Raw genomic sequence first — 55052 nt, forward strand, 5'->3', positions numbered from 1 at the left:
CGAGGCCGGGCCGTCTCGCGCCGGCGCTTGGGCCGGCGCGAGACGAGGGCGGCAGGACGGCATGGATCGAGGCCAGGCGAGGCGGCGGGAGGATCCGCCCCGCTCCGGCCCTCAGGCGATCTGGCCGATGCGCTCCGCCCAGGCCTTGCCAGCGGGGAATTCGCTGACGAGGGTCTTCACCGTCGCCGTGAAGGCCGCCTTGTCGACCTCGGTGATCACGATCTTCTTCGCCTTGATCAGCTCGAGGATGCGGGCGTCGTCGGCGATCACCTTGGGCCGCATCTCGGCTTCCATGTCGCGCGCCGCCTCGTCGAGGGCCTTGCGCAGCTCGGGCGTGAGCTTGCCATAGGCCTGGTCGCCCATGAGGATGCAGTTGTCCTGCATCATGTGCTCGGTCAGCGCGAGATGGGTGTTGGCGTCGAAGATGCCGGAATTGAAGGTCAGGCCCATCGGGTTCTCCTGGCCGTCGATGACGCCCGATTTCAGCGCCTGGAACACCTCCGGGAAGGGCAGGGGTGTCGGCGAGGCGCCGAACATCTCGAAGGTGCGCCGCCACAGGGCCGTTTCCGGCACACGGATCTTCAGCCCCTTCATGTCGGCCGGCACCTTCACCGGCCGGTTGCAGGAGAGCATCCGCGGCATCCGCGGGATCGCGCCGAGCGGCCGCAGCTTGGCGGCCTTGGCGATGTCGTCCTGGTATTCCTGGCGCATCGTGTCCCAGACGCGGTCCTTATGGGCGACGTCCTTGAACAGATAGGGGTGGGTCCAGACCTCGGCGGGCCGGTACCAGCCGGCGACGACGCCCTGGCCGGGCGTGGCGATCTGCACCGCGCCCTGCAGCACGGCCTCGACATGCTCGCGCTCGCCGCCGAGCGCGCCGCCATGGTGGTTGACGATCTCGATCTGGCCCTTGGTCAGCTCGCCGACGCGCTTGGCGAAGAAGTCGAGGCTGATGCCGATGAAATCCTGCTGGGCGGCGGCGTTGGCGCCGATCCAGCTCACCTTCTGCGCCCTCGGCACGCCGGGCATCGCCACCATCGCGGCGCCGGCGACGAGGCCGCCGAGCGCTGCGCGGCGGGAGAGGGACGATTCTGCTGTCCTGGCCATGAGATTTCCTCCTCCGTTATGGTTCGGCCCGTTTTCGGGCTCGGGATACGAAACGGGCGCGGGCCTCACGGTCCGCGCCCCGCTCTCGTCTTGTCAGGCGGCTCCGGCATTCGGCCGGGCGAAGGCCGCCTCCATCTCGCGCCGCACCTTCACGGCGAGGTTGTGCGGGTCGTAGTCGACATCGCTCCATTTCAGGCGCTGGCCCTCGGCGATATCGCTCTTGAGCTTGACGTTATGGGCGAGGCCAAGCGGCAGGTAGCCCTGCGCGAGCGAGGCGTCGGCCGGCGTCTGCTTGCCCCAGACGCAGAAGCCGCCTTCGCCGTCGAGCATCTCGCCGGCCTTGAGCGCCCGCTTGGCGGTGGCGACCACGTCGGAGTTGAAGGTGATCGGCGCCCCGGTCGGCTCGTTGCGCAGCGCCGCGGAGGCGACGGAGATGCCGAGCTCGAGGCCGATCATGTGGATCGGCCGGTAGAGGCAGGCATATTTGCCGCTCTTGTCCGGGAGCATGCTGTATTCCCGGAAGCACTCCTCGCTATAGGCGCTGTCGCTCTCGAACACGACATAGGTGCCCATGATCAGCGAATGCGGCACGTCGCTGCCGTCGCGATAGACCGAGGAGGTCACCTCGGTGACGCCGGCCTTCTCGAGCACGCCGCCGGCGGCCTTCGGCTTGCAGATCTCGGCATGCTCGAAGCGGGTGGCCGGAGGAAAGGAGAGGCCTTCGCTCTGGGCGTGAAGGCCGGTGGCGTTGCAGACCGCCGTCATCTCGATGCCCGACTTGGTTCCGTCGACGAAGGAGTTGAACATCTTGGGATTGATCGAGTTGCGGTCCCGGATCTTCATGTACTTGTCCAGGATGTCCCAGACCGTGTCGGGCGTGGACTGGTGATAGGTCGGGTGATAGCGCGTGCCCTTGCCGGCCGCGACGACCTTGAACCCCGCCGCGCGCGCCCAGTCGACATGGTCGGCGATCAGCGCCGGCTGGTCGCCCCAGGCCAGCGAATAGATCACGCCGGCCGCCCTGGCCTTGCGGGCGAGCAAGGGCCCCGCCACCGCATCGGCCTCGACATTGACCATGACGATATGCTTGCCGTGCTCGATCGCCTTGAGCGCGAAGCGGATGCCGGCGCCGGGATCGCCGGTCGCTTCGATGATCACCTCGATGCCGGGATGGGTGACGAGCGCATCGGCATCGTCGGTGACCACTGTGCCGCCGCTCTTCAGCGCGTCGTCGATCGAGGTCGCCGCATATTGCTCCTGCGGCCAGCAGGCATTGGCGAGCTGCGAGCGGGCGCGGGCGGTGTTGAGGTCGGCGACGCCGACCATCTGCATCCCGTCCGTGCTGCGGACCTGCGACAGGAACATGGTCCCGAATTTCCCGGCCCCGATCAGACCGATCGTGACCGGCCGCCCGGCCGCCTTCCGTTCGAGAAGCATGCGATGCAGGTTCATCTCTCGTCGCCTTCCGCCTTGGGCCGGTGACCGGCCGTCCTCACGATCCCGAGGAAACAGAAGCAGGATGAACCGGGCCGGCCTGCGCCGCCCAAACCTCATCAATCGGACAGGAAGCGTCGATCGCCCCTTGCCCGACAGGCGTGGCCCGCGCTTGGACCAGGCCTCCTCCCTGTCGTCAGCAGCTTCATTCGGTGAGCTGCATTCCTCATTTACCAGTGCTAACATGAGGAGTTGAGCAGCGAAAAACGAATAAGGATGGTCCTACCGGTGAGCTTGATTCATCGATGATCGGCGGATTGCCGCCTCTGCAATGGCTTCACACCTTCCGGGCCGTGATGGAGGCCGGCAGTTTCGCCGGGGCGGCCAAGCTCCTGCACCTGACCCCGTCCGCGATCAGCCATCAGATGCGCGCGCTCGAAGGAATGCTCGGGCGCCGGCTCTTCCTGCGGGTCAAGCGCACGGTGATCCCGACCGAGGAGGCGCTGACCTACAGCGTCTCGATCGGCGAGAGCTTCGCCAGGCTGGTGACGGCGACGAGCCGCGTCGCCTCGGGAGCAGGCGTGCGCCGCCTGCCGATCCATGCCTCGCCGAGCCTCGCGACGCTCTGGCTCGTCCCGCGCCTGGGACGGTTCCTGCGCGAGAACCCCGCGATCGACATCGCGCTCTTCGCCAGCCACGAGCCGGCGCGCCTCGGCCAGGACGGCATCCTGATCGACATTCAGTATGCCCGCCCGGTGCCGGAGGATTGCGAGGCGCTCGCTCTCGACGAGGAACTGATCGTGCCGCTGGCCAGCGCCGCCTTCGTGGCGGAGAAAGGGCTCGCGACCCCGGCCGACATCACCCGCGTGCCGCTGATCCATTCGCTGCGCTGCGTCGTGCCCTGGGACCAATGGTCGGCCCGGCACGCGCCGCTGGTGCCGCTCAACCCGCGCGGGCTGCAGTTCGACCGCGCCCATCTTGCGCTCGCTGCCGCCATGGACGGGCTCGGCCTCGCGCTCGAATCGACGCTTCAGGCCCGCGACCTGCTGCGGAGCGGTGATCTGATCATGCCCTTCGGGCCGCTCGGCATCCCGGCCGTCGCGCACCGCCTGCTCTATCGCCGGGAGGACCGCGACAGCCCGGAGATCATGGCCTTCGTCGGCTGGATCACCCGGACGCTCGAGGAGGAGAGGGCGGCGGCGCGCGCCCTGACGCAGCCCGGCGCGGCTCGGTAGCCAGGCTCGAGGAGATTGGCGCGGCCTTCACTGCCGCGACCTCTCTCACCCCCCGAACCCACGCTTGTGATTCACCTGACGTCGCGCCACGCCCGATCGCTATATTCCGATGAATATAGAAACGGGCGGTAAAGCGCGCGATGCCGCCTTGAAGGCTCTCGCCCGCGATCAGTCGATGGCGATCATGACATCCGACGCCTTGACCACGGCATAGGCCTGCTGGCCGACAGTCAGCTTCAGATCGTCGACGGCGGCATTGGTGATGGCGGAGGTCACGATCGTGCCGCCGACGTCGAGGCGCACATGCGCGGTCGTCGCGCCCTTGGTGATCTCGACGATGGTGCCTTTGAGTTGATTGCGGGCGCTGATCTTCACGGGGGACGTCTCCGGTTCATGGGCGGGATAGGGTGGAGCGGGTATCGGAAGCCCGCTCCCATTGTCCAATTGCGCTAAGGTAACTCTCGACCTGTCGGGCAGTTGGCTATATCCAGTCGAAATGAACGTAACGCAAGCCAACGAGGACGGGAACCATGTTGATCCGCCGCAATGTGATGGGGCTGGCCGCCGCATTCCTCCTCGGACTCGCACCCGCCATCGGGGCGGCTCAGGCGCAGACGAAGGAGCTCGTGATCTTCGCGGCCGCCAGCCTGAAGAACGCGCTCGACGAGACCGCTGCGGCCTGGGTCAAGGAGACCGGCAAGCCGGCGCCGAAGATTTCCTATGCGGCCAGCAACGCGCTCGCCAGGCAGCTCGAGCAGGGCGCCCCGGCGGACCTCTTCCTCTCCGCCGATCTCGACTGGATGGACTATGCGGCCGGCAAGAACCTGATCAAGCCGGAGACCCGCGTGACGCTGCTGGCGAACCGCATCGCCCTGATCGCGTCGTCCGACTCGACCGCGAACGTCGCGCTCGCACCCGGCGTCGATCTTTCCGCCGCGCTCGGCCAGGGCCGCCTCGCCATGGGCAATGTCGATTCCGTGCCGGCCGGGAAATACGGCAAGGCGGCGCTGGAGAAGCTCGGCGGCTGGGACAAGGTCAAGGACAAGGTGGCGCAGGCGGACAATGTCCGCGCCGCCCTGCTCCTGGTCTCGCGCGGCGAAGCTCCGCTCGGCATCGTCTACACGACGGACGCCGCCGCCGATCCCAAGGTCAAGGTCGTCGCGACCTTCCCGGAGGACTCGCATCCGCCGATCCTCTATCCCGTCGCCGTCACGAAGGACTCGGCCAACCCCGACGCGGTCGCCTTCCTGACCTATCTGCGCGGCGCCGGTGCCAGGGGCGCCTTCGAGAAGCAGGGCTTCACGGTGCTGAACAAGCCCGCGAATGCATCCTGATCACCCGTGAGCGACTGGCTTTCGCCGGAGGAGTGGACGGCGGTCAGGCTCAGCCTGATCGTCGCGACGACGGCCATGATCGCGAGCCTGCCCTTCGGGCTTGCCGTCGCGTGGCTGCTGGCGCGCGGGCGCTTCTGGGGGAAGTCGCTGCTCGACGCCGCCGTGCACCTGCCGCTGATCATGCCGCCCGTCGTCACCGGCTATCTCCTGCTGATCTGGTTCGGCCGGCGCGGGCCGATCGGGCAGTTCCTCGATGACTGGTTCGGCATCGTGCTCTCCTTCCGCTGGACCGGCGCGGTGCTCGCCTGCGCCGTGATGGGCTTCCCCCTGATGGTGCGGGCGATCCGGCTCTCGATCGAGGCGGTCGACCGCAAGCTCGAGGATGCCGCCGGCACGCTCGGGGCGAGCCCGCTCTGGGTCTTCCTGACGGTGACGCTGCCGCTCTGCCTGCCCGGTATCCTCGTCGGCATGATCCTGTGCTTCGCCAAGGCGATGGGCGAGTTCGGCGCGACCATCACCTTCGTCTCGAACATTCCTGGCGAGACGCAGACCCTGCCTTCGGCGATCTACACCTTCACCCAGGTGCCCAACGGCGATGCCGGCGCGATGCGGCTGACGCTGATCTCGATCGTGATTTCGGTCGCGGCGCTGTTCGTCTCCGAGTGGCTGGCGCGGCTGGTCGGGCGACGGATCGCCGTCGAATGAGCCCGGTCATCGAGATCGCCGTCCAGCATCGGCTCGGTCAGTTCCAGCTCGATGCAGCCTTTGCGTCGGATGGCAGGCTGACCGTGCTGTTCGGGCGCTCGGGCTCCGGCAAGACCTCGCTGGTCAACATCATCGGCGGGCTGATCGCGCCGGCGCAGGGGCGTGTCGTCGTGGACGGGCAGGTGCTCGTCGATACGCAGGCCGGGATCTTCGTGCCGAAGCACAGGCGCCGCATCGGCTACGTCTTCCAGGAGGCGCGGCTCTTCCCGCATCTGAACGTGCGCCAAAACCTGCTCTTCGGGCGCTGGTTCTCGCCGCGCGACGCAAAGGCCAGCAGCCACCTTGCCGGCGTTCTCGAGCTGCTGGGGATCGGTCATTTGCTGCAGCGCCGGCCCGGCGCGCTGTCGGGCGGCGAGAGGCAGCGCGTCGCGATCGGGCGCGCATTGCTGTCGCAGCCGCGTCTGCTGCTGATGGACGAGCCGCTGGCCTCGCTCGACGAGGCCCGCAAGGCCGAGATCCTGCCCTATATCGAGCGCCTGCGCGACGAGATCGGCGTCCCCATCGTCTATGTCTCGCATTCGGTGGCGGAGGTGGTTCGGCTGGCGACCACGCTGGTCACCGTCGACCACGGCCGGGTCACGGCCTGCGGCCCGACCGCCCAGGTGATGTCGCGGCTCGGTGTCGCCGGTCTCTCGGGCGCGCCCGAGGCCGGGTCGGTCCTCGAGGCCGAAGTGGTCGGGCACGATCCCGACTACGGCTTGACCACGTTGGCGACCGGCGCCGGAACGCTCCAGGTCGCGCGCAGTGCCTTGCCGACCGGCGAGAAGGTCCGGGTCCGCATCCTGGCGAGCGACGTGCTGATCAGCCTGAGCCCGCCCGTCGGCGTCAGTGCTCTGAACATCCTTCCGGGGACCATCGCGGAGATCGGCGAACGGCGTCCCGGCGGCGCCGTCGAACTGCTGATCGACTGCGGCGGGGACAAGCTGCTTGCCCGCCTGACCGCCAAATCCGTCGATGCGCTGAAGCTCTTGCCCGGCAGCGCCGTCTATGCCGTGATCAAGAGCGTCTCGATCGATGCGCCATGACGACGGCGGGCTCGAAGGGCGCTCCAGGCCCCCACGCTGATCGCGAAACAGGCCATTTCCGCTATAGTCTCGTTGTTATAGCGAGCCGACATGCCGCGGCGGCCGAGCGTTGCCGGCCCGCGACCCCGCGGGTTCTTCGGGGACGGTGCCATCAGGCAAAAACTGTTTAGAATGCGAAGACGTGCAGAGGATGCCGCCATGCCTGAACCCGTCCGGCAAAGACCGGCTGTCGTGATCAGCGTCCGGGTCGACCTGGCGCCGACAAGCCGGCTGGGGCCGGGCAAGATCGACCTGCTGGAGGCGATCGGGGAGACCGGCTCGATCTCCGGGGCCGGCCGTCTCATGAAGATGTCCTATCGCCGCGCCTGGTTGCTGGTGGACGACCTGAACCGGATGTTTCGGCGACCCCTGGTCGAGGCGTCGACGGGCGGCGCCAATGGCGGCGGCGCTCACCTGACGCCGCTGGGGCGCGAGGTCGTGGCTCATTACCGCGCCATCGAGAGCAAGGCCCTCAAGGCGGCCTCCCTTCACATCGACGCCTTGCAGGACGCTGCCGCGGAGCCGGTCCCCGCGTCGTGATGTGCTGAACGCCTCGCCGACGATCTTCGACAAGGCGCTCGCGGCAGGAAGCGGGCTCTTGGTCTCAGCGCTTTGTGCGTCGCCAGATATAGCGCGTCAGACCCACCGACTTGCCGTGGCCGGACATGGGAGCATCACGGCTCGGCGATGAACAGCCTCAGGGACCCATCGAAGACCGCCTGTCGGCGGAACTCTCCATGGCGGGCGTCCCATGTGCCGTCGTCGAGCTCGCGGCGGAGATGGTCGACATAGCGTGCTCCGGTCGCCTCGCTGACGAAGCTCCAGGCCGAATTGGCAGTGCGGGCTCCGGCATCGAGCAGCCGTTCCGGCCGCCCGTAATAGGCCTCGTTGAAGCCGTCCTTGCAGGCGAAGGGAATGGCAACCGGCTCGGCGCGCGTGCGGCCTCCAAGGATGTGCAGGATGCGGCTCGGGGCCGGATAGCGGCGCGCCTCGGCGACAAGGACCTCCGGCGCGTAGTCGTTCAGCCAGAAGCGTTGCACCAGATCGGGGTCGCAGCTGAGGATGACGACCGGTCCGCGCGTCACGCGCCGCATCTCGACAAGTCCAGCCTCCAGGTTCTTCCATTGATGGACGGAGAAGGTCGTCATGCTGGCGTCGAAACTGCCATCCGCGAAGGGCAGCTCTTCCGCGACCGCATCGATGGCCAGGGCGAGATGAGCCGGACGCTGCGCGCGCATCGACGCCGAGGGCTCGACGGCCGTGACATCGCGATCGACAGGCTCGTAAGAGCCTGCGCCCGCTCCGACATTCAGGATGGTCCGCGCCGCGCCGAGGACCCGCTCGATCTGGGCGGCGATCGCCGGCTCAGGCTGCCGGTAAGAGGTGTAACCGGGGGCGATGACGGCGTAATTCGCATCCCCGGCGCTGCCATCCGCTTGGCGTGAATTCGTCGAACCCGCCGTCATCGACATCTCCTTGGTCCGTGAAAAGGCCAGTGACGCGTCTGGGTACGCGCCGAGCACAGGCCGCCTTCCGTTAGTTCGATGCACGGCTTGCCGCCGCCTTCAGAAGGCGGCGTCAGTCGCAGGCTTGCCCGCGATGCGAGGCTTTTAGAGACTCGCCGCGCCCTATGCCATCGAGTTAAAAGCCACTATTGGTGAGCTAAACTCACGGACTGGGCAGTCATGACTCGCAGGCTTCCGCCGCTCTCGGCCCTCAGATCCTTCGAGGCGACGGCCCGCCTCGGCTCGGTCACGCGCGCGGCCGAGGAACTCGGCCGTACCCATGGCGCCGTCAGCCGCCAGCTTCGGAGCCTTCAGGAGCATGCGGGCGTGGAGTTCTTCGAAAAGGCCGGAACCGGCCTGCGGCTGAACGCGCGCGGAGAAGCCTTGCGCCAGGTGGTCGCCGGATCGCTGGACACGTTGGAGCAGGGGTGGCTGCGGGTGCTGGAGGAGGCGCGCGGCCCGAGCGTGCATGTGGCCTGCAGCGCCACCTTCGCCATGCGCTGGCTGGTTCCGCATCTGCAGGGTTTCTACCGACGCCATCCGGACATTCGGGTGCGCCTCTCGATGACATCGGCGCAGGAGATCAGGCACCAGGGCGCCGATCTGGTGCTGGTCTGGGATCGCCTGTCCTATCCGGAGCGCGATCGGGAGCGCGCCATCCGCCTGACCGATATCGCCTTCGGGCCGATCTGCGCGCCTGGCTATGCCGTCACTCTCGATGGCGATCGCCTGGCCTGCTCCACCAGGATCGCGCATGAGCACATCTCGAGGGCGTGGGAGACCTGGCAGGCGAATTCAGGCCTCACGGCAACATCCGAAGCGGAGATAAGATTTCCGCACACCCATCTTTGCATCGAAGCCGCGCTGTCAGGCTTGGGACTGGCTCTCGTCGAGCGGCGCATGGTCAGCGAAGACCTCGCGGCGGGCCGGCTCGTTGCGCCATGCGGCTTCGTGCCGTTCGCCGACGGCCTCGCCGCCATCCCCGCCAGGGACCATGGCCCGTCAGCCGCCACGCGCGCATTCCTGGCCTGGATCGTCGACGAGTTCGCCGTCGAAGCAGCCGGTCAGCGATAGCTCGATGACGGTCCCTTCCAGACCGGCTTTGGCCAATAGCTCGGGCGGCTGGGATATACGCCTCACGGAAAGGCATACCGTCTGTCCGCGGCCAAGGTCCTAATGGGCCACATTATGTAATGTAATGCCGAAGAGCAAATGGATGGCGCTATTGTGATCCCACCGGCGCAGTTGGGCCTCGACGCCCAATCGCACGCAAACACAAACAAGTCGATGGGAGGCTTTGGTGATGGGAAACAGCCGCCGGCGTTTCGCCGTTTTCGCTCTCATGGGATCGATCGCATGTGCGACTTCCGCCCTGGAGACAGCATCCGCCCAGGCAGCGAAGGAACCGCCCGGGCCGGTCGAAATCACCTCCGGCACCAGCGCCGGCGGCACGCCCGACCTGCTAATGCGGCGGGCCGCGAAGGTCCTCGCTGAACAGGGCATCGTCAGGCAGCCGATCGTGGTGCAGAACCGCACCGGCGCATCCTGGATGAACGCCGCCAACTTCGTGCTCGGCAAGGCCGGCGACCCGCAGGTCATATTGACGATCGCGCAGCCGATCCTGACGACGCCGATCACGACCGGCCAGCCGACGGTCTACGACAAGCTCACCCCGATCGCGATGTTCGTGCAGGGCGACCTCGTGGTCGCTGTCCAGCCCAGCTCTCCCGTTTCCGATCTCGCCGGGCTCGTCGAACTCGCCAAGAAGCGCGAGCGTTCGGTCAAGGTCGCCGGCGCTCAGGCCGGCTCGACCGACCACATGGTCGTGGGGCTGATCGAGAAGGCCGGCGGCGTGAAGCTCAACTACATTCCCTTCGACGGCGGTGGCACGGCGACGGCGGCCTTCCTCGGCGGCAATGTCGATGTCATCACGCTGACGCCGAGCGAATTGCTGCCGCTGATGAAGAGCGGCAAGGCCAAGCCGGTCGCCATCCTCTCGGACAGCCGTCGTCCCGAGGCGGACTTCAAGGACGTCAAGACCGCCAGGGAACAGGGCCTCGATGTGCTCTGGGGCCAGTCCTGGGGGTTGGCGGGACCGCCTAACATGGACCCGGCCTTGGTGAAGTTCTGGCAGGACGCGATCGCCAAGCTGGTGCAGAGCCCGGCTTGGCAGGCGTCCCTCACGGAGAACTATCAGCGCAGCGCCTTCGACCCGACCTCCGACCAGAAGGCTGAACTCAAGCGGCTGCACGACGAACACCTCGCACTCCTGCGCGAGCTCGGACAGGCGAAGATGTAGCAGGGTCGGCGGAAGAGGGGCGCTCGACATGCGGCGGATCGAACTCGCGACGGCCCTGGTCATGCTCGTCATCTCGGGCATGGTCCTGGTCGAGAGCCGGCAACTGGCCTTCTGGAGCGATTTCGCGCCGGGCTCGGGCTTCATGCCGGTACTGGTGGCGGCGGCGGGCATCGCGCTTGCGGTCCTTCTCGGCCTTCAGGCGTGGCGTGGACCCGATCGCGCCGCCGATCTGCCGACCGCCGCAGCATTCGGCCGCGTGCTGCTGACCATGGCGGCGCTGTGGGCGATCGTCGCCCTGACACCGTCGCTGGGTCTGATGACGCCGATCGCGCTCTTCGTCGCCTTCATGCTGCTGGCCGTCGCACGCCGGCCGCTCGGCCCCAGCCTGATCACGACCGCACTGACCGTGGGGCTGATCTGGGGCGTGTTCGTCGGCTGGCTCGCCATCGCCGTGCCGCGCGGACCTTTTGGGATTTAAGCCATGGACGCGCTGCTCGCCGGCTTCGAGATCGCCTGCACGCCGCAGAACCTGCTTTTCGTCACCATCGGCGTGGTGCTGGGCCAGCTCATCGGAGCGCTTCCCGGCATCGGCCCGTCCGCGGGCATGGCGCTGCTGCTGCCGGTCACCTTCGGCCTGCCGCCGGTAACGGCGATCGTGATGCTCGCCGGTATCATGTATGGCGGCATGTATGGCGGCACCTTGACCTCGGTGCTCATCAACGTGCCGGGCGAGGCGGCCAGCGTGATGACCGCCGTCGACGGTCACAAGATGGCCAAGCAGGGCCGGGCAGGGGCGGCGCTGAGCATTGCCGCGATCGGCTCCTTCATCGCCGGCTTCGGTGCCGTGGCGGTGCTTGCCGTGGTCACGCCGCTGCTGGCGAGCCTTGCCTTGAGCTTCTCGTCGCCGGAATATTTCCTGCTCGCGCTGCTGGGGCTCACGGCCACGGCAGGGTTGGGAGCGGGTAACGCGATCAAGGCGCTGCTGGTCGCCTGCTTCGGGCTGATGCTCGCGCTGGTCGGCAGCGATCCGATCGATGGCGCGCAGCGGTTGACCTATGGCGTTCCGCAGCTGCTGGAGGGCATCGACTTCCTGCCGATCGCGATCGGCGTATTCGGCATCGCGGAGGTGCTGGCCTCGCTGGAGAACCGATACGATGCCAAGCCGCTGCCGATGCGGCTGCGCGACATGTGGCTGACATCGCAGGAATGGGCAGAATCGCGGATGGCGATCCTGCGCGGCAGCATCCTCGGCTTCGTTATCGGCGTGCTGCCGGGTGCCGGGCCGACCATCGCGGCGCTGCTCGCCTATGTGGCGGAACGGCGCTTCAGCAAGCACCCCGAACGCTTCGGCAACGGCGCGATCGACGGCGTCGCGGCCTCGGAATCGGCGAACAACTCCGCCGTTCACGGCGCGCTCGTGCCGATGCTCTCGCTGGGCATTCCGGGGTCCGCGTCGACGGCCGTTCTGCTCGCTGCGCTGGTGCTGCAGGGAATCCGGCCGGGGCCGATGCTGATGACCGAGCAGTCGAGCCTGGTCTGGGGCCTGATCGCCTCGATGTTCATCGGCAACATCATCCTTCTGATCATCAACCTGCCGCTGGCGCCGCTCTTCGCCTCGGTGCTGCGCATCCCTTACGACTATCTCGCGCCCGGCATCCTCGTGCTTTCGCTGGTCGGCGCCTATGCCACGACGCTGAGCCTGTTCACCGTTGGCCTGACGCTGAGCTTCGGCGTCATCGGCTGGCTGATGATGAAGGCCGATCTGCCCCGCGCGCCGCTCGTGCTCGCGGTGGTGCTGGCGCCGCTGATGGAATCCTCGCTGCGCCAGTCGCTGATGCTGTCCGAGGGCAGCCCGCTCATCTTCCTGGAGCGGCCGATCTCGGCGGTGCTGCTGCTGATCATCCTGCTTCCCTTCCTGCTGCCCCTGCTTGGCTATCTGCTGCGGCTGCGCCGTCCCGCCGTTGCCGTGACCACGCCCGACCCACGAGAGGTGACATGACCCGGATCATCGACTGCCACGCCCATATCCTGACCGAGCCGATGATGGCCGCCATGCGCAAGGAAGCGCCCGCCATCGGCCCGACATTGTCCGACATCGACGCGCATGGCGCCACGCTGCGCGTCGGCGAGGTGGTGCAGAAACCGTTCCCGCGCGGCGGCTGGGACCTGGAGAAGCGTTTCGCCGATCTCGATGCCGCCGGCGTCGACGCGCAGGTGGTGTCCGCCTGCCCGCAGACGCTGCTCTACGACATCGAGCCGTCGCTCGCGCTGGCGCTGGCGCAGGTCCAGAACGAGGCGATCGCGGCGCTGGTTCGCCAGTATCCGGACCGGCTGATGGGGCTCGCCCATGTGCCGCTGCAGGCGCCGGAGCAGGCGGCCGCCGAACTCCGGCGCGCGATGCGCGATCTCGGCCTGCTCGGCATGCAGATCGGCTCGCATTGCGAGGGAGTGAACCTCGACGATCCCGCCTTCGAGCTGCTCTGGGCCGAGGCTGAGGCGCTCAGTGCCTTCATCATGATCCATCCGCAGAAGCCCGCGGGCGGCAAGCGTACCGAGGCGAACTACTTCAAGAACCTGATAGGCAATCCGCTGGAGACGACGCTGGCGGGTGGGTCTCTGGTGTTCGGCGGCGTGATGGAGCGCTATCCCAAGCTGCGCATCATGCTCGTCCATGGCGGCGGCTACATTCCCTACCAGTTCGGGCGCTTCAACCATGGCTGGGAGGTCCGCCCGGAGCCGAAGAAGCGGCTGCCGGTGTCGCCCGAGGCCTCCGTCCGGCGCTTCTATTTCGACACGCTGACGCATTCGGTGCCGGCCTTGCGCTATCTGGTCGGCGAATTCGGCGTCGACCATGTCCTGTTCGGCACCGACTACCCCTTCGACATGGGGCGCTTCGATGGCTGGAAACAGGTCCGCGAACTCGGCCTGTCGGAGACCGACACCGCGCTCATCAATGGCGACGGCTTCGCTGGGCTGACAGGGCTCGGCGCGCGCCGCGCCGCGGCGGAGTGAGCGCTCCATGAGCGACATACCCCCGCGCGATCCGCGCGACCCGGCCATCCTGCGCATCGCCGATATCCCGGTCACTGAGCGTGGCGGCGGGGCGCGCACCATCCCGCTCGTCACCAAGGCGCTGGGCACGACGCAGATGCTGAACGGCATCACCATGTTCGGGCCCGGAGCCGAGATTCCGCTTCACTGCCACAATTGCGAGGAGAGCGTCTGCGTCATCGAGGGCGAGGCCGTCTTCGAGATCGACGGCGTCGAGACGGCGATGACGCAATATGACACGACCTGGATCCCGCCCGGCGTTCCGCATCGCTTCCGCAACCCGTCGACCGCGCAGGGTCTGAAGATCTTCTGGACCTATGCGTCGCCCGACGCGACCCGCACCTTAATGGCGACCGGCGAGACGCGCGCCGTCTCGTCCGAGCATGCCGGAGCCGGGCATGGCAAAACCTGAGAAGCGGCGCGTCGCGGCGCAGGACCTGCACCGCTTCGCCGCCGCAGCCTTCGGCGCGGTCGGCCTTCCCAGCGAGGATGCGGCGCGCGTCGCGGAGCTGATGGTCGAGGCTGACCTGATTGGCGCGGACGCCCACGGCATCTTCCGCCTGCCGCAATACATCCGCCGCATCCGTGGCGGAGCGGTGAATGTTCGGCCGACGATCACGGTCGATCGCAGCGCGGCCGCGACCGCGATCGTCGACGGCGACAACGGCATGGGCCATCTCGTCATGGCGAAGGCCGCCGAGACCGCCGTCGCGCTCGCAAGCGAAAGCGGCGTCGGCTGGGTCGGCGTCCGGCGCTCGAACCATGCCGGGCCGGCGGCGCTCTATGCCGCGATGCCGGTCGAGCACGGCATGGTCGGGCTCTATTCGGCCGTCGCCAGCGCCAACCACATGGCGCCCTGGGGCGGCGGCGAGAGCCTGCTCGGCACCAATCCGCTGGCGATCGGCATTCCCGTCGGCGACGGGCCGCCGCTCCTGCTCGACATCGCGACCACGGTCGTTTCCTATGGAACGGTCAAGAACGCCGTGCTGCAGGGGCAGGCATTGCCGCAGGGCTGGATGGTCTCCAGGCAGGATGGAAGGCCGCTCACCGACCCAGCGAAGGTGAAGGAGGGCATCCTGCTTCCGATCGGCGGCCACAAGGGCAGCGGGCTCGCCATCGCGCTCGGGCTGCTCGCGGGGACCCTGAACGGAGCGGTCTTCGGCCGCGACGTCATCGACTTCAATGCCGACGACACGAGCGAGACCAATACCGGCCATTTCATCGTCGCGCTCGACATCGCCCGTTTCATCGATCCCGCGCTCTTTGCCCGCGAAGCCAGCCGGCATCTCGACGATCTCCGCGCCTCGTCACCGCTGCCCAATGCCGGCCCGGTGCGACTGCCGGGCGACATGCGCGTCGTCCGCCATGCCGAGCGCGAGCGCGACGGCGTGCCGCTGCCTGTCCCGCTGATCACCCAGTTCGCGGCGCTCGCCGCCGAACTCGGCATCGTCCCGCTCACTTGATCCCATAGAACCCGCTACCTGGAGGCCCGCCATGACCGCCCACGACACCGATCTCTCGAAGATGCTGCTCTGGAACTTCAACCTGATCGGGCACCATGAGCTGAACGGCTTCGGCGGCATGGGCGAGGGGCTGTCGATCCAGCTCGCCAAGGACGGGCGCCGCATCCTCTGGACGGCCCATGAGAGCGCCCCGAAGAATTTCACCGGCATCGACGTGACCGATCCCAGGAACCCGAAGGTCGTCTGCCAGACGGAGCTGCCGCACCAGCGCATGCGCTCGAACTCGCTGGAGCTGTCCGGCGACATCATGGCGGTGGCCTATCAGGTCAAGGAGCCGGGCCTGAAGCCCGCCGGTTTTGAGCTGTTCGACGTCTCGACGCCCGAAAATCCGCGCTCGATCGGTTTCTTCGATGCGTCGGGTCCCTATTCGCGCGGCGTCCACCAGCTCTGGTTCTGCGACGGCGAATATGTCCACATGGCCGCCGGCGCCGGCGACTTCCAGCCGCGAAACCAGCTCGACGACCAGTTCTATCGCATCGTCGATGTCCGCAATCCGGGCAAGCCCGTCGAGGTCGGACGCTGGTGGCTGCCGGGCACGCGCGAGGGCGACGCAGAGCCGCCGCCGGTGCGCCACAAGGGCAAGGCCGATATGGGTTTTCGCGCCCACAACACGAACGTCTATCCGCAGCGGCCGGACCGCTGCTATCTCGGCTATATCGATGCCGGGATGATCATTCTCGACATCGCCGACAAGGCGAAGCCGAAGGTCGTCTCGCGCTGGGACAACTCGCCGCCCTATTACGGCTTCACCCACACCATCCTGCCGCTGTTCGATCGCGGGCTCTACGTCGTCACCGACGAATCCACCGTCGATTCCGCCGCCGACTGGCCGAAGCTGATCTGGCTCGTCGATGCGCGGGAGGAGACCAATCCGGTCCCGATCGCGACCTGCCCGCCGCCCTCCTACGACCTCTTCGCCAAGCGCGGCGGGCGCTTCGGCGCGCACAACATCCACGAGAACGTGCCGGTGCCGACCTCATGGCAGTCGGACCAGGTGGTGATCGGCACCTTCTTCAACGCGGGCTTGCGCGCCTTCGACATCTCGAATCCCTATGCGCCGGCCGAGATCGCCCATTTCGTCCCGCCCGCGCCGAAGGGTGCGCCGACGGGGGCGATCCAGCTCAACGACGTCTTCGTCGACGAGCGCGGCATCGTCTACACGGTCGATCGCCATATCGGCGGGCTCTACATCCTGGAGATGGAGTTTTGACGTCGGCTGCGCCTCCTCGCGATGATGGTGGCGGAGTGAAATCATGCGCTGGCTGAGCGATCCTCCCGACCCTTTCCTCGGCGCAGCCGAGCAGCTGCCCTATGGCCGGCGCCTGCGCGAGGCGCGCGGCCATAGGGTGCCGGTCATCGTCGTCACGGGTTTCCTCGGCGCCGGCAAATCCACGCTCGTCAGCCGCCTGGTCGAGACGCCGGAAGGCGAGGGCACTGCCATCGTCGTCAACGAGATCGGCGAGATCGGGGTCGATGACGCCCTGCTCGCGACCTCCGGCGAGACGATCAGGCTGATGGCAGGCGGCTGCCTGTGCTGCACGGTTCGCAGCGATCTCGAGATGACGCTGCGCGGATTGCACCGCGATCGCAGCGAGGGGCGTGTGCCGCCCTTCCGCAGGATCGTGATCGAGACCAGCGGCGCGGCCGATCCCGCCGCCATCCTGCAGACGCTGATCGGCAACCGGGCGCTGGCCGACACTTTTCATCTCCAGGCGGTCGTCACCGTCGTCGATGCCATCAACGGCGAACATACGCTCGACGAGCGGCCCGAGGCGCGCATGCAGGTGGCGCTGGCGGACCGCATCGTGCTGACCAAGGGCGACCTCGCGGATGCCGCCGCAAAGACGATCACGCTGGCGCGGCTGCGCGAGCTCAACCCGCAGGCGCCGGTCGTGGAGGCGCTGGGTGGCATGGTCGACCCTGGCTTCCTGCTCGCGGAGGCGCCGCTGCGCTCGTCCTTCGCCGCGGCGGATCTGCCCGTCGCCGGCCGGCACGGCCAGCCGATCGAGACCTTCACGCTGACGCTGGAGCGGCCGTTCACCTCGGCGAGCCTGACCGAGGCGCTGACGACGCTGTCGCGCCTATGCGGCAGCCACCTGCTGCGCGCCAAGGGTCTGGTCGCTGTCGCCGGGTGCCATGGCCCCATCGTGGTGCAGGGCGTGCGCCATCAGTGGCATCCGCCGGTCGAGCTCGCCTCCTGGCCGGACGGCGACCGGCGCTCGCGCATCGTCTTCATCGGCGCGCACCTTCGGCGCGACGCCATCGCCCGCCTTTTCCAGGCGATCATCGATCTCAGCGAGAGTGAGCCCAGCCCATGAGCAGCGACAAGAAACCCGTCAACCAGGGCGCGACCCGGGCCGGAGACGGCGCCGCCGGCTTCATCTTCGCGCTCGCGAATCTCGATTCCATGGAGACCGGACCGGGCTATTCCAGCGCGCTGGGGCCGGTCGTCGAAGGCGAACGCACGCAATGCGGGCTGATGCTGAAGAGGGCCGGCACCGGCGCGCGCCCGCATTCCCATCCCAACGAGCAATGGAACTACGTGCTGAAGGGCCGGCTCAAGGTCGAGATCGAGGGAGAGGAGCCGGTCGTCGCCGGGCCGGGAACGCTGATCTACTTCCCGCCGCACAAGATCCACGCCACCGTCGCCCTGCCGGAGGAGGACGTGTACTTCTTCGTGGTGAAGGACCTGACGCATGGCATCATCGGCATGGCAGCCGACGGCACCATGAAGGGCGCCCATTACGAGCCGGGCTTCGGACCCGGCTGAGGGACAGGGTCGGTGAAGGCCTGGTTCAGCCGGGCGGCTTCCTGCGTCAGCACCCCGAGGAACGCATCGGCTGCGGGCGAGAGCGCCTTTCGCGCCGGCTCGATCACGGCGAGGTCGAGCGAAAGCGGCGGATCGACGAGCGGGTTGATCGCAAAGCGGTCGCGCACGGCGTCGTTCGCCATCATGATGCCCGGCAGCACCGCGACCCAATCGCCGTTCGCCACGAAGTCGAGTGTGCCCATCATGGCGTCGAGTTCGAGCAGCCTTTCGACGGTGACGCCGTTGGAGGCGAAATAGGTCTCGAGGCTGCGCCGCCTGATATTGGCGGGGCCGGGCACCACGACCTTCAGCGGGCCGAGGTCGCGCAGCCGCAACGGCGCGAGATGCGGCAGGCCGCGCCTGGCCCCGGAGACGAGAACCTCCCGCGTGGTCAGCAGATAGCGCGAGGAGAGTCCGACCGGCCCGGCCGAGGCTGGAACCACCGCGAAATCGAGCATGCCGGCCTGCGTCTTCTGGGTCAGGACGGCGCTATAGGCTTCGTCGACACGCACGACGACGTTGGGATGGGCGTCGACGAAGCGCTCCAGCGCCGGCGCGAGCACGCAGCGCGTCACGGTCGGCATCAGTCCGATATTGATCTCGCCGTCGAGGCCCGGCGCCAGAGCCCTGATCGCCAGCGTCGCGGCGGCATTGCGGCGCAGCAGGTCGATGCAGTGGCGATAATAGACGTCGCCGGCCGGCGTCGGCGAGACCTGCGTCGCGCCGCGCTCGAACAGTCTTACGCCCAGGCTTTCCTCCAGCTTCTTCATATGCTGCGAGACGCCCGACTGGGTCGCATGCTCGCGCTGGGCCGCTGCCGTGAAGGAGCGTTCCTCATAGGCCGCGATGAACAAGGCCATGTCGCGCAGGCTCTGGAGCATCGCCATCGGCAATCAACTTTCATAATGAAGGCGAGCAGATCATATCATTTCTGATGCTGGCGGCGAAACCCTATCCTTCCCCTGTCATCCACCGCAGGGGAAGGAACGATGGAGGAAGCCGCATTCGACTGCAGGCAGGCACCTGTCGACAAGACGCTGCTGCGCCGCGCGCTCGGGCGCTTCGCCACCGGCGTGATGGTCGTCACCACCTGCACGCCCGAAGGCCGCTGCGAGGGGCTGACGGCGAATTCCTTCACCTCGGTCTCGCTCGATCCGCCGCTGGTGCTGTGGAGCCTGCGCCGCGATGCACCCTCGCTCGACAGTTTCATCAGTGCAGGGCGCTTCGCGCTGTCGATCCTCGGTGACGGGCAGAGCCATCTCTCGCGCCATTTCGCGACGCCGGCCCCCGACAAATTCGCCGGCATCGCCACGCGTCCGGGCCTCGGCGGCTGTCCCGTCCTGGCGGGCTGCATCGCCGTCTTCGAATGCACCACCGAGATCGTCCATGAGGGCGGCGACCACATGATCTTCATCGGCCGTGTCGAGCAGGCCGAATTCCGCAGCGGCCGGCCGCTGGTCTTCGCCGGCGGCGCCTATGGCGTTCATGAGCCGCTGCCGGAACCGCCGCCGCTCGCTCGGACGAGCGATAGCCGCATCTCGCATTGCCAGGGGGCCAATTCATGAAGCTCGGCTTCTTCACCATGCCGATCCACCCGTTGCATCGGCCGCTGGCCGAGACGCTGAAGGAGGACCGAGAACTCGCCGTCATCGCCGAGCGCAACGGCTTCGTCGAAGGCTTCTATGGCGAGCACATCACCGATTCCGCCGAGACGATCACCTCCTCGCTGATCTTCATCGCCTGGGCACTCTCCGTCACGAGCACGATCAAGCTCGGTTCCGGCACGGTGAACCTGCCCAACCACCACCCCGCCATGGTGGCCGCCGAGGTGGCGATGCTGGACCACATGTCGGAGGGCCGCTTCCTGTTCGGCATCAGCCCGGGCGGCCTGCTTTCGGACGCGGAGGTGTTCGGCAATCTCGAGCGCGACCGCACAGAGATGTTCGTCGAGGCGATCAACCAGATCCTGGCGATCTGGGAGGGCGAGCCGCCCTACGACCTCGCCGGGAAGTACTGGACCGTCTCGACCGCGAAGACGCTGGTCAGGGAGATCGGCCAGGGCTTCATCCAAAAACCGTTCCAGAGGCCCCATCCGCCGATCGTGGTCACCGCCGTCGCGCCGTTCTCGAAGGGCGTCACGGAGGCGGCGGCACGGGGCTGGGATCCGATCTCGGCCAATTTCCTGCTGCCGCAATGGGTCAAGACCCATTGGCCGAAATATGTCGAGGGCTGCGAGGCCGGCAAGCGCGAGGCCGATCCGGCGAACTGGCGCGTCGCCAAGAGCGTCTTCGTCGCCGAGGATATGGCCACAGCGCGCCGCTACGCCACCGAGCCCGGCTCGCCCTATTACAGCTACTACAACTCGCTTGCGACCAAGCTGGTGAAGAACGGCCGCGCCAACCTGTTCAAGCGCGACCAGAAGGAGCCGGATTCGGCGGTGACCGTCGAGCGGGTCGTCGAGGACCTCGTGATCTGGGGCACGCCCGAAAAGGTCATCGACGATCTCGCCGCCTTCCGTGAGCAGACCGGCGATTTCGGGACGCTGCTCTATGCCGGCCACGACTGGGCCGACAAGGCGCTCGCCATCCGCTCCATGGAGCTGATGGCGGAGAAGGTCGCTCCGGCGCTGGCGAGCGCCAATGCCAAGAGCGTCGCGGCATGAGCAGGACCATGACGCAGGCGCTGGTGCAGGTCGGCTTCGGCCGGCTGCATGTCGAAATCGACGGGCCGCAGGATGCGCCGGCCGTCACCCTGCTGCACTCTTTGGCGACCAGCGGCGCGCTCTGGACATCAGAGGCCGCTGCCCTGTCACGCCGCTATCGCGTGCTGCGCATCGATGCGCGCGGCCATGGCGGTTCGGATGTTCCCGCCGAGCTCTATGTCTTCGACGATCTCGCCGACGACATTGTCGCGGTCTGGGATGCACTCGCCATCCGCCGTTCGGCCGTGATCGGGCTTTCGATGGGCGGCATGACCGCCTTCGGCCTAGCGCTCCGGCATCCGGGACGCGTCACGCGCATCCTCGCCGCCGATTGCCGCGCCGACGCCCCGGAGTTCTTCCAGGCGATGTGGGACGGTCGTCGCAAGCTGCTGGCCGAACAGGGGATGGAGGCGGTCGCCGAAGCGACGCTGCCGACCTGGCTGACCGATGCGACGCGGACGAGCCACCCCGATCTGGTCGGGAGGGTGAAGGCGATGATCCTCGCCACCGATCCCGATGGCTATCGCCACGCGACAACCGCGCTGCAGCGGCTCGACTACAAGCGCAGCCTTGCCGAAATCCGTGTCCCGACGACGCTCGTCGTGGGCGCGCAGGACGGACCTCATCCCGCCGAGATGCGTGCGATGGCGGACTTGATCCCGAGTGCTCGCTTCGTCGAGATTGCCGGGGCGGCGCATCTCGCCAATCTGGAGCGGCCGGAAGCCTTCATGAGCGCGATCACGACCTTCCTTGCGCAAACGCCCGAGTTGGAGACGCTGTCATGATCCGGGTCGCGGTCGTCGGTCTGGGCTGGTGGGGCCGGCATATCGTGCGGCGGATGGCCGGGACGGACAGGCTCGCCATCACCGTGGCGGTCGAGACGAACCTGGAGCCGCATCGCGAGTTCGCGGCCGAATATGGACTGAAACTGGTGGGCAGCCTCGACGGGGCGCTGGCCGATCCCGCGATCGATGCGGTCATCCTGTGCACGCCTCATTCGATGCACACCGCGCAGGTGCTGGCGGTCGCTGCCGCCGGCAAGCACTGTTTCTGCGAGAAGCCACTGGCCCTGACGCGCGCCGATGCCGAACGCTCGGTGGCTGCGGCGAAGGCCGCCAACGTCGTGCTCGGGCTCGGCCACGAGCGGCGCTTCGAGCCGGCGATGCGGCGGCTGCGCGAGCTGGTGGGCTCCGGCGCGCTCGGCCGCTTCGTCCATGTCGAGGCGAATTTCAGCCATGACAAGCTCGCCAAGGTCGCGGCGGGCGACTGGCGCGCTTCGCCGGTGGATGCGCCCGCTGCCGGCATGACGGCGATGGGCATCCATCTCTCCGACGCTTTCCTCGATCTGTTCGGCCCGATCACCGAGGTCTATGCCCGGGTGGCGCGCCCCGTCTCGGAGCGCGCCAACGGCGATGTCGTCTCGGTCGTCGCCAGCTTCGCCGATGGCGGGACCGGCTATCTCAACGCCATCCTGGTGACGCCGCTCTTCATCGGCATGCGCGTGTTCTGCTCTGACGCCTGGGTCGAGATCCGCAACCACACCCATCCCGATACGCCCGGGCCGACCACCCTGATCGTGCAGCACAGGGACGGTCGGCGCGAGACCGAGGAGTTCGATTGGGAGGACGCGGTCCGGCACAATCTCGAAGCCTTCGTCGAGACGATCGAGGCCGGGGCAGCCTATCCCTTTACCGACGCACACAAGATCGGCAACATCGCCGTGCTCGAGGCCATCGGCCGTTCGGTTGCCGAGAACCGGCCGGTCAAGGTGGACCCGGTCGCCTAGGCGCCCGCGCGAGAGGAAAGAGGCCAGCACGATGGATCTGCGCAGCATCGAGGCCTTCATCCGCGTTGCCGACCTCGGCAGCATCACGGCCGCCTCGCGCGATCTCAACATCGTCCAGCCGGCGCTCTCCCGCCATATCCAGAGAATCGAGAGCGAGCTCGGCGTGCCCCTTCTGGTGCGCCTCCCGCGCGGCGTGCAGCTCACCATCGCCGGGCGCCGCTTCCTCGAACATGCAAGGCGCATCCTGCAGGAGGTGGCGCGCGCCACGGACGACGTCGCCGCCGGCTCCGATGCCTGCTCCGGCGAGGTCTCGGTCGGCCTGTCGCCGACGCTCAGCACGCTGCTGGTGCCGGGCCTCGCCGAGAGCACCAGCGCTGCTCATCCGCGGGTGAAGCTGCGCATCGCGGAGGCCTTCTCGCGCCATCTCCAATCCGATGTCGCCGACGGGCGGCTCGACGTGGCCTTGCTGACCAATCCGCCGCAGGCGCGGGGCCTGCGCCTGACGCCGGTCTTCACCGAGCCGGTCGTGGTCGTGATGCCGATGCAGTCGCGCGGCGCGGTGCCGGTGATCACGGCGGACGAGATCGCCCGGCTGCCGGTGATCCTGACGCGCGGCATCCGCACCTTCGTCGAGGAGCAGCTCGCCTCCCATGGCGTCAGCCTCTCGGTCGAGATGGAGGTGGATTCGGTCGAGGCGATCCGGAAGCTCCTGCTGGAGCGTTTCGCGGCGGCCTCGCTGATGCCGATCTCGGCGTTTCGCGAGGACATCGACGCCGGCCGGCTGCTCGCGGTGCCCGTCGGCGGCATCAATCTGAGCCGCACCATCGTCATGGCCCATCTCGTTGGCGAGATGACGCCTGCCGTTGCGGCGGTCTCGGGCCTGCTGCGCGCCGAGATCGAGCGCCTCGCCGAGCGAGGCGTCTTCAGCGTCGGCGGCGAACAGCCCTTCTCTGTCAGACCGTTTCGCTTCCACGCCTGAGTCCGCGCTCCGTCGAAGCGCGCGGCGCCCGCTCGTTTTTCACGCAGCCTCGTCGAAGGCACGCTCGCGGGCCGAACGGAAGGCCGGGGCGACCAGCACGACGATCAGCGCAAGCGCCAGCAGCAGGAAGGTCAGGCTGATCGGGCGCTGCACGAAGACCGCCGGATCGCCCTTCGAGATCAGCAGCGCGCGGCGCAGGTTCTCCTCGATCATGGGTCCCAGGATGAAGCCCAGCAGGAGCGGGGCCGGCTCGCAGCGCATCTTGAGGAAGATGTAGCCGAGGACGCCGAAGCCGCCGGCCAGCACCACGTCGAGCCAGCTCGAATTGAGGCTGTAGACGCCGATGCAGCAGAACATCAGGATCGCGGGATAGAGGATGCGATAGGGCGCCGAGAGCAGCTTCACCCAGATGCCGACCAGCGGCAGGTTCAGTACGATCAGCATCAGGTTGCCGATCCACATCGAGGCGACCAGGCCCCAGAACAGCTCGGGCTTCTCGGTCATCAGCTGCGGTCCGGGCGAAAGCCCCTGCATCATCAGCGCGCCGATCATCAGCGCCATCACGGCATTGGAGGGCAGGCCGAGCGTCAGCATCGGGATGAAGGAGGTTTGCGCGGCCGCGTTGTTGGCCGCCTCCGGCCCGGCGACACCGGGCAGCGCACCGTGGCCGAACTCCTTCGGCGTCTTCGAGAGCTTCTTTTCCAGCGAATAGGTCGAGAAGGCGGCGAGCACCGGTCCGCCACCCGGCAACAGGCCAAGGCAGGACCCGAGGGCCGTGCCGCGCAGCGCCGGCGGGAGCATCGCCTTGATGTCCGCCCATCTCGGCATCAACCCGCGGATCTCCGCGAGATAGCCCTTGGTCTCGGCGCGACGCTCGAGATTGGCGATCGTCTCGCCGATCCCGAAGATGCCCATCGCCACGACGGCGAAGTCGATGCCGTCGCCGAATTCCGGAATGCCGAAGGTGAAGCGCTCGAAGCCCGTGTTGACGTCGGTGCCGATCGAGCCGAGCAGGAAACCGAAGGCGAGCATGGCGAGCGCCTTGATGACCGAGCCATGCGCCAGGATGACGGCGGCGACCAGGCCGAACACCATCAACGAGAAATAGTCGGCCGGCCCGAAGCTCAACGCGACCTCCGCCAGCGCCGGCGCCAGTATCGCGATCACCAGCGTCGCGATCGAGCCCGCGATGAAGGAGGCGAGGGCGGCGGTGGCGAGCGCGAGCCCGGCCTTGCCCTTCCTTGCCATCTGGTAGCCGTCGATGGCGGTGACGACAGCCGAGGATTCGCCCGGCAGGTTGACGAGGATCGCAGTGGTCGAACCGCCATACTGCGCCCCGTAATAGATCCCGGCGAGCATGATGATCGCTGTCTGCGGCGGCAGCGAGAAGGTGATCGGCAGCAGGATCGAGATGGTCGCCACCGGCCCGAGCCCGGGCAGGACGCCGATGATGGTCCCAAGCACCGTGCCGGCGAAGGCGTAGAGCAGATTGGTCGGCGTCAGCGCGACGCCAAAGCCGAAGGCGAGATTGCTGAAGATGTCCATGTGAGGCCCGATCAGCGCGGCAGGAGGGGCAGAGGCATGCCGAGCCCCCAGACGAAGATGACCGCACCGAGCAACGCCAGCGCCACGGCGAGCACGGCGATGTCGATGAGCCCGCGTTCCTCGCCAGCCAGCCGCGCCAGCACGACGAGCGCGGCGATTGCGAGCAGGAAGCCGCTGCGTTCGATCAGCATCGCGAACAGGAAGACGCCTGCGAAGACCAGAACGACCGGCCTGAGGGTGATCGTGCCGATCTCTTCGCCGTCATGCAGCATCGACTGAATGATGCCGAGCGCGCCGAACAGCGTCAGCGCGGCGCCGATCACCATCGGCATGAAGCCGGGGCCCATGCGCGCCGCGTTGCCCAGATTGTAGCGCGAGGCGCCGTAACAGGTCGCAAGGCCGACGAGGCCGAAGAACAGCCCGGCGATGAGATCGGCCGAGAAGCGGATGCGGAACGTACCCATGGATCACCCCGTCGCATAAGGAGCATGGCAGGAGCGCTGGCCATGCGCCGGCCATGTGCTTGGCCCGGTCGGGCGCGGCTCAATCGGGCTTGGCGCCGGTCAGCTTGATGACCCGCGCCCATTTCGCCGAGTCCTCGGCGATATAGGCGGAGAACTCCTCCGGTGTCGTGCTCGATACGGGGATAACGCCGGCCTGCTCCATGCGGGAGCGGATCGTCTCGTCCTTCATCGTCTCGACGATCGCCTTGTGCAGTTTATCGACGATCGGCCGCGGCGTTCCGGCCGGGACCAGGATGCCCTGCCAGGAGCTCGAGACGTTGTCGGGGAAGCCCTGCTCGTTCATGGTCGCGACGTCGGGCAGGCCGGGCACGCGCGCTTTGGTGCTGACGCCGAGACCCTTCAGCTTGCCGCCCTTGATATGGTTGATCGCCGAGGAGATGGTCACGAACATCGTCTCGACATGGCCGCCGAGAACATCGGCCACCGCCGGCCCGGCGCCGCCCTTGTAGGGAATATGGTTCATGTCGAGCCCTGCATTGGCCCGGAACAGCTCCATCTCGAGCCGGTTGAGGCTGCCGGTGCCCGGCGAGGCAAAGTTCACCTTGCCGGGGTTCTTGCCGACATAGTCGACGAACTCCTTGGCGTTGTTCGGCGGGAATTTCGGGCTGCCGATCAGGATGCCGGGCGTGTCGGCGACGATCGAGACGGCGATGAAATCCTTCTCCGGCTTCACGCGCAGATTCTCGAACAGGCTCGGATTGATCGAGACTGTGCCGACATTTCCGAGGAGCACCGTGTAGCCGTCGGGTGCGGCGCGGGCTGCGGCGTCGAGCCCGACATTGCCGGCGCCGCCGGCGCGATTCTCGATGACGACCTGCTGGCCGAGCATTTCGCTGAGCTTCGGCTGCATCAGGCGGGCCGCGAAATCGGAGGCGCCGCCGGGCGCGAAGGGCACGATCATCCGGATGGGCTGCGTCGGCCAGTTGGCCTGGCCGAAGGCGGTCGCCGGCGCGAGCGCCGCACAGGCCGCCAACGCTAGTAGATGGCGTCTTTTCATGGTCGATCCTCCCCAGGATTGAAAATGGGCCGTTTGCCTCTCGCTCGGCGCGTCGGCCGTTATGTCGGGTTCAGGCCAGTTCCACCTCGCGGTCGAGTTCCTTGATCTCTTCGGTTTCGAGCGGCAGCGGGATCGGCCGCCTCAGCCTGGCCGAGACGTCCATCGCCTTGGTCAGCATCAGCCGCTGATGCGCCTCGCGCGCGGTGCAGTGCTGGCTCGGCACGCCGGCCGCGACGCGATTCAGCCAGGCCTCGGTCTCGCCGCGCATCGGGCCGCGCAACTGGCCGAGCGCCATGTCGCCGGGCGGATAGCTGCCCATGAAGTCGACCAGCCGGTTCTTGTCGGGCAGGTAGCCCGTCGATGGTCAGTACGCCGTGGGTGCCGACGATGCCGACATCGAGGCTGTAGACCGCGCCCGGCCAGGTGATCGGCAGGGCCCAGGAGATGTTGAGGTGGTAGAGCGTGCCGTCCGACATCGAGATCATGCCCGCGGTGGCGTCGATGCCCTTCCAGTCCGGGCCGAGCACCTTGTCGACGGAGCGGGCATAGACCTCGACCGGCGTCTTCTTCTCCAGATACCACATGACGATATCGAGCGCGTGCGTGCCCGAAATGACCATGGGCGAGATCGTCTCCGGCGCATCCGAGCGGCGGTAATTGTCGATCGCGACCAGCCGGTTCATGAAGGCGCGCGAGGTGACCAGCGTGACGTCCCCGAGCGCTCCGGTCGCGACCTTTTCCTTGGCGGCGAGCCAGCGGCGGCGGAAGCGCTGGGTGTAGCCGACCACGGCATCGATGCCGGCGCGGTCGAGTTCGTCCAGAACCCGGGCGGAGTCGTCGAGCTTGGTGGCGAGCGGCTTCTCGATCAGCATCGGCAGGCGGCGGGCCGCGGCGTCGAGCACCGGGCCGACATGGAGATGCTCGTCGGTCGCGACGATGACGGCGTTCACTTCCGGCCGGGCCAGCAATTCGCGATAGTCGGTGGTGACGAAATCGGCCCCGATTTTGCGGCCGACCTCCTCGCCGCGCTCGGGCTTGATCTCCGCCAGCCCGATCCATTCGACGCAAGGATGCAGGTTGGCGACGCCGCCCCGGAACAGCCCGACCCGGCCCGCCCCGATGATGGCGAGCCCGATTCCCTTCGCTTTTGGTCTCATCGCATGCCTCCGGCGGCGGCCAGCTTGACGCGCTGCTCGTTGCCGAGCGGCAGGGTGACCGGCTCGCCGGTCTCGGTGGAGAGATCGGCTGCCAAGTAGACCTCCATGACGGCCCGCGCGCTTTCAGGCGTCACCATCACCGGCCGGTCGCGGGCCACCGCCTCGAGGAAGTGGATCGTCTCCGGCCCCATCGCGCCGGCATAGACGTGGTCGACCTGCTCGCCGGGCATGGTCGACATCGGAAAGACCGTGCCGCCGGACAGCGTCGAGAGCGCCACGTCCTTGTGGCTGTCGTCGATCATCAGCGCGCCTTCGGAGCCGACAATCTCGATCCAGGTATGCGAGAAGTTCGGATAGGCCGGCGGCAGGATCCAGCCGGCGCCGATCATCACCACGACACCGTTGTCCATTGTCACTGTGATGAACTGGCAGTCGGGCAGGCCGGTCGTCGCGTGCATCACGCGGTTGGCGCCCTGCGCATAGACGCGCACGGGCTTGGCCGGCTCCAGCAGCCAGAAGGCGAAGTCGAGGTCATGCGTCGCCTCCATCGCGGCGGGGCTGAGCTTGATCCGGCCCGAGATCTTCTTGCCGAGATTGCGCGTGATGTGCCGGCTGACCAGCACCGAGACCGGCTCGCCGAGCGTGCCGTCGGCGAGCTTCTTCTTGGCGAAAGCGAATTTCGGGTTGAAGCGCTGCGAATAGCCGATGGTGAACTTGATGTTGTTGCGGCGGGCGAGCTCGACCAGCTCGTCGGCCTCCCATAATTCGAGCGCGATCGGCTTCTCGAGGAAGACGTGCTTGCCGGCGAGCAGGGCCTCCCTGGCGATCGTGTAATGCGTCGTCTCCGGGGTGGCGCAGACATAGAGCGCCTCGATGGCCGGGTTGGCGATCAGCTCCTGATAATCGGCTGTCGCGGTCGCGGCGCCCGTCGAAGCCGCCACCTCCGCAAGGCGCTCTGCGTTGGTCTCGGCAATGTGCAGCCGCGCGACCAGCGGATGGTCCTTCAAGGTCTCGGCGCGGATGCCGCCGCACCAACCCGTGCCGATCACGCCGACTTCGATCGCCTTCATCCTGTCCGATCCTCCCTTGGACACCGTCTCTTGCGGACTGGTCATGGCGGATCGGACCATGCGCAAATTGCCGCCACAAATACTCTTTCGCGATGACTCCATGCCGCTCCGACATAGATCGGCGTCGTGCCGCCAGGATGATGACGCCGCGGCGTGACTCGGCTAAGCGCTTGGAGAAAGGGAGATTTCAAAGCATGACGACAAGTGCTCAATCGCCGGCTCCGCTGCTGATCGCGGTCGCGCCAACCGGCGCCAGGCGGGGGAAGGCGGATCATCCGGCCCTTCCAGTCACGTCCTCGGAGATCGCTGCGGAGGCTGTTGCCTGCCGGGCAGCCGGCGCCGCCATGCTGCATCTGCATGTACGTGATGCCCAAGGCGCGCACAGCATCGACCCGGAGCGCTATCGCGAGGCGAGCGCGGCCGTGCGGTCGGTCTGCGCCGACATCGTCATCCAGATCACCACCGAAGCGGTCGGCCGCTATACGCCTGAGGAGCAGGCGGACTGCATCCGCAGGCTGCGACCCGAAGCGGTCTCGATCGCCATTCGCGAGATCTGCCCTCCCGGCAGCGACGAAAGGCAGGCGGAGGCTCTCTTCGGCTTCATGGCGGCCGAGCGGATCGCGCCGCAGATCATCCTCTACGACACCGCCGATATCGCGCATTTCCTTAATCTGCGTCGGCGCGGCGTTCTCTGCGAGGCTGACCGCGTGCTCTATGTGCTGGGCCGCTACAGCCCCGGCCAGCGTTCCGGTCCCGCCGATCTGATACCCTTCCTGAACGCAGCTGAGGGAGAGGCGCTGAACTGGTCGCTCTGCGCCTTCGGCCCGCTGGAACGGGCCTGCGCACTCACGGCGGCCGGGCTCGGCGGCCATGTCCGCGTCGGCTTCGAGAACAATCTCTGGCTCCCGGACGGCAGCGTCGCCCCGGGCAATGCCGCGCTGGTCGCCGGCATCGCTGCAGCCGCAGGCGACATGGGGCGCAAAGTGGCGGACCCGCATGAGGCGCGCGCCATTCTCGGCTGCCGCAACAGCTGAATCACGGCGGCGATTAGGTGGTCTGCCCGCTCAGGTTGCGGTCGTCGGCGGCATGGAGAACACTCGCCGGAATGCTCAATCTCGTCGAAGGCAGGCACACCGGCGCTATTGCCGCTTCACCAGAGAACATGTCGATGCCTCTATCGGCTGGAAGGCCTGATCTCCCGGAATGGTCGCGAGGAACTTGTAGTAATCCCACGGTGCCTTGGATTCAGACGGCTTTTTGACTTCATAGAGGTTCATGGCATGAACCATGCGGCCATCCGGTCTGATCCTCCCATCCTTGTAGAATATGTCGTTGACGGGGCTGGCGCGCATCGCGTCCATCACTGCCGCCGAGTTGTCCGTCTTCGCGGCTTCGACGGCCTTCAGATAGTGCAGCACCGAAGAGTAGGTCCCCGTCTGCAGCATGTTCGGCATGGATTTGACCTTGTCGAAGAATGTCTTCGACCAGGCGCGCGTCTCGTCGTTCGTATCCCAATAGGATGCCTCGGTGATCGTGAGGCCCTGTGCTTCCGCCAGCCCGAGCCCGTGGACGTCGTTGATGAAGCCGCCGAGCGTGGCGAGCTTCTGGCCGGCCTGCGTCAGGCCGAACTGGGCGGCTTGCTTGATCGAGTTGATGGTGTCGTTGCCGGCATTCGCCAGCGCCACGACCTTCGCGCCCGATGACTGGGCCATCAGGAGAGCGGAGCCGAAATCCGCGGTTCCGACCGGCACCTTGACGCTGCCGAGCACACGCCCCTTGTTTTCCGTGACGACCCGGGTCGCCTGGGTTTGCAGCCCATGGCCGAACGCGTAGTCGGCGGTCACGAAATACCAGGAGTCGAAGCCTTGCCGCGCGAGCGCCTGGCCGGTGCTTTGCGCGATGGCATAGGTGTCGTAGGCCCAATGCACGACGAAGGGCCCGCAATTCTCGTTGGTGATCCGGGTCGAGCCCGGCGACGAGAGGGCGATGATCTTTCCCTTCTCCTTCGCGATCTCGATGACCGCCAGGGCCGGTGACGACGAGGCGACGTCGAGGATCGCATCGACCTTGCCTTCGTCGAACCATTTCCTGGCGATCGAGGCTGCGATGTCGGGCTTGTTCTGGTGATCGGCGTAGACGAGCTCGACGGGCTTGCCGAGCACCTTCCCACCGATTTCGTCGATCGCCATCTGGGCCGCGGTCACGACGCCGATGCCGGTGATGTCGGCGTAGACGCCGGACATGTCCTCGATCACGCCGATGCGAACGACGTCGTCGGACACGGCAGGCGACTGGGCTCGCGCCGTGAGCGGCGCGATCGTCATCGCGCCGGCCGCAATCAGCCCGAGCGATACTGTGTTCAAGCCCTTCATGATCCCTCCCGAGGTTTTATGGGCCGATCAAAGCCGGCCTTCGTTGGGATATTCTGTGGTTGGACGCAGGGCATTGCTCAACGTCGGTGCTCGACATCGCGCGGCTGACCGGATGTGGTTTTCGGACAGGCGCCGCGCTTCAGCCCTTGCTCCGCGCGGCGAAGGCGGCCAGCCCGCGCCTGGCGTCCTCACTCGTGAAGGTGCGCTGCCCGAGCTCGGCCTCCGCCGCAAAGGCCTCGCGGAAGGGGAGGTCCTGAAGTGTGAGCGCGGCCTGCTTGATCGTCTGGATCGCCGTGGGGCTCAGCGCCGCGATACGCTGCGCCAGCTCTTTCGCAGCGGGCTCGACCTCGTCAGCCGGCAGGACGCGGTTCACGACGCCGCGGGCCAGCATCTCCGCACTGGAGAAGCGTTGCCCCGTCAGCAGGATCTCCATCGCGTGGGCATGTCCGATCTGGCGGATGAGACGGACCAGGGTGCCGCCGGCGGGGACGAAACCGTGGATCGGCTCCGGCAGCTGGAAGACGGATTCGTTCGAGGCGATGCGGATATCGGTCGCCAGCATGATCTCGAAGCCGCCGCCAATGCAGAGGCCCCGGATCGCGCAGATGACCGGCTTGTAGAGCGGCACGTTCTTGAGATGGGCCGGATCCCAGGCGCTGATGTCGAAACGGTCGCTCGCGAGGGCCGGGATGGATTCGGTCAGATCCGCGCCGACGCAGAATGCGCGCTCTCCTGCCCCGGCCAGCACGATCGACCGGATCTTGTCGTCCTGCGCGGCCTGGGCGAAAGCGCGCCCCAGATCGTCATACATCGCGAGCGACAGCGCATTCAGCTTTTCCGGACGCGAGATGCGGATCGTCGCAACTGCTCCCTCCTGTTCGACGTCGATCGCCATCTCAGACGGCTCCGCCGTCCACGAGGCGCCGGATCTCCTCCTCGTCGAGCTTGAGGAACTCCGACAGGATCGTCCGCGTGTGCTCGCCGGGGGTGGGCGCCTTGCCCAGCGGAATCTCGCCCGTCCGGGACAGCTTGATCGGCGATCCGAACATCCGCACGCTCTCGCCGGCTACCGGGATCTCGACGATCATGTTGCGGGCCGCCACATGGGGATCCTCGACCACTTCGGGAACGCTCCTGATGGCGCTGAGCGGGATCCGGTCTCCGGCCATCGCCTCGAGCTCGGCCTTGCCGTAGGCGCTGAACCAGCGCTCCAGCAGCGGCTTGACCTTTCGGTCCGCCACTTCGGGATCGAAGCGCTTCTCCATCGTGTCGATTTCGGGATCGTCCGCCTGGTGCGGCTCCCCGAACATTTCGCAGGTCAGGCGCCAGAACTTGTCCGTGTAGCCACCGAAGAAGACGTAGCCGTCCTTGCACGGGAATTGGCCGTAGGGCCGCACGAAGGGATGGTCATTGCCGAGGGGCGCGGCGACCTCGCCCTTGGTGGTGTAGCGGACGACGGCGTTCTCCGTGAGCGTCAGGATCGAATCCTGCTGCGAGACGTCGACCACCTGACCGTTGCCCGTGGACTCGGCGGAGCGCAGGGCCGCGAGCGTCCCGATGGTCGCGTAGAGCGACGCGGCGAGATCGCCGATGATCGTTCCGACGCGCACCGGCGGGCGGTCCGGATAGCCGTTCATCGACCATAATCCGCCGACCGCCTGGCCGGTATTGTCGAAAGCCGGGCGCGAGGAGTTCGGTCCGGTGCGGCCGAAACCGCTGATCGCGGTGTAGACCAGGCGGGGATTGCAGCGCCGAAGCTCTTCGTAACCGAGCCCGAGCTTGTCCATGGTGCCGGGGCGAAAGTTCTCGACCAGAACATCTGCCTGACGGACAAGCTGCTTCAGCAGCTCCTTTCCGTCCGGGGATTTCAGATTCACCGTGATCCCGAGCTTGTTGCGATTGAACTGGGAGAAGAACGCGCTCTCCCCAGCGTCCTCCTTGCCGGTGACCATCGGCGGGAAGCTGCGGGCATAATCTGGATCGTCGGGATGCTCGACCTTGATGACGGTCGCGCCGAGATCGGCGAGCAGCATCGAGCAGAATGGCCCTGCCACGACGCGGGTTATGTCGAGGACGACGATGCCGGCCAGCGGTCGTGCCTCTTCGCGCGCATCGCCGTCCTGCGCCTTGACGCCTCCCATCACGCTTCCTCTTTCCATTTATGCGGCCACGCGCGCTTGTTCGGCACGCGCGACCCGGGACCCCGTTCGGCGCCCGAGATGACGTGATACGAACTCACCCGCCTCGATCAAGGCCGGGAGATCAATTCCCGTCGACAGGCCCATGCCGTGGAGCATGTAGACGACGTCTTCGGTCGCGACATTTCCGGTCGCGCCGGCCGCGAAGGGGCAGCCCCCCAGCCCGGCGACCGAGCAGTCGAACGTCCTGATGCCCGTCTCCAGACTGGCATAGGTGTTCGCGAGGGCCTGGCCGCGCGTGTCGTGGAAATGAAGCGCGACGCGGCTCGCGCCGATTTCGCCGGCGACGGCCTCGGCGATCGCCTTGGTGTCGCGCGGTGTCGCGACACCGATCGTGTCGGCGACCGACACTTCGTAGCAGCCGAGTTCGGCAAGACGGCGCGCGAGGCTGGTCACGGCCGAGACCGGTACCTGACCCTCGTAGGGACAGCCGAACGCGCAGGAGACATAGCCGCGCACGGGCATCGTCCCCTCGAGGCGCGCGAAGATCGGTTTGAACCGCTCGATGCTCTCGTCCACGGAGCAGTTGATGTTGCGGCGGGAGAATGTCTCGCTGGCCGATGCGAAGACCGCGACCTCGTCGACGCCGGCGTTGATTGCCGCTTCGAGCCCTTGCAGGTTTGGCACCAGCGCTATGCGGCGTGCCTCTCCCGGTCGTCGAAGCTGCGCCAGGACGCCCGCCGTGTCGGCCATCTGCGGCACATGGCGCGGCGAAACGAAGCTTCCCACTTCGATCGATTTCAAGCCGGCCTTGACCAGCAGGTCCACGAACTCCGCCCGGATGGAGGCCGACAGCGCGACGGACTCGGCCTGCAATCCATCCCTGGGCCCTACTTCGACGATCCGAATATCCTCTGACATGTCCGCCCGCCGTAGTTTCGCGTCACTCTTGCCCGAGGCTCGTCGAACACAAAATGGAGACATCGTCCGTCTTTTCAGATCTTTTATGTAGGAAAAAGCCATGATCTGAAGCAGGCAAACTGCGCTAGCTGATAGGCATGGTCCGACCGCCGCGGAACGGAGTCACATATGGACCGGCAGGCGCCAGAATTGATCCGGGCGGGGTCAGAGGTGGATTTCATCGTCGACTTCTATTCCCGCATGCTTGCCTTGCTCGACCAGGGCGCTGTGTCCTCGGTCTTCGACCTTCTTGGCGCGGAAATCCGCCCACTCCCTTCCGAGCTTCGTGGCCGGCTCGAGGCCGACATCGCGCTCGCGATCCGGCTCCGCGAGAATGTCGAGCACAAGCTGAAGCGGGAGCACGAGCTCATCGCCCTCAACGAGACGGCACGCGACCTCTCGGCGATGCGCGACACCGACCAGGTGCTGCAGGCCATCATCCGCCGGGCGAGGCAGCTCGTCGGCAGCGATATCGCCTACCTGTCCGCCGCCCCCGATGACCGCAGCCCCTTGCATGTCAGGGCGACCGAAGGCGTCATATCGGAGGCCTTCGCCACCATCATCGTCCCGCGCGACGTCGGCATCTGCGGGAGCGTGGTCCGCACGCGCAGACCCTGCCAGTCGGGCCAGTACAGGTCCGACAGGCGCTTCCATCACGACCCGGTCATCGATGCGGCCATTCAATCCGAAGGCGTCGTCTCCATCCTCGGCATTCCTCTGGAGCTCGAGGCGCACATCATCGGCGTTCTGTTCGTCGCCGACCGCTACGAGCGCGTGTATAATCCGCAGGAAATCTCGATCCTGCAGTCTCTCGGCACCTTCGCTGCGCTCGCCATCGAGAATGCGCGCCTGCTGGAGGAGGGACAACGGGCGTTGAGCATGGCGCGGGACGCCAACCTCGCCTTGCGAGCCAAGGCCGACGACATCGAAAGCGCCGCCATCGCGCATGAGCGCCTGACAGAACTCATCGCCCGGGGCGGATCGCTCGAAGACCTTCGGCACCGCGTGGCGACGCTGCTGGGCGGTGACGCGATCATTCTCGACGAGCGGCAGATCGCGATTGCGGGAGGGCTTCCCGACGCGATGCCCGAGAATGGGCTCGCATCCGCGATCCGGGAAAGCGTCCGCCTCGGCCGCTCCGTGCAGTTCGAGGCGGCACCCGCCGGGATCGTCACGGTGGCGGCCGTCACGAGCGGCGCCGTTCGCCTCGGCGCCCTCGTGTTCATCCGCTCGAAGCCGATGTCCTCGCCCGAGATCCGCACCCTGGAGCGGGCGGCGCTGGTCACTGGCATCGTCCTGCTGTCGATGGAGCGCGTCGCCGAAACCGCCTATCGCAACGTCGCCGACATCATCTCGGCATTGCTGCGAGGCACCTCGGATCCGTTCGGGCCGGAGGGATCGCAGGCCCTGCCGGCGGGGGTCTCGTTGTCCTGGCCGGTGACGATCCTTCTCGTCTCCTGCAAGGACGGTTTCGCCGCGCACCTGCCGCAGGCCCTGCGTGCGGCCGCCTCCGGGCGCCAGACGATCGGCGCCGCATTCAACGGCGACCTTGCCGTCGCGACGGCGAACCACGACTGGATGGAGCTGGCTCGCAGGATCGCAGCGGCTCTGGAAGAGGGGGGCCGTCACACTTACAATATCGTGGCGTCGCAACCCGTTTCGGACATCGCCGCGGCAACGGCCGAGTACCAGCGCCTCCGGCGCGCCCTCGCGCTGCTGCGCAGCCTGGGCCAGAGCGGCAGAGTGGTCCCGGAGAAGGTGCTGTCCCTCTACGCTCTGCTTTTCGACGGGCAGGGCGAAGACGCCGCGCGCCAATTCATCCACCAGACGATCGGCCACCTGCTGGATCATGACAGGCGGCGCAAGGCCCACCTGGCTCCGACCCTGTTCGCATATTTCGAAACCGGCCGCAGCCTCCAGCGGGCTGCGGACATGCTCGCGATTCACGTCAATACGATGCGGCAGCGCCTGGATGCGATCGGCGCGATCTGCCCCGATTGGTCCGAGCCGAATCGCGGGCTCGAGCTCCACATGGCGCTTCGGTTGCATCGGCTGAGCGAAACGCTCCCTGCCTGACGCAATGGAGGACGGACACCGTCCTGCGCCGATCCTGTATGGGCTCACGCCATTGTCGAAAGCGCACCGGCCTCGTTTAACCGCCACATTGCACAAGAGAGCGGAGCCCTGTGTCGATGCCGGTCAACAGTCGCCTACCTGGCTTCTACAAGCTGTCCCCGAGCGACCGTCTGGCGAGCGTGACCCGCGCCTCGGGGCTCGCGGAAACGGACCTCTCCTGCCTCGTCCCTGCTGATCCGGACATGCTGGCCATCGCCGATCGAATGATCGAGAACGTGGTCGGAACCTTGTCCGTTCCAGTCGGGATCGCGGCGAATTTCACGATCGGCGGCCACGACTATCTCATTCCCATGGCTACAGAGGAGCCCTCGGTCGTCGCGGCCGCGAGCAACATGGCCTCCGTCGCGCGGTTGCATGGCGGCTTTCACGTGTCGACCGACCTGCCCATCATGGTCTCCCAGGTTCAGGTCGTCGGCGCGCCTGATCCGCGCGGCGCGCGCATGCGCCTCTACGAGGCCGAGACGGAGCTCCTCGCCCTCGCCAACGAGCAGGACCCCCTCCTGGTCAAGCTGGGTGGCGGCGCACGCAGCATCGAGGTCCGCATCGTCGAGGCGAGCGGCGCCGTCTATGTGGTCCTGCATCTGCAGGTGGATGTGCGGGACGCGATGGGCGCCAACGCCGTCAACACCATGGCGGAGGCGATCGCACCACGCGTCGCGGCGATCGCGGGCGGGCGCGTCCGGCTCCGGATCCTCACCAACAAGGCCGACCGGCGCCTGGCGCGGGTGCGTGCCGTCTTCGATCGCGAGGCGCTGGGCGGAGAGGATGTGGTGAGCGGCATCGTCGACGCCTACCGGTTCGCCGCTGCCGATCCCTACCGGGCGGCTACCCACAACAAGGGGATCATGAACGGCATCACAGCCGTCGTTCTGGCGACGGGCAACGATACGCGCGCGGTCGAGGCCGGTGCGCATTGCCACGCCGCGTCGAGCGGGCGCTATACGTCGCTCTCCCATTTCGAGATCAATGCGGACGGCAATCTCGTCGGAACGCTGGAGGTGCCGATGGCGGTCGGCCTGGTCGGCGGGGCGACGAAGACCCATCCGGCCGCCCGTGCCGGGGTCAAGCTCCTCGGGGTCAAGTCGGCGCAAGAGCTGGCGCAGGTCATCGTGGCCGTGGGGCTGGCGCAGAATGTCGGAGCGCTTCGAGCCCTGGCAGCCGAGGGAATTCAAAAAGGCCACATGTCGCTCCACGCCCGTAACGTTGCGGCAGCGGCGGGCGCCACAGGCGATGAGATCGAAGCGGTCGTGGAGCGCCTCAAGACAGGCGGGCATGTCCGGCTCGATAAGGCGGAAGCGATCCTGGCCGAACTAAGAGCGGAGACGGCGTGATCGTCGATGTCCGCAGCAGGCTCGTGGCGCAGCTGCCGACACCGCCATGTGATGGACCTCGACCCCTTCCGGACTCCGCGACGCGATGACGAACAGCACCTTCGATGAAGTCCCGGACGCCAGCATCGATCAGCCCGCCCTCGGCCCATCGTTAAGGCTTTTTCCAACAGCCAAAAAGGCACTGGCGATGCCAAAATGGGGAACGTGAACCATGAGAAGACGCGGATTCAACAAGCTGCTCTTGGGTGCCGGCCTCGGTTTGCCGGCTATGAACCTGTTTCGTGACGGCGTCGCCTATGCTCAGGGCCGATCTGGCGGCCTGACCGCGATCATCAACCCCGAGCCACCGGTCCTGACGCTGCCGCTCAACCAGCAGATCCCGGTGGGCACCATCGGCGGCAAGATCTACGAAAGCCTTCTCGATTATGATTTCGACCTCAATCCGCGCCCGCAACTGGCCGAGCGCTGGGAGGTCTCCGACGACGGGCTGACCTACAGGTTCCATCTCGTCAGGAACGCCAAATGGCACGACGGCAAGCCGTTCACCTCAGCCGACGTCGTCTTTTCCTGCAACGTCATGTTGAGGGAGGTGCATCCGCGCGCACGCGGTGTCTTCGAGCGCTGCGAAAGCATCACCGCGCCTGACGATCACACGGTCGTGTTCAAGCTGAAGGAGCCCTTCGGCCCGTTCCTGCTTGCCTTCGAGACCAGCTCGGCGCCGATCGCGCCGAGGCACATCTACGAGGGGACGGACTACCGCAAGAACCCCGCCAATGACACGCCGATCGGCACCGGGCCGTTCAAGCTCAAGGAATGGCGGCGTGGCAGCCATATCCATCTCGTCGCTAACGAGGACTACTACATCAAGGGCCAGCCCGCGCTGACGGAGATCTTCTACAAGATCATTCCGGACGGAGCATCGCGCTCGGTGGCCATGGAAAGCGGGCAGGCCCAGCTGTCCCAGTTTTCCGACATCGAGCCGTTCGACGTGCCGCGGCTGGCAGCCATGCCCCAGCTCAAGATGACCACCAGGGGCTACGAGTTCTTCAGCCCTGTCCTTTGGTACGAGATGAACCTGCGCCGCAAGCCGTTCGACGATATCCGCTTCCGCAAGGCGTTGCGGCTCCTGCTCGACCCGAAATTCATCGTCGAGCGGATCAATTTCGGGCTCGGCAAACCCGCCACGGGACCCATCGCCTCGACCACGCGCTTCTACGATCCCAACGTCACGATCTACAGGACGGACGTCGCGGCTGCGAAGGCGCTACTCGACGAGATGGGCCTCAAGCCGGACGCCGGCGGCGTGCGCGCCAGGATCCGCTTCCTGGTGGTGCCGTTCGGCGAGTTCTGGACCCGGCTCGGTGAATATTTCCGGCAGGCCCTGAAGCAGGGCGGCATCGAAGTCACGCTCGACACGACCGATGCCGGCGGCTTCGCCGAAAAGGTCTCGAACTGGGACTACGAGACGACGTCCAACATGCTTTACCAGAACGGCGACCCGGCTCTTGGCGTAGCCCGCAGCTATATCAGCTCCAACATCCGCAAGGGCGTGATGTTCACCAATACGCAGGGCTACTCGAACAAGGAGGTCGACGATCTCTTTGCCCGTGCCGCCGTGCAGACGTCGGACAAGGAGCGGGCGGCGCTCTACAGCAAGGTCCAGAAGATCCTCGTCGACGACCTGCCGGTCCTGTGGATGACGGAGCAGCAATTCCCGACCATCCACGATGCGCGCCTGGAAAACCTCATCGACAGCGCGATCGGCGTGAACGGGACTTTCGGACGGGCGCGCTGGGCCTGACATGCCGCTGCGCGCTTTCCTCTCTCGGCTGGCGGGGATCGTCGTCACGATCTTCGTCATCGCGACGATCAACTTCGTCCTCGTGCGGGCCGCGCCGGGCGATCCGGCTGCCGTGATCGCCGGTCAATCGGGAGCCACCGACGAGGTATTCCTGCAGCAGGTGCGCGCCGAATACGGGTTGGACAAACCCTATGTCGCGCAACTCGGCGCCTATCTCGGCAAGGTGGCGACCCTGGACCTGGGCTATTCCTACCGCCTGCGCCGGCCGGTCAAGGACCTGCTCGCCGAGCGCCTCGGCCCGACGCTCCTGCTGACGCTGTCCGCCTTCCTCCTGTCGCTCTCCGGCGGGGTGATCTTCGGCGCGCTCGCCGGCATCCGGCATGGGAAATGGTCCGACCTCGCCATATCGCTGCTGGCGCTTGTCCTCTACGCGACCCCCGTCTTCTGGCTTGGGCTCATGCTGGTCCTGCTGTTCTCGATCCAGCTCGAATGGCTTCCGGCCTTCGGTTACACGGATATCCGGGCAGGCCAGCTCGGGACGATGGCCTACGCACTGGATGTCCTGAAGCATCTCTGCCTGCCGGCCGTCACGCTCGGGGCGATCTACATGGCCGTCTATGCCCGGCTGATGCGCGCCTCCGTGATCGAGGTCGCGGCCGAGGACTATATCAAGACAGCCCGCGCGAAAGGCCTGAAGGAAGGCGCGATCCTGCGCGGGCACATGCTGCGCAACGCCTCGCTCCCCGTCATCACCTTTGCCGGGCTTCAGGTCGGCGCCATGATCGGTGGCGCGGTGGTCGTGGAGACCGTCTTTTCCTGGCCAGGCCTCGGCAGGCTCACCTTCGACGCCGTCACCAGCCGCGACTACCCGGTTCTGCTCGGCCTCTTTCTCGTCATGTCGGTCCTGGTGATTTGCGTGAATCTTCTCACGGATCTGATCCACCGCCTGGTCGATCCCCGCCTTGCAGTCAGATGACATGATGAACGACAGCCTACGGACATTTCTTCGCCACCCTGCAGGCATGCTCGGCCTTGCAATCCTTTCCATCGTTTGCCTGGCCGCCGCTCTCGCGCCGATCCTCTATCCCGGCTCCCCCTGGGACATGGCTGGCGCGCCGCTGAGAGGACCGGGAACCTCGGGCGCTCTGCTCGGCACGGACACGATGGGGCGCGACATCGCGGCGGGCATCATGCACGGTGCCCGCGTATCGTTGATGATCGGCGTCGCCTCGACTTGCGCCGCGCTCCTGCTGGGCGTGACGCTGGGCGCCATCGCCGGCGTCGCCGGCGAGACCGCCGACCATCTGATCGTGCGGTTCATCGAGATCTTCCAGACGATTCCGAATTTCGTGCTGGCCATCCTGCTGGTCGCGATCCTGACCCCGTCGATCACCACCATCATCCTCGCCATCGGCCTTGTCAGCTGGCCGCCGCTGGCGCGGTTGACCCGCATCCAGGTGAAGAGCATCGCTGCGCGCGAGTTCGTCCAGGCCGCCCGCTGCCAGGGGCAGGGCGCGCTCTCCGTCCTCCTGCGCCACATCATTCCGAACGCGATATCGCCGATCATCGTCACCGGCTCCATGGCTGTCGCATCCGCGATCCTCATCGAGGCTGCCTTGAGCTTCATGGGGCTTGGCGATCCCAACTACATGTCCTGGGGGTACATGATCGGCGCCGGACGGTCGGTCATCCGTCAGGCGTGGTGGGCGAGCCTCTTCCCGGGTTTGGCCATTCTGCTGACCGCCGTCGCCATCAATCTCATCGGAGAAGCGCTCAACGACGCCCTCAATCCGAGGATTTCGCGCTCATGACGCTGCTCTCGGTCCAGAACCTGTCCATCGCCCTGCCTGCCGGCGGCGATCGGTCCCATGCCGTCTCGCAGGTCAGCTTCGACATCGACGAGAACCAGATCGTCTGCCTGGTCGGCGAATCGGGATCGGGAAAATCGATGATCGCCCATGCGATCCTGGGCCTTCTGCCTCCCGGAATTGCCGTCGATGCAGGCGCATTGATGTTCGACGGCGCCGACCTGGCGCGCCTGTCGCCGGCGCAGAAGCGTGCCGTGCGCGGGGACCGGATCTCGATGATATTCCAGGAACCGCTGACGGCGCTCAATCCGCTGAAACGCGTCGGGGAACAGGTCGCGGAGGCCATTCGCGTTCATCGGGGATCGCTGTCGGCGCGAGCCGTGGCCGGGAAGGTGGAGGAACTGTTCGGGCAGGTCGGGCTGTGCGATCTGCCGCACCTGCAGACGGCTTATCCCTTTCAGCTCTCGGGCGGGCAAAGGCAGCGGGTGATGATCGCCATGGCGCTGTGCAACAATCCCAGGCTGCTGATCGCCGATGAGCCGACGACCGCGCTCGACGTGACGACGCAGCGCCAGATCCTGGACCTCATCAAGAGCCTGCAAAAGACCCACGACATGGGTGTGCTGTTCATCACCCATGATATCGGCGTGGTCGCCGACATCGCGGACAAGGTCGTCGTCCTGCAAAACGGAAGCATCGTCGAGAGCGGGGCAGCGGATGCGGTCCTGATGAAGCCGACCCATGCCTATACGCAGATGCTGCGTGACGCCGTTCCGGGGCGAGGGGCCTTTCGCAAGGCGGCAGATGCGGCCTCGCCCATTCTCGAGATTCGGGGATTGCAGAAGCGCTTCGTCACGCGGCAGGGGCTTTTCGCGAAACCGCGCGAGGTGGTTGCGGCGCGCGACGTCAGCTGTCACCTGGCGCCGGGAGATACGCTGGCGGTGGTCGGCGAAAGCGGCTCCGGCAAGTCGACGCTCGCACGCATCCTGCTCAGGCTGGTCGAGCCCGATGCAGGGGAGATCCTGTGGCGCGGCGGGTCCGTGCGCGGCATGAGGGGAAACGATCTTCGCAACTTCCGCCGTAAGGTGCAGATCGTTTTCCAGGACCCATACTCCTCCCTCGATCCGCGCCTGAAGGTGGGGGACAGCATCTGCCGGGGACCCATGGCCTTCGGTGCCAGCCGTGCCGAAGCACGACGGCTTGCCGAGCAATGGCTTGAACGCGTCGGGCTCGGCCCGAAGGCCTTCGACCGCTTCCCGCATGAGTTTTCGGGTGGGCAGCGCCAGCGGATCTGCATCGCGCGGGCTCTCGCGCTGCAGCCGGAGGTGCTTATCGCCGATGAAGCGGTCTCCGCGCTCGATGTATCGATCCAGGCGCAGATCCTCGATCTCCTGAATGATTTGAAGACGGAAATGGGGCTGGCGATGATTTTCATCACCCACGACCTGCGCGTCGCCCGGGAGATCGCCGACCGCGTCCTCGTCATGCGGCAGGGACGAATCGAAGAAGAGCGCCCCACGGAGGAGCTCTTTGAAGACCCCCGGAGCGACTACACGAAGCGCCTTCTGGATGCTGTGCCGGGCCGTTCCTTCTTTGCCTCCCGCGCCGCGGCCGGAGTGCCGGCGTGACATCCGCGCGCATTTCGCAGACTTCCACCAGATACCACCGATAAGGCGACAGACCGTGAGCAACGATCTTTGGCAATGGACAGCTGCGGAGCTTGCCGCCGCTATTTCGACAGGCCGCATCAGTTCGGTCGAGGCGACGCAGAGTGCCCTGGCGCGTCTGGACGAGGTCAACCCGGCCATCAATGCGGTTGTCGACACGATGCCGGAGGCAGCGCTCGGCGAAGCGAAGGCCGCCGATGAAGCCTTGCGGAAGCATGGCCCGAGGGGGCCGCTGCACGGCCTGCCCGTGACCATCAAGGTCAATGTCGACTACAGGGGACGCGCGACGACCAACGGGGCCGTCGTCAACAAGGACCACAGGGCGGAGAGCGATTCCTCCACCGTTGCCGCCTTGCGGGCAGGCGGAGCGCCCATCTTCGGCCGCACCAACACGCCTTGCTATTCCATGCGCGCCTTCACCAATAACGACCTGCATGGAGCGACGCTCAATCCCCATGACGCGGCGATCACCTGCGGTGGCTCGTCGGGCGGTGCCGGAGCGGCCGTGGCTGCCGGCATCGGCGCCATCGCGCATGGCAACGACATCGGCGGCTCGGTCCGCCACCCCGCCTATTGCTGCGGCGTCTATGGCCTGCGCCCGACGGCGGGGCTCGTCCCGGGAACGAGCCTGTCCATGCCGGAACGCAAGATCGTCTCCCAGCTCATGGCGGTTCAGGGCGCGCTGGCCCGTTCGGTCGAGGATCTGCGGCTCGCCATGCAGGTTCTGACTCGGCACGACCCGAACGACGTGTGGCAGGTGCCGGCCGGGGATATTTTTGCGCCCCTGAGACACAGGACCTGCAAGGTCGCCGTCGTCGCAGAGACTGACGAGAGCCCCATCGATCCGGAGGTCACGGCCGCCATTCGCCAGGCCGCCGATATGCTGGCTGACGCGGGATACGAGGTCGCCGAAGTCCCGGCGCCATCGTTCAAGGAACTTGTCGAACATTGGCGCCTCATCCTCGGCAACGAGATGCGCGGCGGGCTCGGGCTTCTCATGGAGGCCCACGGCGACTGGAAGATGAAGAAGATGCTCGAGATGCAGCTCGACGGCGTGCCGGTCATCGACAGCCGCGACGGCATGTTGGAGGGCCTGGCGCAGCGCGCCCGCCTGGCGCGCAAATGGCAGCATTTCATGGAGAGCTGGCCGCTGGTGCTCACCGCCGTGAGCTGGGTGAAGCCGATGGTCGACGACCTCGACGTGTCCGGCACGATCGACGCCGATTGGTTCTACCGGGTGACCGCGCCGTATATGGGCACTCCGACGATCGGCCTGCCGGGGCTTGCGGTGCCGGTAGGCACCGTGCCGGGCAAACCGATGGGCGTTCAACTCCTGGCGACACGCTTCGGCGATCGCCTGCTGCTCGAGGCAGGCGCGGTCCTCGAGCGCGCCATAGGGCGGATCGCGCCGATCGATCCCGTCACGGTGAGTGGAGGCTGAGGTTCAGGCGACGAGTTCTGCACGGCACACTGCCACGGCGCAGATGTCCGCCGAGCAGCTCAGCGCGCCCGCAAAGCGCGCACGATATTCGTTGCCCGCCTGAGAGCCGTCACGGCCGCGCCCGCCGCGATGAGCCAGAGCGCGATGACCAGCACCTCGTTCTGGCCTCGCCAGAGCGGCTCCAGCAGCGACAGCAGCGCCGCAGCCGTGATCACGGCCATGCGGTGCTGCTTGGCCATCGGGCCGGAGAAGTCGGCCGGCAGCCCGCAGGCCCGCCCGAGCTCGCGCGTATAGGCCGTCAGCACGGCAAGCCCGGCCGCCGCCCATCCCAAGGCCGGCACGCCAGCCCCGTAGCCAACGCCGGTGAGAATCAGGATGTCGGCGACACGATCGGGAAACTCGTTCCAGAACGGGCCATCGGCGGCGTGCTTGCCGCCTTCGATCGCCACCATGCCGTCGAACAGGTTGCAAAGCAGCCGGAGCTGGCAAAACAGCGCTGCGGCAAGCAGCAGGACGGGTCGAAGCCCGGAATCGACCATGCCCGACAGCCAGAAGCCGATGCCGGCAACCGCCGCCATCACCATGCTCGCCATGGAAATCTGGTTCGGGGTGATGGCGGCGGCGCTCAGCCGGCGCGCGATGGAGCGGGCCCAGCCGGTATCGCGGCTCGCGAGCGGCCGCCGATCGCTATCCTGCGCCATGGTTCATGGCCTTCCTGCTCCGCCACAGCGAGAGATTGTAGAGCGCCGCATAGCTGGTCGCGACGGTCAGCGGGACGGCAATCGTCCTGCCGATTTCGGGCGTGCCGCCGATCGTATGGATCGCGGTCAGCACGCCGGCCGACACAAGCCCGGCGATTGCGGGCGGAGCGAGAAGCGCCGTCAGGCCGGAGAAGCGCCTGGCCAGGTCTTCGATTCCCCGCTTCAGCAGCAAGGTGATGACAGCCGAGAGCGCGCCCTGGATCAACCCGGCATAGAGAGGCGCCGGCATCGCATGGGCGCGGTTGGCGAAAGCCGCCCAGCTCCCCATGGCCAGGAAGGCAAAAGCAACATGCACGACGCTGCTTTTCATCAGGCGCGCGACCGGCAGGGTCATGTTGCCGACCAGCCGTAACGGACCAGGTGAAAGAAGATCGGGGCGGAGAACACCACCGAATCGAGCCGGTCGATGAAGCCGCCATGGCCGGCGATCAGGTGGCCCCAATCCTTGATGCCGCGATCGCGCTTGATCGCCGACATGACGAGCCCGCCGAAGAAGCCCATCAGGACGATGACCAGCGAGAGAAAGGCCGCCTGGAGTGGCGTGAACGGCGTCATCCACGACAGTCCGGCGCCGACGGCCGTCGCGCTGAGTGCGCCGCCGACGAAGCCCTCGACCGTCTTGGAAGGCGACACCCTGGGCGCGATCTTGGTGCGGCCGAGAAGCTTGCCCCAGACGTATTGCAGGACATCGCTGAGCTGCACGACGATGACCAGGAAGGCGATCAGGAGCACGTTGCGCCCTTGATAGTCGGGGATGTCGAGGCTCAGCAGGGCGGGCACATGCGAGGTGCAGAAGACGCAGATCATCAGCGCCCACTGCACCTCGGCGATACGCACGAGGAAATGGTCGCTGTCGCCGCGCAGCGCCGCGATGATCGGCATCAGCAGGAAAGCGTAGACCGGGATGAAGATCGAAAAGAGGCCGTACCAGTCGATCCAGATGAGATAATACTGCAACGGCAGCACGACGAAGAAGCCGACGGCCAAGACCCAGTGGTCGGCGCGTCGCGTGTTGGTCAGCGTGATGAATTCACGCAAGGCCGCGAAGGAACAGAAGGCAAAAAGCAGCGTCACGCCGGTCTTGCCGCCGACCAGCGCCAGCCCCATCAGCACGACCATGACCCACCAGGCGCGGATCCGATCGTTCAGGTTCTCGACCACGGCATTCGAGCCATCGGGCGAAAGCCTGCGCTGGAGCGCGTAGCCGATCGCGGATGCCACGATCAGGACAGCGAGCAGGCAGGCCAGCACGGCCACCAGATCGGGATGCGGCATCGTCATGGCGCGCTCGCCTTCGGTGATAGCGCGCGCAGCGCCGCTTCCGCCCTGGCCAGGAAATCCTGTTTCGCCTCCGTATCGGCGATCCGGAGAGCGGCGCCAAAGGTGACGGTGCAGATCAGCGGGATCGGCACGAACTCGCCTTTCGGCATGACGCGGTTGAGATTGTCGATCCACACCGGCACGAGATCGACGTTCGGTCGCGCCTGCGCCAGATGGAACAGTCCGCTCTTGAACGGCAGAAGCGGCGCATCCGTGGTGTTGCGCGTGCCTTCCGGGAAAACGATGAGGGAGGAGCCGCCATCGAGCGCATCCGTCATCTGGATGATCGGGTCGCTCGTCCGGCTCGAGCGATCGCGGTCGATCAGGACGGCGTTGAAGACGTCACGCCCGATGAAGCGCCGAAGGCGGCTTTTCAGCCAGTAATCACTCCCGGCGACCGGCCGGGTCGCAAATCGCATGCGACGCGGCAGCACGGCCCAGATGAGGACGAAATCGCCGTGGCTGGCGTGATTGGCATAATAGATCCGCTGCTCGTCGGTCGGCGCCACACCGCTCCATCGTCCGCGGACCGCGGTCAGGAAGCGGGCAAAGAACAGAATCAGCGCGCCAGCGAAGCTTGTCCCTATCCCGCGCATCGACCATTCCCAACCGCCGCCCTCTGATGACGTAGCGTTCATCTCAAGCGCTGTCGATATTGCAGAAGGCGCCCAGGCGCGCGCCAGAGCTTCGCGCAGCAATATCGCTGCTCCCGCCACCGTCCCGCTGCGGTCTCGTTCACGGATTGACGGGCTGCGTCCGGCGCGGCTGCTGGCCTGTGGGGATCATCCAGATGGTTGCGATCACCGCCACCGCCGAAATCATGGTCGCGATGCTGAACAACCAACCATAGCCGAGCGCATCGGCGAGCTTCCCGGCCAGCATCGAGCCCGCGAGATAGACCAGAAGCTGGGCGCAGGCGAGGATGGTAAAGTCGGTACCCGGCTGGTCCGAGCTCGTCACCGCCATGAACAGCGAGTAGAGCGCGACGATCTCCATGTAGCGTATCAGCGTCTGGAAGCCGGCGGCGCCGAAGAGCGGCCAGGCGCCGACGACGGCGCCGAAGGCATGGCAGGCGAAAAGCAGGAAACAGAGGGTCCGCAGGCCGCCGAGCAGCGCCAGCACGAAGCCGAGCCCGCGCGTCTTGAGCAGCCAGGCCGCCAGCACCGAGCCGCCCAGGCCAGCCGTCGTTGCCGAGATGCCGGAGAGATAGCCGATCTGGGTCAGCGGCACGCCGGCATCGACCAGATACGAGCCTTCCATCGCCTTCACCAGCCCCTCGCTCGCCCGGTAGATCAGGGCGATCCAGAGGATCTGCCGCGCCTCGGGCCGCTTCAGGAAGGCGCGGATCGAGGGGCGCTTCGCAGCCACGTCCGGCACCGGATCGCCTTCGCGCATCATCGCGGCCGCGATCAGCGGCAGCAGCGAGATCGCCGCGATGGTGACGAGCATGCCGGTCCAGCCGATATGATGGTAGAGCACCAGCCCGAGCGTGCCGCCGATGACGACGCCGAAGGCGATCGAGCCGCCCTGGATGGCGTTGCCGATCGGTCGATCGGCTTCAGGCAGGTATTTCGCCGCGTAGCCGTCTGTGGCGATGTCCTGCGTCGAGATCAGCAGCGAGGCGACGAAGCCGATCGCGATGATACCGTTGACGTTGGTGGGGCCGACGGCGAGCAGCGCGAGGATGCTGAGGATGACGCCGGTCTGGGTGATGAAGACCCAGCCGGCGCGATGGGCGCGGGCGAAGGGCCGGATGCGGTCGACTAAAGGAGCCCAGAAGAACTTGATGACCAGCGGCAGCAGCAGGATGCTCATATAGCCGATCGCGGTTCGCGAGACGCCGAGCTCGCGCATGATCGGCGGCAGGGCCGCGACGAACAGATAGGAGGGAATCGCCTGCGCCAGATAGAGCCCGCCCAATACGGCGAAGAGCCGGTAGCGGCCCGTCGCTGGCACTGACGCGCCCGCGCTGATCCCGTTCGCGCTCATGCCGCCTTCACCTTGTGCCGGAGCAGGAAGGCGCGGCCGGCAGCCTCGTCCGGCTCGAGGCTGATCGGGAAGGGCCAGAGCTTGCGGAAGGTCTCGGCCATCTGCTCGTTGGCGCCCGGCCGCACGATGGCGCAGGCGCCGCAGAGCCGGCCGAACCGGGCCCGCGTCGCCTTGAACCACAGCGCCTGCTCGCGTTCGCCTTCGCGCGAGAGCTTGCCGCCGCCGCCGAAGATGGTGAGCAGCAGGAAGGGCGCCTCGCGCCGGCCGATCTCGGCCAGGGCGTCGAGATAGGCGCGCTCGTCGCCCGCCTCATAGGGCGGCAGGTAGCGCAAGGTGACGACCGAATCCGTACCGGTTTCGAGGCTGACCATGCTCAGAACGTCTTGCGGAAGCCGAGCGTGACCGTGCGGCCCCAGGCATAGTTGGCGAGGTTGCGCACCGAGGTGCCGGTCGGGTTCTGGTAGGTGCGGTCGAACAGGTTGTTGACCGCGAGATAGGCCTCGCCGGCAAAGACCGGCGCGGTCAATGCGACGTTCATCGTCGCCGCGCCCTTCAGCTTGTAGCGCGTGCCGTTCATGTCGATCGCGACGTTGCGGTCGGAGAAGGCCTCGCCCTCGACGCGCAGCTGCATGCCGTTCACGAATTTGTAGCTGCCATAGAGCATGCCGCGCCAGGGCGAGCCGATGCGGTTGTTCGGCAGGTTGCTGTCGAGCCTGCCGTCGCCATTGGTGTCGTAGCGGCCCTCGCGGAAGGAGAGCACGGTGCCGAGGGTGAAATTCTCGGTCACGGCATAGTCGCCCGTCGCCTCGACGCCCCAAATGCGCTCTTTCTGCTGCGAGAGCGTGTTGGTGATCTGGTCGAAGGTCACGCCTTCGTCGGAGGTGCTGATATAGCCGGTCAGCGAGCCCTTGAAGCGGTCGTAGCTGCCGCGGATGCCGAGCTCGTAATTGTTGACGATCTGGGCGTCGGGCGCGATCGAGGCGTAGCTGACATTGCTGCGGCTCGCCGGCAGGCAGTTCGGCGCGCTGACCGGGCAGGCAAAGGCGGTCGAGATGCCGGCCCGGCGGGTGAAGGCGCCGACATCAGGCAGCGCAAAACCCTGCGAGAAGCCGCCGAAGATCTCGCTGGACTCGGTCAGCTTCACCGTCGCGCCGATATTGGCGGTGAGCGCCGAATAGTTGAAATCGCCGCCGGTGACGTTGAGCGCCGGCAGGACGAAGGCCTGGTAGCCGAGCGGGGTGCGGGCCGCGACCGCGGCATAGGCGGCCGGGCGGACATAGTCGCTGACCGAGAGCGCGAAATGCTCATAGCGCAGGCCGCCGCGCAGGACGACGCGCTCGCCGACCGGGATCTGGAGCTGGCCGAAGCCGGCGAGCGTGTCCTGCTTCAGCGGCGTGAACACGTCCTGGCCGCTGGTCAGGGTCTGCCAGGTCTTCTCCTTGATGTAGTCGCCGCCCCAGGTGAGCTTGGCGCCGGGCAGGAGCCTGTCGAGCGGCGTGTCGATGGTGAGGTTGACGCCCCCGCGCTGCGAATAGAGCGTGGTCTGGTTGTCCCGGCTCGTCGGCGCCGCCGGATTGAACGAGTAGTAGACCTGCGAATTGTAGGGATAGGAGAAGGTCGAGAAATTGAAGCGCTTCTCGATGTCGTTGTAGAAGCCGAGCACGCTCAGCTTGCCCAGGGCGAAGTCGCTGTCGCTATAGCGCAGCGAGAAGGACTTGGTGTCCTCCAGCACGCTCTCTCCGGCGTAAGGCGTCGTCCGGTCTGGCCTGGCGAAGGGCGGGGTGTAGTTGGTGAGGTATTTCGGATCCTGGTTGAAATAGAGCCAGTTGACCGAAGCCTCGACCCGCTTCGTCGCATCGAAATCATAGCCGAGCTTGGCGAAGAGATTACCCTGGCGGTAGCGGTCGCCGCCGCCCTGGCCGAGCAGGCCATCGGAGGGCAGTTCGCGGCCGGCGCCGTCATAGGTGCGCCCCGCTCCCTTGCCGGTCCCGGTGAACATGTAGTCGAACCCGTTCGGCACCTTGCCGCTGACCGTGACCGAGGCCTCCGGCGCCAGCGAGCGGCCGAGGCTCTCCGTGAAGCCGCGGACCGCCGTGTTGATCGAGACGGTCGGCTTGCCGTCCGCCGCCTTCTTGGTGATGAAATTGACCGTGCCGCCGGTGGCTCCGGCGCCGTAGAGGCTGGAGGCGCCGGCGACGACCTCGATGCGCTCGACGCTGTTGAGGTCGATCAGCGCGAGCATGCGCGAGACGTCGCGCAGCGGCGTGTTCATCGGCACGCCGTCGATCAGCACGAGCAGGTCGCGGCCGCGATAGTTCTCGGACGCGCTGGAGACGGTCTGCGTCGGCATCGAATAGCCGGGCACCAGCTTGGCGATCGCCGCCGCGGCGCTCGAGCTCTGCTTGAGCTGCTCCTCGATCTGCTCGCGGTTCAGCACCTGGACCGATTGCGGCACGTCGGACGTGCTGCGCTCAGTGCGGGCAGCCGTGACGGTGATCTCGTCGAGCTGGATCGGCGTCGCCGGCTGGCTCTGCGCCAACGCCGCGGAGGAGACGGCCAGAGTCAGAAGACTGGATGAAATGGCAAAGGTGCTGCGCATCGATCTCGAACCTGCGGGGCCTTGATAAGCGGCCAGTCAAATAAAGCGGCGGTCTCCGCAGCAAAGAATTACCATCTATCTAAGGTATTCGCTCTTGTTTGGAATTGTTATAAATTAGCAACCCCAACAGCTCCCCAGAGTTTAGTAATGCTTCGTAGCGCCCTCCAATGACTTCTTGTATCGTCAGCCCGCGAGCTTAATCTTGGACGGGCGCGAACTCGTCCTTGGACTGCGGCGAAACGAAGTATCGATGACGATGGATGTGGCGGAAGCGACACGGCCTGGCCGCGAGGACGAGGATGACGAGGCGCTGGCGCCGTTCTGGCGCATCTCCGACGGCCTCGGCGGCAAGGAAGCGCAGGCGCTGTCGCAACGGATTCTCGGGCGGATGGCGGTACAGGAGACCATGGCGCCGGGCGTCGCTCTGCCCTTCGCGGCGAGCAGCGTGCTGACGACCCGGCCGGAGCTCGGCCTGATGTCCTGCTTCCATCCGGCAGGGCAATGGCGCTGGCCCGACGCGGCGATCGGACAGACCGGCTACCTGCTGCTGCGCCCGGCCGATGGGCGCGTCATGCTCGAGCATGACGGCCGCCGCATCACCCTGCGAGCCCGCGAGGCGCTGATCGTGGAGGCTGGCAGCGCCATGCGCTTCACCCTTGTCCAGGTCGGCAGGCTCGACCTGGTGCGGCTCGATTCGGACAGGCTGGAAGCCTTCATCGGCTTGCTCGAGCCGCGGCTGATGCAGCCGGTGTCGCGTGACAACCGCGCGCTCCAGGTGCTGGCCAATTACGGCGCGCTGCTGCTGCGCGGGCTCCTGCCGCTGAACTCGGTCGAGCTTCAGACGCTCGCCATCGACCATATCCACCATCTGATCGGCGCCATGCTGCGCGACCGCAGCCCGGCCCTGCCGGCGAACGTGCTCGACCGGCGCGCCGCACGGCTCGGCGCGGTCAAGGCCGATATCGAGACGCGGCTGGAGCGGCGCGACCTCAGCATCGAGACGATCGCGGGCCTCTACGGCGTCACCGCGCGCTCGATCCAGAAGCTGTTCGAGAGCGAGGCGCGGACCTTCTCGGAATATGTGCTGGAGCGGCGGCTGGAGCGCGCCTGGTACAAACTGATCGCGTCCGACACCCCGAAGCTCTCAATCTCGAGCGTCGCGTTCGAGACCGGCTTCGGAGATCTTTCCTATTTCAACCGCTCGTTCCGCAAGCGCTTCGGCCAGTCGCCGTCACAGGTGAGACTGGCGCAAAAAGCCTGATGCATGGCCGAGCCGGATGCCGAGCGACGCGCCGGTCATGTCGCTTCCGGCTCGATCATTGGACGGGCGATCATCGCACGTCCCGAGGGCGAGCGTGGTCGGTCAGGCCGCTCGATCGAGTTCGATCACGAGCGCGGTATATTCCGGCTCCTGCGGCACCAGGTTGGTACGGGTCTCGTCGAACCAGCGGGCCAGCTTCACCACCTGACCGGTTCCCGGGCCTGCATCCTCAGTCTGCGGCGGCTCGATGATGTTGAGCCCGCCCGCATCGATGAAGAAGGTGTGGTCTCCAAACAACTCGCTCAGTTGACCAATGACGGGGTGGTTCTCCGGCACCGCCTGGGCGGTCAACTGGGTCAGGGCCTTGTCGATGCGTGTTTCGCTGAGCTTCACGGTGAGCCTCCTTCCGTTCGAGACAGCGGCAACTGTCGTGGGTTTGTGCATGAACGCTCCCTTCCAGGACGGGAGGAGCGAAAGCAGCAGCCGCCTGATGGCGATCGGGACGTTAGGGGCGGAATTCGTTCAGGTGCTGTCGGTCTTTTGGTCGTTCGGTGAAACCACTGCGGCGGAAATGTGGGTCAAAGCGAACAAGGCCGGCCGCCTTGATCGCGGCGACTCGCGCTAAAACCCGCTGCGCCAAGCGGTTGATGAGTCCGCGATGCGAGATGCGGTCTGGTCTCTCATTGATAAACCGGTCAAGAGGCAGCCGGCCGGTCTGGCTCGAACACGCTGAGGCGCTCGAACCATGTCTCGAACTGCATCACGGACGAGATGGACGCCCTGAGCCGACCGCCGGAATGTTGAGCTGAGCAGGAGTAGGCTGACTCTTGAGGGCCGTTATTTCATCGATCAGAACATGAATCTGGATTTCATTCAGCAATCCACGGCTGAGATCACCGATTTTTCTCTTGAGATCTTCTTGGTCGAGCCTCCTGCGGGGGTCGCCCTTCGGGATTGGCACATATGTCTCGTACGGAGCATGGTCAGCGAAGTGAATTCTCACTCGCGCCGGCAGCTCGTTCGGGAAGCAGTCATCGAATTCAGCCGGATATGAAAGTTTGACCCTCTCGGCCAGGGATACGATCTCGGAATCCTGAAGATCTGCTTCCGCGAGCGGTCGAAGCGCTCGTTCACCTCGCAGGGCCGCGAGGGCGACAGTGAACGGCATGGAGAACGCCGCATCCTCGAAGCATGCTGGTTTGGTATTGTTGGGAATGCGTGATGCTTCTCTGAATGTTTCGACGTCGATTTGCGCTATCTCTTTGGGGTCGAACTGAAACTTTTCACGCATCTCCAGAATCCCGTCGATGGCGGGATGCGTGTACCGGCATGATGCATAGGGCTTGAAATAGAGCTCCGAGATCAGCCAGCGCCGACCAAGGCCTGCGAGTATCTGGTCGACGTGAAACGCATCGGCCCGGTCGAGTATATCGAGCGAACCGATCGCCCCGGCTTGCGCTCGCGCAACGGCGACGAAAGCGGTCACGGTCGACCACGGACTGCTACCCTTCACGGAACTTGTCGTGCATGCTCCCTGCGGCAGATTTTGCGGCGCCTCGGCCCCCGCTATCGCAATTGCATGAGCGGTCTCGCCCGCCGACAAGCCTCGCAATCTCGCAATCGCAGCCGCGACGCCGTAAGCCGTCCAACGCCCGCTTGCAAAGCTCATATCGTCCGAGAAGACCCGGGATTCTGCAATGCGGAGCGCCACGTCGGATCCGATGGCGATGGCCGCCAGGATATCGTGTCCGGAGACCGGGCGCTGGCATGCCTCCATGAGAACCGCGGGCACGATCGCCGCGCTCGAATGTCCTGCCGCGCCGCGATGGCCGTCATCGACGTCGAGAACGCTCGCAGCCGCGCAATTCGACATCAGTGCGGCCAGGAAATGCAACGGTTCTCCATTCGTGAACCACGGCACGAAAGGCCCTGTCCCGAACGCATGGCGAGCCGACTGCCTTATCTGTGCTGCGTTCGCTGTTGGAACTCCGCCCACAAGCGCAGCCAGCGTATCGAGCAGGGCACGCTCCACCGCCCGAACCACCTCCTCGCTCAAATCGGCGGAGTCGTAGGAGGCGGCGAATCCACCGAGCCGCGCGCAAATGGAGTTCAATTTGACATCTCCGCCCCATGAGTTGAATTTGGTAAAATCAAAATAGATAATCTATGATCTAAGGTTATAGTCTTTGTATCCGTGCGAAGTTATTACTATTACGGCGTTCGACGACTTGGCGATGAGGTTTTCGAGCGCCAATTTTCTGACCCCGGCAAGCGCCGCTGCGCTTGAGACCTCGGCGAAAAGCCCATGAGCCGCAAGCGTGCGTCGATCGTCGAGAACCGCCGCCTCCTCGACCGCAACGGCGGTGCCGCCGCACATGTCCAGCGCCTTCAGGGCCTGATAGGTGACGGTGCTTCCGCCGATGGAGACCATCGCCGACTGGCCGGGAAAACTGCCGGTCGACGGCGATCCGGAGAGAACTGCCGAAATCCGCGGAAAGGGCTCGACGGCGTGGACCCGCGGCAGCGAAGTCGTGAGACCCGCTCGCTGAAGATCCTGGAAGCCCTTCGCAATCCCCCACAAGA

55 protein-coding genes and 1 pseudogene (1 of these 56 only partly in view) are annotated in these 55052 nt (G+C 66.5%); 32 read left to right on the forward strand and 24 right to left on the reverse strand.

The genetic code is table 11. The annotated features are described in order from the left end of the window. Positions 1 to 111: 111 nt before the first annotated feature. Positions 112 to 1107 (reverse strand): TRAP transporter substrate-binding protein, encoded by a 996-nt coding sequence (locus ACTIF2_RS12805; protein ID WP_439497456.1) that lies wholly within the window; start codon positions 1105 to 1107, stop codon positions 112 to 114. A 93-nt stretch (positions 1108 to 1200) separates the two neighbouring features. After that, on the reverse strand, positions 1201 to 2559 hold the full coding sequence (locus tag ACTIF2_RS12810; protein ID WP_439497457.1) for an NAD(P)H-dependent oxidoreductase: 1359 nt from the start codon (positions 2557 to 2559) through the stop codon (positions 1201 to 1203). Between the two features lie 287 nt (positions 2560 to 2846). On the opposite strand from ACTIF2_RS12810, the gene ACTIF2_RS12815 reads away from it, so the two are divergent. Then, a complete protein-coding gene (locus ACTIF2_RS12815; RefSeq protein WP_439497458.1) occupies positions 2847 to 3776 on the forward strand; it encodes a LysR substrate-binding domain-containing protein in 930 nt (309 codons plus the stop codon). 168 nt (positions 3777 to 3944) lie between these two features. Here the strand turns inward: ACTIF2_RS12815 and ACTIF2_RS12820 are convergent, their stop codons facing one another. After that, positions 3945 to 4151: a TOBE domain-containing protein gene (locus ACTIF2_RS12820; RefSeq protein WP_327525641.1), complete on the reverse strand. Its 207-nt coding sequence runs from the start codon at positions 4149 to 4151 to the stop codon at positions 3945 to 3947. 155 nt (positions 4152 to 4306) lie between these two features. On the opposite strand from ACTIF2_RS12820, the gene modA reads away from it, so the two are divergent. The 4 genes from modA to ACTIF2_RS12840 all read left to right on the forward strand — a co-directional run bounded on the left by modA (position 4307) and on the right by ACTIF2_RS12840 (position 7479). Then, positions 4307 to 5110, forward strand: a complete 804-nt coding sequence (gene modA / locus ACTIF2_RS12825) for a molybdate ABC transporter substrate-binding protein (RefSeq protein WP_439497459.1) — start codon at positions 4307 to 4309, stop codon at positions 5108 to 5110. Between the two features lie 6 nt (positions 5111 to 5116). Continuing rightward, a complete protein-coding gene (modB, locus tag ACTIF2_RS12830; RefSeq protein WP_439497460.1) occupies positions 5117 to 5815 on the forward strand; it encodes a molybdate ABC transporter permease subunit in 699 nt (232 codons plus the stop codon). Then, positions 5812 to 6900 carry a molybdenum ABC transporter ATP-binding protein gene (gene modC / locus ACTIF2_RS12835; RefSeq protein WP_439497461.1) on the forward strand — a complete coding sequence of 363 codons (1089 nt, stop codon included), beginning with the start codon at positions 5812 to 5814 and terminating at the stop codon, positions 6898 to 6900. Before modB ends, modC begins: the two co-directional genes overlap by 4 nt. Before the next feature lie 198 nt (positions 6901 to 7098). Further along, on the forward strand, positions 7099 to 7479 hold the full coding sequence (locus tag ACTIF2_RS12840; protein WP_439497462.1) for a winged helix-turn-helix domain-containing protein: 381 nt from the start codon (positions 7099 to 7101) through the stop codon (positions 7477 to 7479). 134 nt (positions 7480 to 7613) lie between these two features. Here ACTIF2_RS12840 and ACTIF2_RS12845 read toward each other — a convergent pair whose 3' ends face one another. Continuing rightward, entirely contained in the window at positions 7614 to 8405 is a 792-nt protein-coding gene (locus tag ACTIF2_RS12845; protein ID WP_439497463.1) for a class I SAM-dependent methyltransferase, read from the reverse strand. A 219-nt stretch (positions 8406 to 8624) separates the two neighbouring features. Here ACTIF2_RS12845 and ACTIF2_RS12850 point away from each other — a divergent pair. The 11 genes and pseudogenes from ACTIF2_RS12850 to ACTIF2_RS12900 form a co-directional block, all read left to right on the forward strand. Next, positions 8625 to 8813: pseudogene (locus ACTIF2_RS12850) on the forward strand (LysR family transcriptional regulator); the annotation flags it as partial. 24 nt (positions 8814 to 8837) lie between these two features. Continuing rightward, entirely contained in the window at positions 8838 to 9518 is a 681-nt protein-coding gene (locus ACTIF2_RS12855) for a LysR substrate-binding domain-containing protein (RefSeq protein ID WP_439497601.1), read from the forward strand. 391 nt (positions 9519 to 9909) lie between these two features. Further along, positions 9910 to 10743, forward strand: a complete 834-nt coding sequence (locus tag ACTIF2_RS12860) for a tripartite tricarboxylate transporter substrate binding protein (RefSeq protein WP_439497464.1) — start codon at positions 9910 to 9912, stop codon at positions 10741 to 10743. A 28-nt stretch (positions 10744 to 10771) separates the two neighbouring features. After that, positions 10772 to 11221 (forward strand): tripartite tricarboxylate transporter TctB family protein, encoded by a 450-nt coding sequence (locus ACTIF2_RS12865; RefSeq protein WP_439497465.1) that lies wholly within the window; start codon positions 10772 to 10774, stop codon positions 11219 to 11221. Positions 11222 to 11224: 3 nt separating this feature from the next. After that, positions 11225 to 12742, forward strand: coding sequence for a tripartite tricarboxylate transporter permease (locus ACTIF2_RS12870; RefSeq protein WP_439497466.1), 1518 nt, complete (start codon positions 11225 to 11227; stop codon positions 12740 to 12742). Further along, on the forward strand, positions 12739 to 13755 hold the full coding sequence (locus ACTIF2_RS12875) for an amidohydrolase family protein (RefSeq protein WP_439497467.1): 1017 nt from the start codon (positions 12739 to 12741) through the stop codon (positions 13753 to 13755). Before ACTIF2_RS12870 ends, ACTIF2_RS12875 begins: the two co-directional genes overlap by 4 nt. Positions 13756 to 13762: 7 nt before the next feature. Then, complete coding sequence (locus ACTIF2_RS12880; RefSeq protein WP_439497468.1) at positions 13763 to 14206, forward strand: cupin domain-containing protein; 444 nt, start codon at positions 13763 to 13765, stop codon at positions 14204 to 14206. Continuing rightward, the gene (locus tag ACTIF2_RS12885) at positions 14193 to 15257 is read left to right on the forward strand and encodes an Ldh family oxidoreductase (protein WP_439497469.1); all 1065 of its coding nucleotides are present in this window, start codon (positions 14193 to 14195) and stop codon (positions 15255 to 15257) included. Before ACTIF2_RS12880 ends, ACTIF2_RS12885 begins: the two co-directional genes overlap by 14 nt. Positions 15258 to 15288: 31 nt before the next feature. Beyond that, complete coding sequence (locus tag ACTIF2_RS12890) at positions 15289 to 16527, forward strand: LVIVD repeat-containing protein (protein WP_439497470.1); 1239 nt, start codon at positions 15289 to 15291, stop codon at positions 16525 to 16527. A gap of 43 nt (positions 16528 to 16570) precedes the next feature. Continuing rightward, a complete protein-coding gene (locus ACTIF2_RS12895) occupies positions 16571 to 17635 on the forward strand; it encodes a CobW family GTP-binding protein (RefSeq protein WP_439497471.1) in 1065 nt (354 codons plus the stop codon). Then, a complete protein-coding gene (locus ACTIF2_RS12900; protein ID WP_439497472.1) occupies positions 17632 to 18087 on the forward strand; it encodes a cupin domain-containing protein in 456 nt (151 codons plus the stop codon). Before ACTIF2_RS12895 ends, ACTIF2_RS12900 begins: the two co-directional genes overlap by 4 nt. Here ACTIF2_RS12900 and ACTIF2_RS12905 read toward each other — a convergent pair. Beyond that, the gene (locus ACTIF2_RS12905; RefSeq protein ID WP_439497473.1) at positions 18060 to 19013 is read right to left on the reverse strand and encodes a LysR family transcriptional regulator; all 954 of its coding nucleotides are present in this window, start codon (positions 19011 to 19013) and stop codon (positions 18060 to 18062) included. The genes ACTIF2_RS12900 and ACTIF2_RS12905 overlap by 28 nt on opposite strands. A 102-nt stretch (positions 19014 to 19115) precedes the next feature. Between ACTIF2_RS12905 and ACTIF2_RS12910 the strand changes: the two genes are divergently transcribed. Genes ACTIF2_RS12910 through ACTIF2_RS12930 form a run of 5 tightly spaced genes read left to right on the forward strand, consistent with a single transcriptional unit; the run spans position 19116 to position 23592 of the window. Next, positions 19116 to 19691 (forward strand): flavin reductase family protein, encoded by a 576-nt coding sequence (locus tag ACTIF2_RS12910; RefSeq protein WP_439497474.1) that lies wholly within the window; start codon positions 19116 to 19118, stop codon positions 19689 to 19691. Further along, on the forward strand, positions 19688 to 20788 hold the full coding sequence (locus ACTIF2_RS12915) for an LLM class flavin-dependent oxidoreductase (protein WP_439497475.1): 1101 nt from the start codon (positions 19688 to 19690) through the stop codon (positions 20786 to 20788). The genes ACTIF2_RS12910 and ACTIF2_RS12915 overlap by 4 nt, the downstream gene beginning before the upstream one ends. Further along, positions 20785 to 21612, forward strand: a complete 828-nt coding sequence (locus tag ACTIF2_RS12920; protein WP_439497476.1) for an alpha/beta fold hydrolase — start codon at positions 20785 to 20787, stop codon at positions 21610 to 21612. Before ACTIF2_RS12915 ends, ACTIF2_RS12920 begins: the two co-directional genes overlap by 4 nt. After that, a complete protein-coding gene (locus tag ACTIF2_RS12925) occupies positions 21609 to 22613 on the forward strand; it encodes a Gfo/Idh/MocA family protein (RefSeq protein WP_439497477.1) in 1005 nt (334 codons plus the stop codon). The genes ACTIF2_RS12920 and ACTIF2_RS12925 overlap by 4 nt, the downstream gene beginning before the upstream one ends. Before the next feature lie 31 nt (positions 22614 to 22644). Then, on the forward strand, positions 22645 to 23592 hold the full coding sequence (locus ACTIF2_RS12930) for a LysR family transcriptional regulator (protein WP_439497478.1): 948 nt from the start codon (positions 22645 to 22647) through the stop codon (positions 23590 to 23592). A gap of 39 nt (positions 23593 to 23631) precedes the next feature. Here ACTIF2_RS12930 and ACTIF2_RS12935 read toward each other — a convergent pair whose 3' ends face one another. From ACTIF2_RS12935 to ACTIF2_RS12955, 5 genes are all read right to left on the reverse strand, one after another. Next, positions 23632 to 25137 (reverse strand): tripartite tricarboxylate transporter permease, encoded by a 1506-nt coding sequence (locus tag ACTIF2_RS12935; RefSeq protein ID WP_439497479.1) that lies wholly within the window; start codon positions 25135 to 25137, stop codon positions 23632 to 23634. 11 nt (positions 25138 to 25148) lie between these two features. Further along, positions 25149 to 25601, reverse strand: coding sequence for a tripartite tricarboxylate transporter TctB family protein (locus ACTIF2_RS12940; RefSeq protein WP_439497480.1), 453 nt, complete (start codon positions 25599 to 25601; stop codon positions 25149 to 25151). Between the two features lie 79 nt (positions 25602 to 25680). Further along, the gene (locus ACTIF2_RS12945) at positions 25681 to 26658 is read right to left on the reverse strand and encodes a Bug family tripartite tricarboxylate transporter substrate binding protein (RefSeq protein ID WP_439497481.1); all 978 of its coding nucleotides are present in this window, start codon (positions 26656 to 26658) and stop codon (positions 25681 to 25683) included. A 59-nt stretch (positions 26659 to 26717) separates the two neighbouring features. Further along, on the reverse strand, positions 26718 to 27815 hold the full coding sequence (locus tag ACTIF2_RS12950) for a Gfo/Idh/MocA family protein (RefSeq protein ID WP_439497482.1): 1098 nt from the start codon (positions 27813 to 27815) through the stop codon (positions 26718 to 26720). Further along, positions 27812 to 28885, reverse strand: a complete 1074-nt coding sequence (locus ACTIF2_RS12955; RefSeq protein WP_439497483.1) for a Gfo/Idh/MocA family protein — start codon at positions 28883 to 28885, stop codon at positions 27812 to 27814. Before ACTIF2_RS12955 ends, ACTIF2_RS12950 begins: the two co-directional genes overlap by 4 nt. Positions 28886 to 29079: 194 nt before the next feature. Here ACTIF2_RS12955 and ACTIF2_RS12960 point away from each other — a divergent pair, with 194 nt between their 5' ends. Continuing rightward, positions 29080 to 29919: a beta-keto acid cleavage family enzyme gene (locus ACTIF2_RS12960; RefSeq protein ID WP_439497484.1), complete on the forward strand. Its 840-nt coding sequence runs from the start codon at positions 29080 to 29082 to the stop codon at positions 29917 to 29919. Between the two features lie 105 nt (positions 29920 to 30024). On the opposite strand, the gene ACTIF2_RS12965 is transcribed toward ACTIF2_RS12960, so the two are convergent. From ACTIF2_RS12965 to ACTIF2_RS12980, 4 genes are all read right to left on the reverse strand, one after another. Further along, positions 30025 to 31257 carry an ABC transporter substrate-binding protein gene (locus ACTIF2_RS12965; RefSeq protein ID WP_439497485.1) on the reverse strand — a complete coding sequence of 411 codons (1233 nt, stop codon included), beginning with the start codon at positions 31255 to 31257 and terminating at the stop codon, positions 30025 to 30027. Between the two features lie 139 nt (positions 31258 to 31396). Continuing rightward, positions 31397 to 32152 carry an enoyl-CoA hydratase/isomerase family protein gene (locus tag ACTIF2_RS12970; protein WP_439497486.1) on the reverse strand — a complete coding sequence of 252 codons (756 nt, stop codon included), beginning with the start codon at positions 32150 to 32152 and terminating at the stop codon, positions 31397 to 31399. Position 32153: 1 nt separating this feature from the next. Beyond that, positions 32154 to 33398 carry a CaiB/BaiF CoA transferase family protein gene (locus ACTIF2_RS12975; RefSeq protein ID WP_439497487.1) on the reverse strand — a complete coding sequence of 415 codons (1245 nt, stop codon included), beginning with the start codon at positions 33396 to 33398 and terminating at the stop codon, positions 32154 to 32156. A gap of 18 nt (positions 33399 to 33416) precedes the next feature. After that, positions 33417 to 34316 carry a hydroxymethylglutaryl-CoA lyase gene (locus ACTIF2_RS12980; RefSeq protein ID WP_439497488.1) on the reverse strand — a complete coding sequence of 300 codons (900 nt, stop codon included), beginning with the start codon at positions 34314 to 34316 and terminating at the stop codon, positions 33417 to 33419. Positions 34317 to 34484: 168 nt separating this feature from the next. On the opposite strand from ACTIF2_RS12980, the gene ACTIF2_RS12985 reads away from it, so the two are divergent. The 8 genes from ACTIF2_RS12985 (at position 34485) to ACTIF2_RS13020 (ending at position 44539) form a co-directional block, all read left to right on the forward strand. Beyond that, a complete protein-coding gene (locus ACTIF2_RS12985; protein WP_439497489.1) occupies positions 34485 to 36431 on the forward strand; it encodes a helix-turn-helix domain-containing protein in 1947 nt (648 codons plus the stop codon). Between the two features lie 116 nt (positions 36432 to 36547). Beyond that, positions 36548 to 37822 (forward strand): hydroxymethylglutaryl-CoA reductase, degradative, encoded by a 1275-nt coding sequence (locus ACTIF2_RS12990; protein WP_439497490.1) that lies wholly within the window; start codon positions 36548 to 36550, stop codon positions 37820 to 37822. An 85-nt stretch (positions 37823 to 37907) separates the two neighbouring features. After that, positions 37908 to 38030 carry a hypothetical protein gene (locus tag ACTIF2_RS12995; protein ID WP_439497491.1) on the forward strand — a complete coding sequence of 41 codons (123 nt, stop codon included), beginning with the start codon at positions 37908 to 37910 and terminating at the stop codon, positions 38028 to 38030. Between the two features lie 3 nt (positions 38031 to 38033). After that, positions 38034 to 39623 carry an ABC transporter substrate-binding protein gene (locus ACTIF2_RS13000; protein ID WP_439497492.1) on the forward strand — a complete coding sequence of 530 codons (1590 nt, stop codon included), beginning with the start codon at positions 38034 to 38036 and terminating at the stop codon, positions 39621 to 39623. Between the two features lies 1 nt (position 39624). Continuing rightward, a complete protein-coding gene (locus ACTIF2_RS13005) occupies positions 39625 to 40599 on the forward strand; it encodes an ABC transporter permease (RefSeq protein ID WP_439497493.1) in 975 nt (324 codons plus the stop codon). Between the two features lie 4 nt (positions 40600 to 40603). Further along, a complete protein-coding gene (locus tag ACTIF2_RS13010; RefSeq protein ID WP_439497494.1) occupies positions 40604 to 41434 on the forward strand; it encodes an ABC transporter permease in 831 nt (276 codons plus the stop codon). Next, positions 41431 to 43059 (forward strand): ABC transporter ATP-binding protein, encoded by a 1629-nt coding sequence (locus ACTIF2_RS13015; RefSeq protein WP_439497495.1) that lies wholly within the window; start codon positions 41431 to 41433, stop codon positions 43057 to 43059. Before ACTIF2_RS13010 ends, ACTIF2_RS13015 begins: the two co-directional genes overlap by 4 nt. Before the next feature lie 55 nt (positions 43060 to 43114). Beyond that, the gene (locus tag ACTIF2_RS13020; RefSeq protein WP_439497496.1) at positions 43115 to 44539 is read left to right on the forward strand and encodes an amidase; all 1425 of its coding nucleotides are present in this window, start codon (positions 43115 to 43117) and stop codon (positions 44537 to 44539) included. Between the two features lie 59 nt (positions 44540 to 44598). On the opposite strand, the gene ACTIF2_RS13025 is transcribed toward ACTIF2_RS13020, so the two are convergent. The 7 genes from ACTIF2_RS13025 to ACTIF2_RS13055 form a co-directional block, all read right to left on the reverse strand. Beyond that, complete coding sequence (locus ACTIF2_RS13025) at positions 44599 to 45240, reverse strand: CDP-alcohol phosphatidyltransferase family protein (protein WP_439497497.1); 642 nt, start codon at positions 45238 to 45240, stop codon at positions 44599 to 44601. Next, a complete protein-coding gene (locus ACTIF2_RS13030) occupies positions 45227 to 45634 on the reverse strand; it encodes a hypothetical protein (RefSeq protein WP_439497498.1) in 408 nt (135 codons plus the stop codon). Before ACTIF2_RS13030 ends, ACTIF2_RS13025 begins: the two co-directional genes overlap by 14 nt. Continuing rightward, the gene (locus ACTIF2_RS13035; RefSeq protein WP_439497499.1) at positions 45631 to 46581 is read right to left on the reverse strand and encodes a phosphatidate cytidylyltransferase; all 951 of its coding nucleotides are present in this window, start codon (positions 46579 to 46581) and stop codon (positions 45631 to 45633) included. Before ACTIF2_RS13035 ends, ACTIF2_RS13030 begins: the two co-directional genes overlap by 4 nt. After that, on the reverse strand, positions 46578 to 47216 hold the full coding sequence (locus ACTIF2_RS13040) for a lysophospholipid acyltransferase family protein (protein WP_439497500.1): 639 nt from the start codon (positions 47214 to 47216) through the stop codon (positions 46578 to 46580). Before ACTIF2_RS13040 ends, ACTIF2_RS13035 begins: the two co-directional genes overlap by 4 nt. Positions 47217 to 47355: 139 nt before the next feature. Beyond that, positions 47356 to 48609 (reverse strand): MFS transporter, encoded by a 1254-nt coding sequence (locus tag ACTIF2_RS13045; protein WP_439497501.1) that lies wholly within the window; start codon positions 48607 to 48609, stop codon positions 47356 to 47358. Beyond that, positions 48606 to 48980, reverse strand: coding sequence for a hypothetical protein (locus tag ACTIF2_RS13050; protein ID WP_439497502.1), 375 nt, complete (start codon positions 48978 to 48980; stop codon positions 48606 to 48608). Before ACTIF2_RS13050 ends, ACTIF2_RS13045 begins: the two co-directional genes overlap by 4 nt. A 2-nt stretch (positions 48981 to 48982) precedes the next feature. Next, positions 48983 to 51208 carry a TonB-dependent receptor gene (locus ACTIF2_RS13055; protein ID WP_439497503.1) on the reverse strand — a complete coding sequence of 742 codons (2226 nt, stop codon included), beginning with the start codon at positions 51206 to 51208 and terminating at the stop codon, positions 48983 to 48985. Positions 51209 to 51458: 250 nt separating this feature from the next. Here ACTIF2_RS13055 and ACTIF2_RS13060 point away from each other — a divergent pair, with 250 nt between their 5' ends. Next, the gene (locus ACTIF2_RS13060) at positions 51459 to 52469 is read left to right on the forward strand and encodes a helix-turn-helix transcriptional regulator (protein WP_439497504.1); all 1011 of its coding nucleotides are present in this window, start codon (positions 51459 to 51461) and stop codon (positions 52467 to 52469) included. 102 nt (positions 52470 to 52571) lie between these two features. Here ACTIF2_RS13060 and ACTIF2_RS13065 read toward each other — a convergent pair whose 3' ends face one another. After that, positions 52572 to 52862: a hypothetical protein gene (locus ACTIF2_RS13065; RefSeq protein WP_439497505.1), complete on the reverse strand. Its 291-nt coding sequence runs from the start codon at positions 52860 to 52862 to the stop codon at positions 52572 to 52574. A 49-nt stretch (positions 52863 to 52911) separates the two neighbouring features. Between ACTIF2_RS13065 and ACTIF2_RS13070 the strand changes: the two genes are divergently transcribed. Beyond that, positions 52912 to 53094 carry a hypothetical protein gene (locus tag ACTIF2_RS13070; RefSeq protein ID WP_439497506.1) on the forward strand — a complete coding sequence of 61 codons (183 nt, stop codon included), beginning with the start codon at positions 52912 to 52914 and terminating at the stop codon, positions 53092 to 53094. A gap of 135 nt (positions 53095 to 53229) precedes the next feature. Here ACTIF2_RS13070 and ACTIF2_RS13075 read toward each other — a convergent pair whose 3' ends face one another. Beyond that, a complete protein-coding gene (locus ACTIF2_RS13075; protein ID WP_439497507.1) occupies positions 53230 to 54582 on the reverse strand; it encodes an MmgE/PrpD family protein in 1353 nt (450 codons plus the stop codon). 51 nt (positions 54583 to 54633) lie between these two features. Beyond that, positions 54634 to 55052, reverse strand: partial view of a threonine synthase gene (locus ACTIF2_RS13080; RefSeq protein WP_439497508.1) — the end only. The gene runs 733 nt beyond the window's last position; only the last 419 of its 1152 coding nucleotides appear in the window; its start codon lies off the right edge, out of view; it ends in the stop codon at positions 54634 to 54636.

The organism is Allobosea sp. (assembly GCF_051860145.1).
Taxonomy (GTDB): domain Bacteria; phylum Pseudomonadota; class Alphaproteobacteria; order Rhizobiales; family Beijerinckiaceae; genus Allobosea.

Excerpts from the sequence above, each read along its gene's own strand:
- ACTIF2_RS12805 (WP_439497456.1), bottom strand. The coding sequence starts at position 1,107 with ATGGCCAGGACAGCAGAATCGTCCCTCTCCCGCCGCGCAGCGCTCGGC.
- ACTIF2_RS12810 (WP_439497457.1), bottom strand. The coding sequence starts at position 2,559 with ATGAACCTGCATCGCATGCTTCTCGAACGGAAGGCGGCCGGGCGGCCG.
- ACTIF2_RS12815 (WP_439497458.1), top strand. The coding sequence starts at position 2,847 with ATGATCGGCGGATTGCCGCCTCTGCAATGGCTTCACACCTTCCGGGCC.
- modA (WP_439497459.1), top strand. The coding sequence starts at position 4,307 with ATGTTGATCCGCCGCAATGTGATGGGGCTGGCCGCCGCATTCCTCCTC.
- modC (WP_439497461.1), top strand. The coding sequence starts at position 5,812 with ATGAGCCCGGTCATCGAGATCGCCGTCCAGCATCGGCTCGGTCAGTTC.
- ACTIF2_RS12840 (WP_439497462.1), top strand. The coding sequence starts at position 7,099 with ATGCCTGAACCCGTCCGGCAAAGACCGGCTGTCGTGATCAGCGTCCGG.
- ACTIF2_RS12845 (WP_439497463.1), bottom strand. The coding sequence starts at position 8,405 with ATGACGGCGGGTTCGACGAATTCACGCCAAGCGGATGGCAGCGCCGGG.
- ACTIF2_RS12860 (WP_439497464.1), top strand. The coding sequence starts at position 9,910 with ATGCGGCGGGCCGCGAAGGTCCTCGCTGAACAGGGCATCGTCAGGCAG.
- ACTIF2_RS12865 (WP_439497465.1), top strand. The coding sequence starts at position 10,772 with ATGCGGCGGATCGAACTCGCGACGGCCCTGGTCATGCTCGTCATCTCG.
- ACTIF2_RS12870 (WP_439497466.1), top strand. The coding sequence starts at position 11,225 with ATGGACGCGCTGCTCGCCGGCTTCGAGATCGCCTGCACGCCGCAGAAC.
- ACTIF2_RS12875 (WP_439497467.1), top strand. The coding sequence starts at position 12,739 with ATGACCCGGATCATCGACTGCCACGCCCATATCCTGACCGAGCCGATG.
- ACTIF2_RS12880 (WP_439497468.1), top strand. The coding sequence starts at position 13,763 with ATGAGCGACATACCCCCGCGCGATCCGCGCGACCCGGCCATCCTGCGC.
- ACTIF2_RS12885 (WP_439497469.1), top strand. The coding sequence starts at position 14,193 with ATGGCAAAACCTGAGAAGCGGCGCGTCGCGGCGCAGGACCTGCACCGC.
- ACTIF2_RS12890 (WP_439497470.1), top strand. The coding sequence starts at position 15,289 with ATGACCGCCCACGACACCGATCTCTCGAAGATGCTGCTCTGGAACTTC.
- ACTIF2_RS12895 (WP_439497471.1), top strand. The coding sequence starts at position 16,571 with ATGCGCTGGCTGAGCGATCCTCCCGACCCTTTCCTCGGCGCAGCCGAG.
- ACTIF2_RS12900 (WP_439497472.1), top strand. The coding sequence starts at position 17,632 with ATGAGCAGCGACAAGAAACCCGTCAACCAGGGCGCGACCCGGGCCGGA.
- ACTIF2_RS12905 (WP_439497473.1), bottom strand. The coding sequence starts at position 19,013 with ATGGCGATGCTCCAGAGCCTGCGCGACATGGCCTTGTTCATCGCGGCC.
- ACTIF2_RS12910 (WP_439497474.1), top strand. The coding sequence starts at position 19,116 with ATGGAGGAAGCCGCATTCGACTGCAGGCAGGCACCTGTCGACAAGACG.
- ACTIF2_RS12915 (WP_439497475.1), top strand. The coding sequence starts at position 19,688 with ATGAAGCTCGGCTTCTTCACCATGCCGATCCACCCGTTGCATCGGCCG.
- ACTIF2_RS12920 (WP_439497476.1), top strand. The coding sequence starts at position 20,785 with ATGAGCAGGACCATGACGCAGGCGCTGGTGCAGGTCGGCTTCGGCCGG.
- ACTIF2_RS12925 (WP_439497477.1), top strand. The coding sequence starts at position 21,609 with ATGATCCGGGTCGCGGTCGTCGGTCTGGGCTGGTGGGGCCGGCATATC.
- ACTIF2_RS12930 (WP_439497478.1), top strand. The coding sequence starts at position 22,645 with ATGGATCTGCGCAGCATCGAGGCCTTCATCCGCGTTGCCGACCTCGGC.
- ACTIF2_RS12935 (WP_439497479.1), bottom strand. The coding sequence starts at position 25,137 with ATGGACATCTTCAGCAATCTCGCCTTCGGCTTTGGCGTCGCGCTGACG.
- ACTIF2_RS12940 (WP_439497480.1), bottom strand. The coding sequence starts at position 25,601 with ATGGGTACGTTCCGCATCCGCTTCTCGGCCGATCTCATCGCCGGGCTG.
- ACTIF2_RS12945 (WP_439497481.1), bottom strand. The coding sequence starts at position 26,658 with ATGAAAAGACGCCATCTACTAGCGTTGGCGGCCTGTGCGGCGCTCGCG.
- ACTIF2_RS12950 (WP_439497482.1), bottom strand. The coding sequence starts at position 27,815 with ATGAGACCAAAAGCGAAGGGAATCGGGCTCGCCATCATCGGGGCGGGC.
- ACTIF2_RS12955 (WP_439497483.1), bottom strand. The coding sequence starts at position 28,885 with ATGAAGGCGATCGAAGTCGGCGTGATCGGCACGGGTTGGTGCGGCGGC.
- ACTIF2_RS12960 (WP_439497484.1), top strand. The coding sequence starts at position 29,080 with ATGACGACAAGTGCTCAATCGCCGGCTCCGCTGCTGATCGCGGTCGCG.
- ACTIF2_RS12965 (WP_439497485.1), bottom strand. The coding sequence starts at position 31,257 with ATGAAGGGCTTGAACACAGTATCGCTCGGGCTGATTGCGGCCGGCGCG.
- ACTIF2_RS12970 (WP_439497486.1), bottom strand. The coding sequence starts at position 32,152 with ATGGCGATCGACGTCGAACAGGAGGGAGCAGTTGCGACGATCCGCATC.
- ACTIF2_RS12975 (WP_439497487.1), bottom strand. The coding sequence starts at position 33,398 with ATGGGAGGCGTCAAGGCGCAGGACGGCGATGCGCGCGAAGAGGCACGA.
- ACTIF2_RS12980 (WP_439497488.1), bottom strand. The coding sequence starts at position 34,316 with ATGTCAGAGGATATTCGGATCGTCGAAGTAGGGCCCAGGGATGGATTG.
- ACTIF2_RS12985 (WP_439497489.1), top strand. The coding sequence starts at position 34,485 with ATGGACCGGCAGGCGCCAGAATTGATCCGGGCGGGGTCAGAGGTGGAT.
- ACTIF2_RS12990 (WP_439497490.1), top strand. The coding sequence starts at position 36,548 with ATGCCGGTCAACAGTCGCCTACCTGGCTTCTACAAGCTGTCCCCGAGC.
- ACTIF2_RS12995 (WP_439497491.1), top strand. The coding sequence starts at position 37,908 with ATGACGAACAGCACCTTCGATGAAGTCCCGGACGCCAGCATCGATCAG.
- ACTIF2_RS13000 (WP_439497492.1), top strand. The coding sequence starts at position 38,034 with ATGAGAAGACGCGGATTCAACAAGCTGCTCTTGGGTGCCGGCCTCGGT.
- ACTIF2_RS13005 (WP_439497493.1), top strand. The coding sequence starts at position 39,625 with ATGCCGCTGCGCGCTTTCCTCTCTCGGCTGGCGGGGATCGTCGTCACG.
- ACTIF2_RS13010 (WP_439497494.1), top strand. The coding sequence starts at position 40,604 with ATGAACGACAGCCTACGGACATTTCTTCGCCACCCTGCAGGCATGCTC.
- ACTIF2_RS13015 (WP_439497495.1), top strand. The coding sequence starts at position 41,431 with ATGACGCTGCTCTCGGTCCAGAACCTGTCCATCGCCCTGCCTGCCGGC.
- ACTIF2_RS13025 (WP_439497497.1), bottom strand. The coding sequence starts at position 45,240 with ATGGCGCAGGATAGCGATCGGCGGCCGCTCGCGAGCCGCGATACCGGC.
- ACTIF2_RS13030 (WP_439497498.1), bottom strand. The coding sequence starts at position 45,634 with ATGACCCTGCCGGTCGCGCGCCTGATGAAAAGCAGCGTCGTGCATGTT.
- ACTIF2_RS13035 (WP_439497499.1), bottom strand. The coding sequence starts at position 46,581 with ATGACGATGCCGCATCCCGATCTGGTGGCCGTGCTGGCCTGCCTGCTC.
- ACTIF2_RS13040 (WP_439497500.1), bottom strand. The coding sequence starts at position 47,216 with ATGCGCGGGATAGGGACAAGCTTCGCTGGCGCGCTGATTCTGTTCTTT.
- ACTIF2_RS13045 (WP_439497501.1), bottom strand. The coding sequence starts at position 48,609 with ATGAGCGCGAACGGGATCAGCGCGGGCGCGTCAGTGCCAGCGACGGGC.
- ACTIF2_RS13050 (WP_439497502.1), bottom strand. The coding sequence starts at position 48,980 with ATGGTCAGCCTCGAAACCGGTACGGATTCGGTCGTCACCTTGCGCTAC.
- ACTIF2_RS13055 (WP_439497503.1), bottom strand. The coding sequence starts at position 51,208 with ATGCGCAGCACCTTTGCCATTTCATCCAGTCTTCTGACTCTGGCCGTC.
- ACTIF2_RS13060 (WP_439497504.1), top strand. The coding sequence starts at position 51,459 with ATGACGATGGATGTGGCGGAAGCGACACGGCCTGGCCGCGAGGACGAG.
- ACTIF2_RS13070 (WP_439497506.1), top strand. The coding sequence starts at position 52,912 with ATGAACGCTCCCTTCCAGGACGGGAGGAGCGAAAGCAGCAGCCGCCTG.